The 56636-nt window shown below is 69.1% G+C and carries 57 protein-coding genes (1 of these 57 running past the window's edge); 22 read left to right on the plus strand and 35 right to left on the minus strand.

Annotated features, from left to right (window positions below):
* The 3 genes from VHC63_08355 to VHC63_08365 form a co-directional block, all read left to right on the plus strand.
* Positions 1-679: RHS repeat-associated core domain-containing protein (locus tag VHC63_08355; GenBank protein ID HVV36600.1), on the plus strand; the 679-nt coding region annotated here is incomplete at its 5' end.
* Positions 673-1122: a hypothetical protein gene (locus tag VHC63_08360; GenBank protein ID HVV36601.1), complete on the plus strand. Its 450-nt coding sequence runs from the start codon at positions 673-675 to the stop codon at positions 1120-1122. The genes VHC63_08355 and VHC63_08360, both read left to right, overlap by 7 nt.
* A 535-nt stretch (positions 1123-1657) precedes the next feature.
* The gene (locus tag VHC63_08365; GenBank protein ID HVV36602.1) at positions 1658-1915 is read left to right on the plus strand and encodes a hypothetical protein; all 258 of its coding nucleotides are present in this window, start codon (positions 1658-1660) and stop codon (positions 1913-1915) included.
* Positions 1916-2692: 777 nt separating this feature from the next.
* Here VHC63_08365 and VHC63_08370 read toward each other — a convergent pair.
* Positions 2693-3961, minus strand: a complete 1269-nt coding sequence (locus VHC63_08370; GenBank protein ID HVV36603.1) for an acyl-CoA dehydrogenase family protein — start codon at positions 3959-3961, stop codon at positions 2693-2695.
* Between the two features lie 74 nt (positions 3962-4035).
* On the opposite strand from VHC63_08370, the gene VHC63_08375 reads away from it, so the two are divergent.
* Complete coding sequence (locus VHC63_08375) at positions 4036-5349, plus strand: hypothetical protein (protein HVV36604.1); 1314 nt, start codon at positions 4036-4038, stop codon at positions 5347-5349.
* On the opposite strand, the gene VHC63_08380 is transcribed toward VHC63_08375, so the two are convergent.
* Positions 5346-6101, minus strand: a complete 756-nt coding sequence (locus VHC63_08380; protein HVV36605.1) for a sulfite exporter TauE/SafE family protein — start codon at positions 6099-6101, stop codon at positions 5346-5348. The two genes, VHC63_08375 and VHC63_08380, sit on opposite strands and share 4 nt — an antisense overlap.
* A gap of 17 nt (positions 6102-6118) precedes the next feature.
* Here VHC63_08380 and VHC63_08385 point away from each other — a divergent pair, with 17 nt between their 5' ends.
* Together VHC63_08385 and VHC63_08390 are read left to right on the plus strand one after the other, a co-directional pair.
* Positions 6119-7525: an aldehyde dehydrogenase family protein gene (locus VHC63_08385; GenBank protein ID HVV36606.1), complete on the plus strand. Its 1407-nt coding sequence runs from the start codon at positions 6119-6121 to the stop codon at positions 7523-7525.
* A gap of 6 nt (positions 7526-7531) precedes the next feature.
* Complete coding sequence (locus VHC63_08390; GenBank protein HVV36607.1) at positions 7532-8410, plus strand: oxidoreductase; 879 nt, start codon at positions 7532-7534, stop codon at positions 8408-8410.
* Here VHC63_08390 and VHC63_08395 read toward each other — a convergent pair.
* Positions 8407-8775 (minus strand): FKBP-type peptidyl-prolyl cis-trans isomerase, encoded by a 369-nt coding sequence (locus tag VHC63_08395; protein HVV36608.1) that lies wholly within the window; start codon positions 8773-8775, stop codon positions 8407-8409. The genes VHC63_08390 and VHC63_08395 overlap by 4 nt on opposite strands.
* Before the next feature lie 20 nt (positions 8776-8795).
* Between VHC63_08395 and VHC63_08400 the strand changes: the two genes are divergently transcribed.
* The 5 genes from VHC63_08400 (at position 8796) to VHC63_08420 (ending at position 12564) form a co-directional block, all read left to right on the plus strand.
* The gene (locus VHC63_08400; GenBank protein ID HVV36609.1) at positions 8796-9509 is read left to right on the plus strand and encodes a hypothetical protein; all 714 of its coding nucleotides are present in this window, start codon (positions 8796-8798) and stop codon (positions 9507-9509) included.
* The gene (locus tag VHC63_08405; GenBank protein ID HVV36610.1) at positions 9496-10173 is read left to right on the plus strand and encodes a hypothetical protein; all 678 of its coding nucleotides are present in this window, start codon (positions 9496-9498) and stop codon (positions 10171-10173) included. Before VHC63_08400 ends, VHC63_08405 begins: the two co-directional genes overlap by 14 nt.
* A complete protein-coding gene (locus VHC63_08410) occupies positions 10088-10945 on the plus strand; it encodes an alpha/beta hydrolase (GenBank protein ID HVV36611.1) in 858 nt (285 codons plus the stop codon). The genes VHC63_08405 and VHC63_08410 overlap by 86 nt, the downstream gene beginning before the upstream one ends.
* Entirely contained in the window at positions 10942-11679 is a 738-nt protein-coding gene (locus VHC63_08415; protein HVV36612.1) for an enoyl-CoA hydratase/isomerase family protein, read from the plus strand. The genes VHC63_08410 and VHC63_08415 overlap by 4 nt, the downstream gene beginning before the upstream one ends.
* 273 nt (positions 11680-11952) lie before the next feature.
* Complete coding sequence (locus VHC63_08420) at positions 11953-12564, plus strand: hypothetical protein (protein HVV36613.1); 612 nt, start codon at positions 11953-11955, stop codon at positions 12562-12564.
* On the opposite strand, the gene VHC63_08425 is transcribed toward VHC63_08420, so the two are convergent.
* From VHC63_08425 to VHC63_08460, 8 genes are read right to left on the minus strand one after another with little or no spacing between them, the layout of a single operon-like run.
* Positions 12496-13938, minus strand: coding sequence for a ubiquinol-cytochrome c reductase cytochrome b subunit (locus VHC63_08425; protein HVV36614.1), 1443 nt, complete (start codon positions 13936-13938; stop codon positions 12496-12498). The two genes, VHC63_08420 and VHC63_08425, sit on opposite strands and share 69 nt — an antisense overlap.
* Positions 13935-14504, minus strand: coding sequence for a cytochrome c oxidase assembly protein (locus VHC63_08430; GenBank protein ID HVV36615.1), 570 nt, complete (start codon positions 14502-14504; stop codon positions 13935-13937). The genes VHC63_08425 and VHC63_08430 overlap by 4 nt, the downstream gene beginning before the upstream one ends.
* Positions 14497-14823, minus strand: a complete 327-nt coding sequence (locus tag VHC63_08435; GenBank protein HVV36616.1) for a hypothetical protein — start codon at positions 14821-14823, stop codon at positions 14497-14499. The genes VHC63_08430 and VHC63_08435 overlap by 8 nt, the downstream gene beginning before the upstream one ends.
* Positions 14820-15410: a heme-copper oxidase subunit III gene (locus tag VHC63_08440; protein HVV36617.1), complete on the minus strand. Its 591-nt coding sequence runs from the start codon at positions 15408-15410 to the stop codon at positions 14820-14822. The genes VHC63_08435 and VHC63_08440 overlap by 4 nt, the downstream gene beginning before the upstream one ends.
* Positions 15407-17269: a cytochrome c oxidase subunit I gene (ctaD, locus tag VHC63_08445; protein HVV36618.1), complete on the minus strand. Its 1863-nt coding sequence runs from the start codon at positions 17267-17269 to the stop codon at positions 15407-15409. The genes VHC63_08440 and ctaD overlap by 4 nt, the downstream gene beginning before the upstream one ends.
* On the minus strand, positions 17269-18195 hold the full coding sequence (gene coxB, locus VHC63_08450; protein ID HVV36619.1) for a cytochrome c oxidase subunit II: 927 nt from the start codon (positions 18193-18195) through the stop codon (positions 17269-17271). The genes ctaD and coxB overlap by 1 nt, the downstream gene beginning before the upstream one ends.
* Positions 18192-18998: a Rieske 2Fe-2S domain-containing protein gene (locus VHC63_08455; protein ID HVV36620.1), complete on the minus strand. Its 807-nt coding sequence runs from the start codon at positions 18996-18998 to the stop codon at positions 18192-18194. The genes coxB and VHC63_08455 overlap by 4 nt, the downstream gene beginning before the upstream one ends.
* Positions 18995-19771: a c-type cytochrome gene (locus tag VHC63_08460; GenBank protein HVV36621.1), complete on the minus strand. Its 777-nt coding sequence runs from the start codon at positions 19769-19771 to the stop codon at positions 18995-18997. Before VHC63_08460 ends, VHC63_08455 begins: the two co-directional genes overlap by 4 nt.
* 50 nt (positions 19772-19821) lie before the next feature.
* On the opposite strand from VHC63_08460, the gene VHC63_08465 reads away from it, so the two are divergent.
* Complete coding sequence (locus VHC63_08465; protein HVV36622.1) at positions 19822-19989, plus strand: hypothetical protein; 168 nt, start codon at positions 19822-19824, stop codon at positions 19987-19989.
* Here VHC63_08465 and hypF read toward each other — a convergent pair.
* The 7 genes from hypF to VHC63_08500 are packed head-to-tail and all read right to left on the minus strand — an operon-like array spanning position 19970 to position 28058.
* Positions 19970-22213: a carbamoyltransferase HypF gene (hypF, locus tag VHC63_08470; GenBank protein ID HVV36623.1), complete on the minus strand. Its 2244-nt coding sequence runs from the start codon at positions 22211-22213 to the stop codon at positions 19970-19972. The two genes, VHC63_08465 and hypF, sit on opposite strands and share 20 nt — an antisense overlap.
* Before the next feature lie 2 nt (positions 22214-22215).
* Complete coding sequence (gene hypE, locus VHC63_08475) at positions 22216-23271, minus strand: hydrogenase expression/formation protein HypE (GenBank protein HVV36624.1); 1056 nt, start codon at positions 23269-23271, stop codon at positions 22216-22218.
* Positions 23268-23867, minus strand: coding sequence for an SIS domain-containing protein (locus tag VHC63_08480; protein ID HVV36625.1), 600 nt, complete (start codon positions 23865-23867; stop codon positions 23268-23270). Before VHC63_08480 ends, hypE begins: the two co-directional genes overlap by 4 nt.
* Entirely contained in the window at positions 23864-24253 is a 390-nt protein-coding gene (locus VHC63_08485; protein HVV36626.1) for a hypothetical protein, read from the minus strand. Before VHC63_08485 ends, VHC63_08480 begins: the two co-directional genes overlap by 4 nt.
* A 7-nt stretch (positions 24254-24260) precedes the next feature.
* On the minus strand, positions 24261-24746 hold the full coding sequence (locus VHC63_08490) for a MaoC family dehydratase (protein ID HVV36627.1): 486 nt from the start codon (positions 24744-24746) through the stop codon (positions 24261-24263).
* Positions 24747-24757: 11 nt separating this feature from the next.
* Positions 24758-26518 (minus strand): NAD(P)/FAD-dependent oxidoreductase, encoded by a 1761-nt coding sequence (locus VHC63_08495; GenBank protein HVV36628.1) that lies wholly within the window; start codon positions 26516-26518, stop codon positions 24758-24760.
* Positions 26499-28058: a 4-coumarate--CoA ligase family protein gene (locus VHC63_08500; protein ID HVV36629.1), complete on the minus strand. Its 1560-nt coding sequence runs from the start codon at positions 28056-28058 to the stop codon at positions 26499-26501. Before VHC63_08500 ends, VHC63_08495 begins: the two co-directional genes overlap by 20 nt.
* 22 nt (positions 28059-28080) lie before the next feature.
* Between VHC63_08500 and VHC63_08505 the strand changes: the two genes are divergently transcribed.
* A complete protein-coding gene (locus tag VHC63_08505; protein ID HVV36630.1) occupies positions 28081-29550 on the plus strand; it encodes a N,N-dimethylformamidase beta subunit family domain-containing protein in 1470 nt (489 codons plus the stop codon).
* Positions 29551-29627: 77 nt separating this feature from the next.
* On the opposite strand, the gene VHC63_08510 is transcribed toward VHC63_08505, so the two are convergent.
* Complete coding sequence (locus VHC63_08510; protein HVV36631.1) at positions 29628-30377, minus strand: ChbG/HpnK family deacetylase; 750 nt, start codon at positions 30375-30377, stop codon at positions 29628-29630.
* 18 nt (positions 30378-30395) lie between these two features.
* Here VHC63_08510 and VHC63_08515 point away from each other — a divergent pair, with 18 nt between their 5' ends.
* The 3 genes from VHC63_08515 to VHC63_08525 are packed head-to-tail and all read left to right on the plus strand — an operon-like array spanning position 30396 to position 32471.
* On the plus strand, positions 30396-31136 hold the full coding sequence (locus tag VHC63_08515; protein ID HVV36632.1) for an SDR family oxidoreductase: 741 nt from the start codon (positions 30396-30398) through the stop codon (positions 31134-31136).
* Between the two features lie 43 nt (positions 31137-31179).
* Entirely contained in the window at positions 31180-31827 is a 648-nt protein-coding gene (locus VHC63_08520; protein ID HVV36633.1) for a helix-turn-helix domain-containing protein, read from the plus strand.
* Between the two features lie 23 nt (positions 31828-31850).
* Positions 31851-32471, plus strand: a complete 621-nt coding sequence (locus VHC63_08525; GenBank protein HVV36634.1) for a maleylpyruvate isomerase family mycothiol-dependent enzyme — start codon at positions 31851-31853, stop codon at positions 32469-32471.
* A gap of 146 nt (positions 32472-32617) precedes the next feature.
* On the opposite strand, the gene VHC63_08530 is transcribed toward VHC63_08525, so the two are convergent.
* The 10 genes from VHC63_08530 to VHC63_08575 form a co-directional block, all read right to left on the minus strand.
* A complete protein-coding gene (locus tag VHC63_08530; GenBank protein HVV36635.1) occupies positions 32618-33346 on the minus strand; it encodes an ABC transporter ATP-binding protein in 729 nt (242 codons plus the stop codon).
* Entirely contained in the window at positions 33343-34125 is a 783-nt protein-coding gene (locus VHC63_08535; protein HVV36636.1) for an ABC transporter ATP-binding protein, read from the minus strand. Before VHC63_08535 ends, VHC63_08530 begins: the two co-directional genes overlap by 4 nt.
* Positions 34122-36188, minus strand: coding sequence for an ABC transporter permease (locus tag VHC63_08540; protein HVV36637.1), 2067 nt, complete (start codon positions 36186-36188; stop codon positions 34122-34124). Before VHC63_08540 ends, VHC63_08535 begins: the two co-directional genes overlap by 4 nt.
* Positions 36185-37537 carry a choice-of-anchor P family protein gene (locus VHC63_08545; protein HVV36638.1) on the minus strand — a complete coding sequence of 451 codons (1353 nt, stop codon included), beginning with the start codon at positions 37535-37537 and terminating at the stop codon, positions 36185-36187. Before VHC63_08545 ends, VHC63_08540 begins: the two co-directional genes overlap by 4 nt.
* Positions 37538-37541: 4 nt before the next feature.
* The gene (locus tag VHC63_08550) at positions 37542-38555 is read right to left on the minus strand and encodes a hypothetical protein (GenBank protein HVV36639.1); all 1014 of its coding nucleotides are present in this window, start codon (positions 38553-38555) and stop codon (positions 37542-37544) included.
* A gap of 4 nt (positions 38556-38559) precedes the next feature.
* Positions 38560-40002, minus strand: coding sequence for an ABC transporter substrate-binding protein (locus VHC63_08555; protein ID HVV36640.1), 1443 nt, complete (start codon positions 40000-40002; stop codon positions 38560-38562).
* 67 nt (positions 40003-40069) lie between these two features.
* Positions 40070-41023 (minus strand): alpha/beta hydrolase, encoded by a 954-nt coding sequence (locus VHC63_08560; protein HVV36641.1) that lies wholly within the window; start codon positions 41021-41023, stop codon positions 40070-40072.
* 24 nt (positions 41024-41047) lie between these two features.
* Positions 41048-41848 (minus strand): SDR family NAD(P)-dependent oxidoreductase, encoded by an 801-nt coding sequence (locus VHC63_08565; protein ID HVV36642.1) that lies wholly within the window; start codon positions 41846-41848, stop codon positions 41048-41050.
* Positions 41845-43290, minus strand: a complete 1446-nt coding sequence (locus VHC63_08570; GenBank protein HVV36643.1) for an NAD(P)/FAD-dependent oxidoreductase — start codon at positions 43288-43290, stop codon at positions 41845-41847. Before VHC63_08570 ends, VHC63_08565 begins: the two co-directional genes overlap by 4 nt.
* The gene (locus VHC63_08575; GenBank protein HVV36644.1) at positions 43291-44145 is read right to left on the minus strand and encodes a metal-dependent hydrolase; all 855 of its coding nucleotides are present in this window, start codon (positions 44143-44145) and stop codon (positions 43291-43293) included.
* Between the two features lie 62 nt (positions 44146-44207).
* Here VHC63_08575 and VHC63_08580 point away from each other — a divergent pair, with 62 nt between their 5' ends.
* On the plus strand, positions 44208-44846 hold the full coding sequence (locus tag VHC63_08580; GenBank protein HVV36645.1) for a TetR/AcrR family transcriptional regulator: 639 nt from the start codon (positions 44208-44210) through the stop codon (positions 44844-44846).
* 25 nt (positions 44847-44871) lie between these two features.
* Positions 44872-45561, plus strand: coding sequence for a crotonase/enoyl-CoA hydratase family protein (locus tag VHC63_08585; protein HVV36646.1), 690 nt, complete (start codon positions 44872-44874; stop codon positions 45559-45561).
* Here the strand turns inward: VHC63_08585 and VHC63_08590 are convergent.
* From VHC63_08590 to VHC63_08600, 3 genes are all read right to left on the minus strand, one after another.
* Positions 45558-46172 (minus strand): HNH endonuclease signature motif containing protein, encoded by a 615-nt coding sequence (locus VHC63_08590; protein HVV36647.1) that lies wholly within the window; start codon positions 46170-46172, stop codon positions 45558-45560. The genes VHC63_08585 and VHC63_08590 overlap by 4 nt on opposite strands.
* A 287-nt stretch (positions 46173-46459) precedes the next feature.
* Positions 46460-47173, minus strand: coding sequence for a sulfite exporter TauE/SafE family protein (locus tag VHC63_08595; GenBank protein HVV36648.1), 714 nt, complete (start codon positions 47171-47173; stop codon positions 46460-46462).
* Positions 47174-48019 (minus strand): alpha/beta hydrolase, encoded by an 846-nt coding sequence (locus VHC63_08600; GenBank protein ID HVV36649.1) that lies wholly within the window; start codon positions 48017-48019, stop codon positions 47174-47176.
* Positions 48020-48046: 27 nt separating this feature from the next.
* Between VHC63_08600 and VHC63_08605 the strand changes: the two genes are divergently transcribed.
* Positions 48047-48670, plus strand: coding sequence for a pentapeptide repeat-containing protein (locus VHC63_08605; protein ID HVV36650.1), 624 nt, complete (start codon positions 48047-48049; stop codon positions 48668-48670).
* A gap of 27 nt (positions 48671-48697) precedes the next feature.
* Complete coding sequence (locus tag VHC63_08610) at positions 48698-49951, plus strand: alkaline phosphatase family protein (protein ID HVV36651.1); 1254 nt, start codon at positions 48698-48700, stop codon at positions 49949-49951.
* Here VHC63_08610 and VHC63_08615 read toward each other — a convergent pair.
* The 3 genes from VHC63_08615 to VHC63_08625 are packed head-to-tail and all read right to left on the minus strand — an operon-like array spanning position 49901 to position 53732.
* Positions 49901-50176 (minus strand): DUF2277 domain-containing protein, encoded by a 276-nt coding sequence (locus tag VHC63_08615; GenBank protein HVV36652.1) that lies wholly within the window; start codon positions 50174-50176, stop codon positions 49901-49903. The two genes, VHC63_08610 and VHC63_08615, sit on opposite strands and share 51 nt — an antisense overlap.
* Complete coding sequence (locus tag VHC63_08620; GenBank protein HVV36653.1) at positions 50142-51773, minus strand: family 20 glycosylhydrolase; 1632 nt, start codon at positions 51771-51773, stop codon at positions 50142-50144. Before VHC63_08620 ends, VHC63_08615 begins: the two co-directional genes overlap by 35 nt.
* A 9-nt stretch (positions 51774-51782) precedes the next feature.
* On the minus strand, positions 51783-53732 hold the full coding sequence (locus VHC63_08625; protein HVV36654.1) for an ATP-binding protein: 1950 nt from the start codon (positions 53730-53732) through the stop codon (positions 51783-51785).
* Positions 53733-53880: 148 nt separating this feature from the next.
* Here VHC63_08625 and VHC63_08630 point away from each other — a divergent pair, with 148 nt between their 5' ends.
* Both VHC63_08630 and VHC63_08635 read left to right on the plus strand, forming a co-directional pair.
* Positions 53881-56187 carry a hybrid sensor histidine kinase/response regulator gene (locus VHC63_08630; GenBank protein HVV36655.1) on the plus strand — a complete coding sequence of 769 codons (2307 nt, stop codon included), beginning with the start codon at positions 53881-53883 and terminating at the stop codon, positions 56185-56187.
* 41 nt (positions 56188-56228) lie between these two features.
* Positions 56229-56636 carry the 5' portion of an ABC transporter ATP-binding protein gene (locus tag VHC63_08635; GenBank protein ID HVV36656.1) on the plus strand. The gene runs 336 nt beyond the window's last position, so the window shows 408 of its 744 coding nt (coding positions 1-408); it begins with the start codon at positions 56229-56231; its stop codon lies off the right edge, out of view.

Consider the following 56636-nt stretch of genomic DNA (forward strand, 5'->3'; position numbering starts at 1 on the left):
CCACGGCGACACCACCGCCACAGCCGACGCCACCGGTGCCAAGAACGGGTCGACGTTGACGTACGACCCGTTCGGGCAACAACTCGCCGGCACACCGGACAACTCGGACGGCAACTACGACTACGGCTGGCTCGGCTCCAAACAACGCGGCCTCGAACACGAAGCCGACATCAACACCATCGAAATGGGCGCCCGCCAATACGTCCCCGGACTCGGCCGCTTCCTCGAAACCGACCCCATAGAAGGCGGCAGTGCAACTGCGTACGACTACACGAATCAGGACCCTGTTAACGGCAGCGATCTAGACGGCAACTCGGCAAAGAACCAGTTTGGGTGCGGCGTGAACTGGCCTGACGGCGATCGGCCCTATCTCCGGTCGAGTTCGGGCCGTACCCGTGTTGGCCAGAAGGCCCGTTTCCACTGCCCGCACAACCCGGGGACGATGCGGCTAACCATCACCGTCTACCGAAAGAAGGGATGGTTCTGGGCCGAGAACATGGGGTCGCAGAGCTACACCTTGACGGGCGGCGGCGACACGCTTCGGCCGAAGGACTTCTCCGCGAGGTGCGCTGGCGGAACCCACACCTACTGGGCGATCGTCGTAGCGGAGGCCTGGTCGCCTGATGGAAAATACTCTCGCTACAGCTACATGACACCGTCAGTGCGACTGACATGTTGAGCGACAAGCAAGGAATCCGCCTCGAACTCGGTGGCTCGATGATCGTAGGTGGCTCACGCCTTGCGTGGTCCGTGCTGGTTGGCTCGAAGCGCGGGGTCCCGGCTGATGAGCCACCCGACGCCGATGAGATCGTCTGGGGCGCCGAAGCCTGGGACCAAGAACGTCGCTTGCAATACGTGATGCGGCTCACGGCGAAGCCGCACCTGACGGAGAGCGAGACTCCGGAGGCCCCGGCGGATACTCGCGAAGGCGTACTCCTGGACGTTTCCGGCCAATCAGGAGACGTTCGGGTCCGCGTCCTCGGTATCAGCGGAACTACGACGGCCGGGGGTGAGTATGACGACAGCTCTACCCCGACGATTCCAGGCCACGATCTGATCTTCTCGCTTGAGACCGGCAACCAGTGGCTCGGCCTCTTCGCTCCTTTTCCCACCGAGCGATAAGCCGAACGGCGATGACTTGTTTGCTTGTTGTCGATCCCGTAGAAGGCGGCTCAGCCAACAACTACGACTACGTCAACGCCGACCCGATTAACGCGTTCGACGTCGCTGGCACGTGCGGAACATTTGGCAGTCCATTCAAGGGGTGCGGCAAAGGGCATCCGCGCCACAGAGGTTTCCTCGGAGGCATCTTCGGGAAAGCGTTCGGCGGGCTTGGGTTCCAGGGCAACTTCTGCGCTGGATACGGAGTGGCGTGGTGCGGCGCCGCCGGAGGGAGTGTCCACGACCAGTATTACGCCGCACAAGGATCCGGACATGGGTTCGGCTGGAGCGGGCCCAGTGCAGGAATAACGTGGCAAAGCGGAAAGTCGTCGAGCTCCGGGAACTGTCACTCCGCAGGCGTAGCGCTGATCAGTTTTTCGTCCTGTTACGGCGGACATCGCGTGTACGGCGTCTTCATTGGATTCGGGACAGGCGGCTACTTCCACACCCGGTATAGATCCAAGTCGACAACCCCGACTCGGACGGGGCCTAGCGGATGGTGATCGCCCAAACGGCGGCCCATGCGTCATTCGCCTTCGGCGCAACGATGGTGGGAATCGCCGTCGTTCTGGTTGGTCTTGGAAACATGGCAGGACGGCGCGTCGCGAAGGCAGTGTGGGGCCCGCTCGGGTCGGAGAGAGCAATTTGGTTTCGGGCGGGTTTGTTCTTCTTGCCGTATTGGTTAGCGCTCGCCATCACGGCGCTCGGAGTGACCATCATTGTGATCGGCGCAGCCTCAGCTTCACTGGCCTGAGCGATGTCCTGCTTTTGGGTGTGGACGGCCCGTGTTCGGCGGTCTGGCTCGCGCTCGCTGTGTATGGCGGGCGCGTCGTATCGCGGACCGCGATCGGAAGCCGCTGGAGCAACCGCACACGCTTCGTACTCATCAACACGCGTGCGGTGAGTGCGGTTGGGCTTCGCGTTGGCCTGAAGACCGCATACCTGAACCGGGGCGGTTGGCGAGACCACCTACTGGACGGATTCGCATGATGCTTCGTCGCAGGTCACAGCACCTGATCCGCCGTACCCTCACCCGACGGAGCGCACGCCGCTCTCGTTGAGATGGGGCACACCGGACCGGTTCGCCTGTACGTGCTCGAGCTTGCGAGCCATCGCCTGTCACTGGTCGCGGAGTGTGAAAACTCGCCGCATGTGCTCTGGTCACGCGACGGCAAAACTCTAATCGTCACGGCCGAAAACGAAGCTGGCGAGTACGTGCTCCAGATAGGGAACGCGGACGACGCCTGGCGACTGCGTGAGGTCATCCGCGGCGACCTTCCGCTACCGCTGCTCGAGATCTAGCGAGCGAACCGGGATCTGCCGCACCGTGAGTCATCCGGCCTCAACGGCAGAACCACACGTCCTCGCTGTTGGCAGCCAGTCGGATCGTCCAGGAGAACTTCGTTCCAAGACTCGCCGGTGCGCCCTGAAGAGCGTCCCGCGGACGCTCGTCGGGCCGCCCCAGCTGACTTTCTGACATCTACGCGCGCCCGGGCGTACGCAGATGTCAGAAAGTCGGGGGTGGGGGGCGTTACTCGCTGACGCCTTTGGGGGCGCGCTGTTTCATGAAGCCGAACATGTAGCCGGCGACGCGGCGCATCTGGATTTCTTCGGCGCCTTCGGTGATGCGGTAGCGGCGGTGGTGGCGGTAGATGTGCTCGAAGGGCATGTGGCGTGAGTAGCCGAGGCCGCCGTAGGTCTGCATGGCGCGGTCGGCCGCGTCGCAGCACAGGCGGTTGGCGAAGTAGTTGCACATCGACACCTGCTCGGACTGGGAGAACGCGCCGTACTTGTCCATCTTCCACGCCGTCTCGCGGATGAGCGAGCGCAGCATGGTCGCCTGGGTGTTCAGCTCGACGAGGGGGAACTGCACGCCCTGGTTGTGCGAGAGCGGCTTGCCGAAGGGCTTGCGCTCGTTCGCGTAGTTGACGGCCATGTCGATGCAGTACTGCGCAGCACCGAGCGACGACGCCGCCTGGCGGATGCGGTTCTCGTTGAAGAACAGCTGGGTGACGCCGAGGCCGCGGCCCTCGCCGCCGAAGATCGCCGAGTGCGGCACCCGCACGTCGGTGAGCCGGATGTGGCCGTGATCGGTGGGCATGTTGAAGGTCCACAGGTACTCGAGGACTTCGAAGCCGGGGGCGTTGGTCGGCACGAGGAAGGCGGTGATGCCCTCGCCGTCGCCGGGCTGGCCCGACGTGCGCGCCATGATCATGTCGTACTGGGCGCGGTGGATCCCGGTGTTCCACGTCTTCTCGCCGTTGATGATCCACTCGTCGCCGTCGCGCACGGCGGTGGTCTCCATCCACGTGGCGTCGGAGCCGTGGTTGGGCTCGGTGATGCCGAAGGCGAAGCCGCCGGTCCCCTCGAGCAGCTTGGGCACCCACTCGGCCTTCTGCTCGTCGGTGCCGTGCTCGAGCATCAACAGCAGCCCGACGTTGTTGCCCACGATCGAGTTCTCGTTCTGGAGGTCGTTGTGCAGGCCGAGGCCTTTGTGGGCCAGGTGCTCGCGGATCACGGCCATGCCGAGGTTGGTACCGTCCTTGCCGCCGTATTCCTTGGGGAAGGCGTAGCGGTAGTGGCCGGCTTCATCCGCGAGGTTGCGCATCTGGTGCAGCAGGGCCTCCCATTCCTCGTTGGGCAGGCCGCCGCGATCCCAGTCGGTGCGGGCGTCCTCGCGCCGGTGATCGAAGAAGCGGATGTTGTCGTCCTTGTTCTCGAGCGGCTTGATGACCGTCTCGATAAAGTCGTCGAGTTCGGCGAGGTAGTCGACGAGATCCTGCGGCAGATCGAAGTCCATGCCTGCGGACTGTAGGGAACCCAAAGTGGGTAGTGCGCCCACGCTGGGTGCGGGGCGGATCCTTAGGAGGAGCGATGCTCAAGAAACCACTGGTCTTCGGTGGCGTGGTCCTCGGCAGTCTCGCGGTGATGCCCGGTTTGGCGTTCGGACTCCCCCTCGTCGGCTTCGGCGGGACTCCGGGGTCCAACGGCGGCGTCGGGGGTTCGGGCGGCGACGCCATCGTGCTTCCGTCGGCGGTCAACGTCGGCGGCAACGGCGGGCCCGGCGGTGCGGGCGGCAGCGGTGGGCCGGGCCAGTGGGCCTGGATCGCGGCGGGCGACGGCGGACTCGGCGGTCAGGCTGGCAACGGCGGCCCCGGCGGCGAGGCTCGTGCCTTCATCGGCAACCACACCGTCGGCAGTCCGGCCGCGGTCGGCGGCAACGGCGGTGACGGTCGCACCGGCGGTAACGGCGGCCTCGGCGGCAGCGCCCTGCTCTTCGCCGGCGACGGCGGGGCCGGCGGGCGCGGCGGACGCGGCGGGGCCGGCGGTGACGCCACGGCGCGCGTCGGCAACTTCAGCACAGGCTCGGCGAGCGCGGTCGGCGGCAACGGCGGCAACGGCGCGCTCGGCGGCCTCGGCGCCCTCGGCGGCAACGCCCTGTTGCGTGGCGGCGACGGCGGCGGCGGTGGAAACGGTGGCGCCGGTGGCGCCGGCGGCGCGGCGCTCGCCACGGTCGGCGACACCAGCACCGGCTCGCCGGACGCGGTGGGTGGCAACGCCGGCAACGGCGGCGCGGGCAACGACGGCGCCGCCGGCGGCTTCGGCCTCTTCGGTGGCAACGGCGGCAACGGCGGACGCGGCGGGGCCGGCGGCGACGGTGGCGACGCCCGCGGCGTCGTCGGCGTCGGCAGCACCGGCGATCCGATCGCGGTCGCCGGCAACGGTGGCAATGGCGGCGCCGGTGGCAACGGTGGCGCCGGCGGTGCCGGCTTCCTCCTCGGCGGCGACGGCGGCAACGGCGGCAATGGCGGCCGGCGCGGCGTCGGCGGCGACGCCACCGCGCACATCGGTGCCGGCAGCACCGGCACGCCCACGCTGGTTGACGGCACCAACGGCACGCGGGGTGACGGCGGCGACGGCGGCAACGGGGCCAACGGCTTCCTCGTCGGCGGCAACGGTGGCAACGGCGGCAACGGCGCGACCGGTGGCGACGGCGGCAACGGCGGCAGCGGCCTGCTCGTCGGCGGCACCGGCGGTCACGGAGGCAACGGCACCAACGGACCGAACGGCACCGACGGCAGCGACGGCTCCGGACTGCTGAACACCGTTGACGCCACGTTCGGCACCAACACCGTGGCGCCCGTCAGCACGGCGTTTCACTCCGTGAGCGACAGCCTCGGTTTTTAGAAGGCCAGTAGGCGGTACGCCGTAAAGGCGATACCGAACACGATCAGGAAGACGCCGAAGATGCGGCGTTGCACGCCGGCGCCGAATCCCGACGAGTAGTGACCACCGATCACGCTCGTCGGGATCACGCCGGCGGCGAACCAGGCGGCGACCGACCAGTCCACGTGGCCGAGGGCGGTGTGGGTGATCAGCGTCGGGATCGACAGCACCGCCACCACGATGAGCGAGGTGCCGACGGCCTGGCGCATGCGCAGCCCGAACACCAACAGATAGAGGGGCATCAGCAGGAAGCCGCCGCCGTTGGCCAGCAGTCCCGTCATGAAGCCGACGCCGGCGGTGGCGGCGACGAGCAGCGGGCGGTTCTGGCGCCGGGCGGTGCCGACCTCGCGGGCGGCGTCGGTGATCGGCATGATCACCCGCACCCCGACCACCACGAGCATGACGCCCGAGAGCACGAGCAGCCCGTCGCCCCCCACGACCTTGGAGGCCAGAGCGCCGAGGACCGTCGCCGGCACCGCGCCGAGCAGCGACCAGGCGGCGGCTTTGGGCCGCGCCTCGCCGGATTTGAGGTAGGGGCGCACGGCCAGCAGGGCGCCGGGGATGGTCGCCGGCAGCGGGCTGGCGACCGCCGCGAGCGCCCGCACACCAGCCAGCGACAGCGCCGGGGTGGCGACGGAGGATCCGCCCACACCGAACAGTCCGATCAAAACGCCGATCGCCGCGCCTACGGCGACGACGACGGCGACGTGCACCAGGTAAAACTAGATGCATGTCAGATCTGTCCATGATCATTGGCGGCGAACGCGCTCCCACCGAAGGCACGTTCGGCGTCATCAACCCCGCGACCGGCGAGGTGTTCGCCCAAGCCCCCGATTGCTCCAAGGAGCAGCTCGACGCCGCCTTCGACGCGGCCAAGAAGGCGCAGCTCGACTGGCGCCGCGACGAAGACGCCCGCCGCCAGGCGCTGCGCGACGCGGCGAACAAGATGTTCGCCAGCGCCGGCGACATCGCGCCGATCCTGATGAGCGAGCAGGGCAAGCCGCTGGCCAAGGCGGGCGAAGAGGTCTTCGGCGCCGGCATCTGGTTCAACTACTACGCCGACCTCGAGGTCGAGCCGCTCAAGATCCAGGAGGACGACTTCGCCGTCGCCCACATCCACCGCCGCCCACACGGCGTCGTGGCCGCCATCACGCCGTGGAACTTCCCGCTGGTGCTGGCGTCGTGGAAGATCGCCCCGGCGCTGCGCGCCGGCAACACGATGGTGCTCAAGCCGTCGCCGTACACGCCGCTGGCCACCCTCAAGATGGTCGAGCTGCTCAACGAGGTGCTGCCGCCGGGCGTGCTCAACGTCGTCACCGGCGGCGACGAGCTGGGCAAGTGGATGACCGCGCACCCGACGCCGCGCAAGGTGTCCTTCACCGGTTCGGTGGCCGCGGGCAAGCACGTGTACGCCGCTTGCGCCCCTGACCTCAAGCGCGTCACGCTCGAGCTCGGCGGCAACGACCCCGCCATCGTGCTCGACGACGTCGACGTCGAAGCGACGGCCGAGAAGGTGTTCCGCGGTGCGTTCGAGAACTGCGGCCAGATCTGCTCGGCGATCAAACGGGTGTACGTGCCCGAGTCGATCCACGGCCAGTTCGTCGAGGCGCTCGCCGCCAAGGCCGCCGCGCTCAAGGTGGGCGAAGGCACCGAAGAGGGCGTCGAGATGGGTCCGATCAACAACGCGCCGCAGTTCGAGCGCGTGAAGGAACTCGTGGCCGACGCCATCGCCGGCGGTGCCACCGCCGTCACCGGTGGCGCACCGATGGACCGTCCCGGCTACTTCTTCCAGCCGACGATTCTCGACAACGTGCACGACGGCTCGCGCATCGTCGACGAGGAGCAGTTCGGCCCCGCCCTGCCCGTCATCCCCTACCGTCACCTCGACGAGGCGATCGACCGCGCCAACGCCACCCACTTCGGCCTGTCGGGCTCGGTGTGGGGCGCCGACATCGACAAGGCCAACGCCGTGGCCGATCAGCTCGAGTGCGGCACGTCGTGGGTCAACGCCCACCTGGTGCTCCAGCCGCATCAACCCTTCGGCGGCTTCAAGTGGAGCGGCGTAGGTGTGGAGAACGGCCCGTGGGGTCTCGACGCCTTCACCGACATCCAGGTGCGGTACACGTCGAAGATCTAACGGTCCGTGTGGACTGAGAAGAACATCCCGGCGCTTGACGGCAAGACCGCCGTCATCACCGGGGCGAACTCCGGCCTCGGCTTGGCCGCGGCCACCGTGCTCGCCGCCCACGGCGCGCGGGTGATCATGGCGTGCCGGAACGCGGCGAAAGCCGCGTCGGCCGCCGAGCACGTCCGTCAGACGGCGACCGGTCCAGTCGAGGTGATCTCGCTGGACCTCGCCAGTCTGGCGTCGGTGGAGTCGTGCGCCGCCGCGTTGTTGCGCGACGAGCAGTCGCTCGACCTGCTGCTGAACAACGCCGGGCTGATGGCCATCGACGAGGCCCGCACCGAGGACGGCTTCGAGATGCAGTTGGGCGTCAACCACCTCGGGCACTTCGCGTTGACGGCCAAGCTGTACCCGCTGCTCGCGGCGACGCCGGGTTCTCGCATCGTGAACCATTCGTCGTTCGGGCACCGACCGGGACGCATGCACTTCGACGACTTGATGTTCGAGCGGCGCCGCTACGCCCGCTGGCCGGCGTACTTCCAGTCGAAGCTGGCCAACCTGCTGTTCACCCTCGAGCTGCACCGCCGCGGCGCCAAGGCGTTGACGGCGCATCCGGGGGCGACGCGCACCGACCTCGGCCACGAGGGCACGGGCGTCACCAACTTCTTCCTGAAGCCGGTGCAGTACCTCGAGCAGCCGGCGTCGCTGGGGTGCCTGCCGCTGGTGCGCGCCGCCGTCGACCCGGCGGCGCGCAGCGGCGAGTTCTACGGCCCGATGTTCATGTACGCCGGGCCGCCGCGGCGCGAGACGCCGTCGCGCCGGGCGCGCAACGCGGCCGACGCGCAGACGCTGTGGGCCAAGTCAGAGGAACTGACCGGCGTGACGTTTCCGCTTTAGCGGCGCACCCACACCAGGTCGACGACGAACACCAGGGTCTCGTTCGGGCCGATGACACCGCCGGCGCCCTGACGGCCGTAAGCGAGGTCGGGCGGGATGGTGAGGCGGCGGCGCCCGCCGACTTTCATGCCGGCGACGCCGCGGTCCCAGCCGGAGATGACCTGGCCGGCGCCGAGGCGGAACTCGAAGGTCTCGTCGCGATCCCAGGACGCGTCGAACTGCTTGCCGTTCGAGTACGAGACGCCGACGTAGTGGACCTCGACGAAATCGCCGGGCTGGGCTTCGTCGCCGTCGCCTTCGGCGAGGTCTTCGATCAGCAGATCGGCGGGCGCGGGCGAGTCGGGGATCGAGACCTCGGGCTTCATACCGGCTTACGTTAGGAGACATGCGCCGGGCGACCGTGGCCGTGTTGGTGGTTCTCATGCTGGCGTTGGGGGCGTGTTCGTCGTCGTCCTCGTCGAGCAACGGGACGTCGTCGAACGGTGGGTCGTCGTCGAACGGGTCATCGAACAACAACGGGTCGTCGAACAACAACGGGTCGTCGAACAACGACGGGTCGTCGAACGGCGGGTCGTCGAACGGCGGGTCGTCGAACGGGGGCTCGTCGGGCGGCAGCGCCACGACGGCGCCGGGCACGCAGTCGCCCGGGACGGTGCCGTCGTCGCCCAACGTGTCGGTGCCGGCGGCGCCGAGCGGGTTCACCCTCCCCCAGCCCGACGCCAATGGCAACGTACGGGTGCCGGCGCAACCGCCCAAGGAGGTGCGCGACGAGTCGCCGCGCACGCGCCTGCGTCACTTGCCGCCGATCCCGCGGTCGTGTCTCGACGACGACCTGACGCTGCTCGACGCGTTCGCGCCGTACGTGTCGGTGCCGCTGCGCTTCACGTACTGCTTGCTCTACATCGGCACGGTGGCGCGGTTGCCGTCGGAGATCAACATACGGGTGACGACGCCGTCATTCGACGGGCCCAGCATCCAAGTCGGCTTGCTGGCGCCGAGCCACACGCAGCGGGCGACGGCCACGATCGGACTGATCGTGTTGTTGATCGCGCTGGCGGTGCTGGCGGGCTACCTGTGGGGTCGGCGTGCTCGCACGTAACCGCGCCGCGGCCACCGCGTTGCTGGTGGCGGTCGTCGCGCTGAGCGCGCTGGCCGTCGTGCGTCACGATGCCGATCGGCTGCGGGCGTATTTCGAAGTGGTCGGTGCGCTGGTGGCGCTGACGATCTGGGCCGACCGCGCCGCGCACTTCAGCCGCGCGCTGGTGGCGGCGCTGACGTCGGTGGCGATCCTGCACCTGGTCGGCGGGTTGATGACGCCCGTGGGCGACGCGCCGACGTTCTACGAGACGTGGATCGTCAACGGTGTGTTGAAGTTCGACCAGGTGGTGCACGCCTACGGCACGGCGGTGCTCACCGTCGCCTGCGCCCGCTTGGTCGTCGGGCTGCTCGGGCCGGTGGTGCGGCGCGGCGCCGGCCTGGCGTTCGTGGCGGCGCTGATGGCGTGCGGGTTGGGGGCGTTGAACGAGCTCGTGGAGTTCTTGTTCGGTCTCAACAATGCGCACCTGCACGCCGGCGGCATGGAGAACACGGGATGGGACTTGGCCTTCAACCTGCTCGGCGCGGCGATCGGGGCGGTTCTGCTAGTGAGTACGACCCATGACGAACACGACGCTGGACATGCCGGACGGGCGGACGCTGGGCTACGCGGACTACGGGCCGGCCGACGGCGTGCCGGTGCTGTGGTTTCACGGCGGGCCGGGTAGCCGGCTCGAACCGAAGGGCGTGGCGGGCGACGCCGCCGCGCTCGGGCTGCGGCTCGTCGGCATCGACCGGCCGGGGTACGGGTTGTCGACGCCGCGGCCGGGGCGCACGATCGCGTCGGTCGTGCCCGACGCGCTGGCCGTCGCCGACGCGTTGGGCGTCGAGCAGTTCTACGCGGTGGGCGTGTCGACGGGCGGGGCGTACGCGCTGGCGACGGCGGCGATCGCGCCCGACCGCGTGCGCGGCGTGGTCGCGTGCTGCGCGTTGACCGACCTGCGCAACGCGTCGGTGAAGTCTGCGATGGTCGCCATGACGGACTGGTCGAAGATCTTCGACGCGTCGTCGCGCGACGAGGCGCTGGCGCTGGCGGCCGAGCAGTTCGGCGAGGACGGGACGAAGCTGGCGGACCCCGCGGCGATGTCGGAACAGTCGATCGCGCTCGCGCCGCAGGACGAGAAGCTGTTCGCCGACCCGACCTATCTCATTGACATGCTCGAAGGTCTGCCGGCGATGTTCGTGTGGGGCGTACAGGGCTACGCCGATGACCGCCTCGCCGACGGGCCGGGTTGGGGCAGCTTCGACGTCGAGGCGGTGCGGTGCCCGGTGGTCGTGCTGCACGGGTCAGCGGACACCATCTGCCCCGTTCTGAACGCGCACGCGACGGCGGCAATCGTGCCGGGCGCGTCGCTGCGGTTGACGCCCGACGACGGGCACTTCAGCATCGTGCGTCACGTGCCGGGCGTACTCGCCGAGATGGTGGCGGGCGCGGCGTGATCACGGTGACGCGTGACGCGTCGCTCGAGGGGCTGGTCACGATCACGCTCGACCGGCCCGAGAAGCTGAACGCACTGAGCGTGGAGTTGCACGACGCGCTGCAACCGGTGCTGGTCGAGTTGGAGACCGACCCGACGGCACGGGTGGTGGTGTTGACCGGCGCCGGGCGGGCCTTCTCGGCGGGGGCGGACTTGTCGTCGCGGCGGTCGTCGAAGCCGGTAAACGACATCGACCGGTTGCAGCGGGCGCATTTGGGCGGGCGCACGACGGAGTTGCTCGACCGGCTGCCGCAGGTGGTGATCGCGTCGATCAACGGGCTGGCGGTGGGTGGCGCGGTGGTGTTCCTGACAGCGTGCGACATCCGGTTGGCGGCGGCGTCGGCGTGGTTCTCGATTCCCGAGGTGGAACTCGGGATGCCCTTGACGTGGCAGGCGATCCCGCGGTTGATGCGCGAGTTGGGACCGGCGCGCACCAAGGAGTTGGTGATGGCGTGCGAGCGGTTCTCGGCGCAGGACGCGGAGAGGTGGGGGTTCGTGAACCGCGTGTATCCCGACGGGGAGTTGGCGGGCGAGACGCGGGCGCTGGCGGAGCGGCTGTTGTCGATGGACACCCTGGCGTTGTCGCTGACGAAGGCGGCGTGCGCGGCGGCGGCCAACACGATGGTGACGGTCGACACGAACTGGGCGGACCCCGAGCTGATGCTGCACACGTACCGGCGCATGCGCGACCGCTAGCGCGCGCACGGGGCGGCGCGGCGGCGCCAGCCGCCGGCGGTCGCCGACGGTCGCCGACGGTCGCCGCCGCAACGAGCACGCACTCCGGCGGTGGGGGTGAGACCACTGGTTGCTTAAGTACCTAGATCGAACAGTGGGACGCGACGCCGCTGCACTGTTACACCCCCTATCTACAGTGGCAGTGCAACACACCCCACGTTGGGACATCGGTTTGGTGAGCGCTCGTGAGTCGCCGCCCTTTTGTGACTGAACACGAAGGGACGCGATCCAGAAATGCACGTCGACCACAGCACGCCGGAGGCCCGGGGCGAACGGACCTGGACCATGGTCACCCTGCGCGACGCCATCGAGCGCTACGAGGAGATGCTCACCGCCTCGGAACTCAAGCGGGCGACCCGCCACCACTACGTCGACCACGCCACCCGCTTCCTCGACTGGGTCGAAGGCAAGTACGCGCCCCGCGTCACCAAACGCGACAAGCCCCAGGGCTGGCGCTATGGCGTCGAGTCGCGCTCGAAGTACGACCCGCTCTACCACTACCTGCGCGGCCAAGCCGACGTCGCCGTGCGCCTCTCGTTTCGCCGCATCGAGGACATCCTCGGCCTCAAGCTGCCGCCCTCGGCGCGCCAGTACCACCACTGGTGGGCCAACGACACGACCGGCAACCACTCCCAAGCGGCGTCGTGGTTGCGCGCCGGGCGCCGCGTCACGCAGCTCGACCTCATCGAGCAACGCGTGATCTTCATCGCAGCCGAGCGCGACCCCCGCAGCGGCGTCATCGCCATGCGCCCCAGCCTGCGCGACACCGAGGACCGGCTAGCTCTCCTTGGAGCGGCGGCCGACGGCGAAGCCAGCGACGAAGGCGAAGACGACAGCAACGAGTGACCCGTCCCCCCGCAACCAGGACCGGCGCACCGGGCCCGGCGACGACGCCGGCGCCACCGGCGGCACCGCCGGCACCCGCCGCTTTACGTGCTGCAACTCCCGGCACAACCGCCACGTCGCGGCGTAGACCACCACGGGCAACGCCAGCACGAGCACCCGCAGCGTGAAGGTCACATCCGGCACGGCGACGTTGAGCTTGGTGGCGATGATGTCCTGCGAACCGGCCACGAACAGCACGCCGTAGAACGTCAGCGTTGCGGCGCCCACGGCGGTGCGCACCGGCCGGTCCCGCGGCGAGTTGAGCAAGTGGTGATCGCGGCGCCCCTCCCCCGTCAGTCGCTGCTCGAGGAACGGCCACGCGTACAGCAGTCCGAACGTCACGCTAGGCAGCACCACCGCGGGCCAGAACACCTCGGACACGCTGAACCCGAAGGCGTGGATGCGCCAGCCCGGGAACAAGCGCAGCGCGCCTTCCAGCCAGCCCATGTACCAGTCGGGTTGCGCGGCCGTCGACGTCGCCGCGGGCCGGTACGGCCCGTAGAGCCACACCGGGTTGATCTGGGCGAAGGCGCCGAGGGCAGCGCACACGGCGAACACGCCGCACACGAGACCGATCGAGCGCGCCGCGTACGTCGGCCACAGCCGCGAGCCCACGACGTTGTCCTCGCTGCGCCCGGGCCCGGCGAACTGCGTGTGCTTCTGGCGCCACATGATCCCGAGGTGGGCGCCGATCAGCCCGAGGATCAGCAGCGGCACGACGAACACGTGCACCACGAACAGCCGCGGGATGATCGCCTCCTGGGGGAACTCGCCGCCGAAGACGAGGAACGCCAGCCACGAACCCACGACCGGGATGCTCAGCAAGACGGCATTGGCGATGCGCAAACCCGTGCCCGACAGGAGGTCGTCGGGCATCGAGTAGCCGGCGAACCCGTTGAGGATGGCGAGCACCAACAGCGTGACGCCCACCATCCAGTTGACCTCGCGCGGCCGGCGGAACGCGCCGGTGAAGAACACGCGGCACAGGTGCACCACGATGGCGCCGACGAACACCAGCGCCGCCCAGTGGTGGATCTGGCGGATGACGAGACCAGCGCGCACGTCGAAGCTGATGTGCAGCGTCGACGCAAAGGCTTCGGACACGTGCACGCCGTTGAGGGGCATGTAGTGGCCGTGGTAGACGACCTCCTTGCCGCTCGGGTGAAAGAAGAACGTGAGGTAGACGCCCGTCACCAGCAGCACGAGGAAGGCGTAGAGCGCCAGTTCTCCGAACATGAAGGTGAAGTTGTCGGGAAAGACCTTGTCGAGCGACTCGTCGGTGAACTTGGCGATCCGCAGCCGCGAATCGAAGAAGCGGTAGAGGCGGTCGATCATGCGGGCTCCAGTGCCAGCCAGCGGCCGAAGCTGACGACGGCGACCGCCAGGTACACCGCGCCGCCGACGGACCACATCACGACGCCCGCCAGTTGCTGGTCGGCCAGCGTCGGCGCCACCGCGTACCAGGGACGCGGCGCCAGCGTCATGGCGACACCCAGCGCCATGCCCGGCATCGACGCCAGGAACAGCACCGGCGCCACCGCCGGGCGCAGCGCGGGCGCGGCGCCGAAGAGCACGGCGAAGAACGCGTAGCCCGCCGCCAGCATCGACAGGTGCTCGACGCCGTGCAGCGCCTCGGAGCGCACCGCGGCGTCGAAGGGCCCGGGCAGGTGCCACACCAGCATCACCGCGGCGTGCACGACGGCGGTTGCGGCGACCGCGCCGAGGCGGAAGGGGCGCCGCGCCCGCAGCGGCCACCCGAGCGCCAGCAGCAGCGGGGCGACGTAGAGCCACACGATGTGCTCGGCCATGTGCACCGCCAGGTTGGTGTCGCCGGTGTGCAACGCCAGCGCGCCCGCCATCGCCCCCGCGGCGCCGAAGCGCCACCCGGCGCGCCTAGCCACAGCGGTGACTCCCGAGGGCGACGACCATCAGCCCTTCGCCGAGGATCAACAGCGCGTTGGTGAGCGAGACGAGCACGCCGAGCTGGCCCAAGAAGCGCTTGTAGTCGACGAGCTCGCCGCGCCGCAGCGGCACCGACGCCAGACCGGCGCCGGCCAACGCGCCCGCCGCGGTCACCGCGGTGATGAGGTGCAGCACCCACACCCGGGTCGAGCCAGTGCAGGTCGTGCGGGTCAGCGCCGCCTCCGACACGAGGTGCAGCATCCACAGCCCCGTGGTGCCCAGCAGCGGATACCACAGCTCGAACAGGTCGGCGATCAACGGACCCACCTCGGCGCCAGGAACATCGCCGGGAACACGAAGAGCCACACCACGTCGACGAAGTGCCAGTACAGCGAGAACACCGACACGCTGACGCGCCGTCCCGTGTCGTAGCGCCCGAACCACGCCTTGGCTTGGATCACGCCGCTCATCACCAGCGCCACGCACACGTGAGCGAGGTGCAGCCCGATGATCGTGTAGTGCAGCGACGCGTAGGTGTTGTCGCGCCAGCCGAAGTGCAGTTCGTGGAAGTCGTAGAAGCTGTAGGCCACAAAGGCCGCGGCCATCACGAAGGCCAGCGCGGTGAGCACCTTGAACTGTGTGACGCGGCCGCGCTCGATGGCGTGCTCGGCGGCGATGACCGGCAGGCTGCTAGTCCACAGCACGACGCTGAACACCAGGGCGAGGCCGAGCTTCGGCTCCTCGATGCCGACCGGCGGCCACTGCTTCGACTGCGCCATCACGAAGAAGTTGGCCGACAGCAGCAAGGCGAAGATCGTCGACTCCGTGGCGATGGTCACGACCATCCCCCACCACGCGATCGGGTAACTCCGCTGCTGCTGCTGCGGCAGTGCGACCGTCGTCATACGAGGTCGGACTCCGTGTGCCAGGTCCACCAGCCGACGGCCACCGCGATGCCCGCGGCGGCGAGCCACGTGCACACGGTGGCGTCGATGAGCAGCCCGACGAAGAACAACGCGATCGCCGCCGCGCACAGGAACGGCACCAGCGTTTCGGGCGGCACGATGAGTTCACCCTCAGGCCGGGTGTCCATGCCGTGGGTGACCGTGGCGGTGCGCGTCGCCGGTATCGGCTGGCTCGCCAGCGCGGCATCGTCCCACAGCGGGTGGCGGCTTTCGACGACGGGCAACTCGGCGAAGTTGTATTCGGGCGGCGGCGACGTGGTCGACCACTCGAGCGAGTCGGCGTCCCACGGGTTCGCCGGCGCCGTGCGCGGCCCGCGCCGCGACGCGATGAACGCCCACAGCGAGATGCCCGTCCCCAGACCGAAGAAGCCCGACGCGATGCTCACCAGCATGTTGAGCCCGTTCCAGCCGAGACCGTCGTGGTACGTGTAGATGCGCCGCGGCATGCCGAGGAAGCCGAGGATGTGCATAGGGAAGAACGTCAGGTTGAACGAGACGAACATCACCCAGAAGCTCCACTTGCCGAGGCGCTCCGACAGCGGCCGGCCCGTCATCTTGGGCAGCCAGTAGTACATCGCCCCGAAAATGGGGAACACGACGGCCCCGTTGAGCACGTAGTGGAAGTGGGCGACGACGAAGTAGCTGTCGGTCACCTGCCAGTCGAAGGGCATCACCGCCACCATCACGCCGGTGATGCCGCCGAGCAGAAAGATCAGCAGGAAGCCGATGCAGAACAGCATCGGCGTCGTCAGCTGCACCTTGCCCTTCCACATGGTGGCGATCCAGGCGAAGAACTGGATGCCGCTGGGCAGCGTCACCAGCAGGCTGACGCCGGAGAAGAACGCCAGCGCGAGGGCGGGCATGCCGGTGGCGAACATGTGGTGCACCCACACGCCGAAGCTGATGAAGCCCACGCCGACGAGGGCGGCGACAACCCAGAAGTAGCCGGCGAGGGGCCGGCGCGAGAACACCGGCAGGATCTGGCTCACCATGCCGGTGGCCGGCACGAACAGGATGTACACCTCGGGGTGGCCCCAGAACCAGAACAGGTGCTGGTACAGCAGGACGCTGCCGCCGAGGGCCGGCACGAAAAACGCAGTGCCGAAGATGCGGTCGAGTTCGAGCAGCCCCGCGGCGAGCGTCACCGCCGGCACGGCGAAGATCACCATCATCGAGAACACGAGCATCGACCACACGAAGATGGGCATGCGGTTGACGCGCATGCCCGGCGCCCGCAGCTTGAAGATCGTGACGATGAAGTTGATGGCGCCGACCGTCGTCGAGATACCGAGGAACACGACGGCGAGGCCCCAGAAGTCGAGGTTGATGCCGGGCGAGTAGTTGGAGTTCGTCATCGGCACGTAGGCGAACCAGCCGCCGTCGGGCACGCGACCCACGAGATAGCTCGAGTACAGGAACACGCCGCCGAGCAGGAAGATCCAGTAGCTGAAGGCGTTGAGCCGCGGGAAGGCCATGTCGCGGCTGCCGATCATCAGCGGCACGAGGTAGTTGCCGAACCCCGCCAGCACCGGCGTGTTGAACAGGAAGATCATGGTGGTGCCGTGCATGGTGAACAGCTCGTTGAACTGCTGCGGACCCACGAGGTGGTTGTTCGGCACCGCCAGCTGGCCGCGCATCGCCAGCGCCGTCAGCCCGGCGATGAAGAAGAACACGAAGGACGTGTAGATGTAGCGCAGCCCGATGCGCTTGTGATCGACGGTGGTGAGGAAGCCGGTGATGCCGGGCGCGTCCTCCCACAGTTCTTCGAACTCGGCGTCGGGTTCGGTCAGCACCGCCATCAGCGCAGCCCTTCCAGGTAGGCGACGAGGGCGTCGACGTCGGCCTTGGACAGGTCGAAGGGCGGCATCACGTTGCCCCGCTTGACGGCTTGGGAGTCACGGATCCACGCCGCCAGGTTCGCCGGCGTGTTGCGCACAGTGAGCGCGCCCAGCCAGCGCCGCTCGCCGAGGTCGGTCAGGTCGGGGCCGACGTTGCCGCGGCTGACGCCCTTGATCGTGTGGCACCCGGCGCACGCTTCGCGCGTGAAGACGCGCTGGCCGGCGTCCTGCTGCTCGTTGGTGGGCGTGGGCATCACCGCCGCCTGGCGCGTCAACCAGCGGTCGAACGCCTGCGGCGCCATGGCGATGACGGCGAAGCGCATATTGGCGTGCTGGATCGAGCAGTACTCGGCGCACTCACCGAGGTACGTGCCGGGCTTGGTGACCGTGAGGTGCAGGTAGTTGGTCTGGCCGGGAATGGTGTCGACCTTGCCGGCGAGGTCGGGCACCCAGAACGAGTGGATGACGTCGCCGCTGTCGAGGCGGAACGTGATCGGCCGGCCGACGGGCACGCGGATCTCATTGGCGGTGCGCACGTCCACGCTCGGGTAGTGCACGTCCCAGAACCAGCGCTTGGCCACAACTTCGATCTGCACACCGGTGCGCGACGACGCGTCGGCCTTCACCGTCGTCTGCACGGTGAGCACGGCGACGACGAAGAGGATGACGAGGGGCATGACGATGCCGCCGCCGACGATGACGGCGTTCTCGCGTCGACCGTCGCCCTCGGGGCCCCCGCGCCGGAAGCGGCCGCGCAGCACGGCGACGACCACGAGCGTGCCCACGACGACGTACACCGCCGCGCCCAAACCGAAGATGGCCCACCACAGGCCGGCGATGTCGTGGCCCTGGCTGCCGGCGCCGTGCAGGATCGACGGGCCGTTCATCCGCGGTGCCAGTACGCCGGGCCGACCGGCTGGGTGAAGTCCGACGTGGCGTAGACGAAGCCGTCGGCGTCGATCTCGATCGGCAGTTGCGGCAGCGGGGCGCCGGCGGGGCCGAACACCGGCTTGGCGTCGTGGAGCACGTCGAAAGCCGACTGGTGGCACGGGCACAGCAACTGGTGATCGGCCGCCTCGTAGAGGGCGACGGGGCAGCCGGCGTGGGTGCACACGCGGGAGAAGGCGATGAAGTCGCCGGGCACGAGGCCGGGTTCGAGGTGAATGAGCACGGCCTGGCCGTCGGCCGATCCGGGATGGCCTTCGGGGAAGATGGTGACGATGCCGCCGACGGGCACGTCGGCGGATTGCACGCGCTTTCCCTGCTCGTTGACCGCGCGGCGGTTGCGGGCCCACGGGGTGACGCCGAGGGCGCCGCCGGGCTTGGGCCCGAGCGAGCGCAGCGGCAGCAGGACCGCCGCGCCCGTGGTCACCGCGGCGAAGCCGAGCGCCCGGCCGAGCAGCCTGCGCCGACCGAGGGCCGTGGCGCCGCGGCGGAAGTCGGCTTCGGTCGCCTCGATCGACGATTCGGCGCTGGGCAGCGGCTCGCGCTCCTGTTCGAATGGGCCGCGGGGCATGAGGCGGTTGGCCCACGTCACCAGGCCGAAGCACAGCCCGGCGAAGGCCAGCGCGAGGAGGCCACCGAGCACGGGCGTGCTGGCGTCCTGCACGTAGGCGACGCACAGGCCGGCGCCGGCCAACCCGGCGATCACGAACCACGCGGCGGCGCGCGCCTCGGCGGCGCGGTTCACCCGCGCTCCCCCATCCAGCGCACGAGGCCGATCAAGGCGCCGAGCCCGGCGAGCAGCGCCACCGCGCCCTCGGCGACTGGCCCGAGGTGCCACAGCGCCGAGCCGCCAGGGTCGACCGGGTGCTGGAGTTGGTGCACATAGGCGACGAGGTCGGCGAGCTGGCCGTCGGTCAGCGCGGCGGTGCCGAACGCCGGCATGTTGCCTGGCCCGACGCGCACGGCTTCGGCGGTCTGGCGCGCCGTGGCGGCGCGCAGCGCGGGTGCTTCGAGGTGGAGCAGGGCGCCGCCCTCGCCGGCCCACGAATGGCAGGCGGCGCAGTTGAGCCGGAAGATCTCGCCGCCCCGGCTGACGTCGCCCCCGGCGAGGAACAACCCGTCGACCGACGGGCCCGATCCGGTGAGCGACGTGGCGTAGTCGATCAGCGCCCGCATCTCGTCGGACGTGTAGGGCGGGGTGTGGCGTGTCACCTTCAGGTCGTCGTCGGGGGCGAACCGGCCGGGAGCCAGCGTGCGGGTGCGACCGGGTTCGTCGCTGCGGGCAGTGTGCACGAGCGGCATGCGACCGGTGGAGACGTAGTAGTCGACCGCAGCGCGGCCCACGCCGTGCAGGCTCGGGCCGTAATGCGTGCCGCGGCCGGTGGCGCCGTGGCAGAAGGCGCAGTCGCGCTGGTAGAGGGCGTGACCGTCGACCGCGGCGTGGGCGTCACCGCTCGTGAGCCCGAAGTAGGCGGCAACGACGGCGAGCGCGCCAAGTACCGCCAGAATTCGGGCCACATTCTGTCTTTCCCGCGCAAACGACTCGTAAACCCGGGTAGGACCATGACGTGACACCAGGCAACGCAGAACACGAACACGCCGAAGACCTCGCCGACCTCGCCGCCGCCGAGAACCCCGATCCGCAGACGCGGCGCGAGACGCTCGAACTGCACCTCCAGGACGAGGACATCTCCGAGGAGGGCGAGCGCGTCGAGGTCAACGAGACAGACGACTAGCGGCGACCGCCGCCTGACCGACGCAGAGGCCGCCGTCGTTCGGCGGGACGTCGCGGTGCGCCAGGACGTGGAGGCCGGCGTCGGTCAGCGCCTCGGCCACGGTGGTGTGCAACAGCACGTTCTGGAACACGCCGCCGGTCAGGACGACCGTGGCGACGTCGTTGGCGAGTGCGAGCGACGCGGCCACGTCAGCAACGGCGTGACCGAGCGAGTGGTGGAACGCCGCCGCGATCACTTCGGTGGGAACGCCGCGGTCGCGGTCGGCGACGATCGCCGCGATCAGTGGTCGCGGGTCGAGCGCACGCACCCCCTCCTCCGAACTGGTCCTGTCCAGCACCGGGTACCGGTGCTGGACAGGACCAGTTCGGTCGGTGGGCGGGCTCGACACGCGGCGCGCCGCCGCCTCGAGTTCGATTGCGGCCTGGCCTTCGTAGGTGGCGACGGTTCGGATACCGAGCAGCGCGGCGACGGCGTCGAACAGTCGGCCGGCGCTCGTGGTGGTCGGGGTGGCGTCGGCGGCGGCCAGGCGGGCTACGTCGTCGCGGCGCGGATCGCGCATGCCGTCGGCGACGCCCGCAGCCTGCGCCCACGCCACCGCCATACGCCACGGTTCGCGGATGGCGTTGCCGCCGCCCGGGAGCGCCACGGGCGCCAGGTGGCCGACGCGGGTGAAGTCGGCCCGATCGGCGAGCAGAAACTCGCCGCCCCACAGGGTGCCGTCGGCGCCGTAACCGAGGCCGTCGAAGGCGATGCCGAGCACCGGACCGTCGCACGCGTTGTCGACGAGGCAGGCGGCCACGTGGGCGTGGTGATGCTGCACGCCGACGAGGGGCAGGTCGAGGTCGTGGGCGAACTTGGTCGACAGGTATTCGGGGTGCAGGTCGTGGGCGACGATGTCGGGCGTCACGTCGTACAGGGCGCACAGGTGCTCGATCGCCTGGCGGAAGGCCGTGTGGTTGGCGAGGTGCTCGAGGTCGCCGATGTGGTGGCTGACCACGACGTGGTCGCCGACCGTCACCGCCACCGTGTTCTTCAACTCGCCGCCCACGGCGAGGATCGTGCCGGGCGCGTGGGCGTGCAACGGGATCGGTTCGGGGGCGTACCCCCGCGAGCGGCGCAACACGGTGGCGCCGCGCACGACGGAGTCGTCGGCGCGTACGTGGATCGGCCGGTCGTGGCCGAGCACGCCGTCGACCAGCGGGCCGAGGCGCGCCGCCGCGTCGGCGTCGTCGTGCGCGATCGGCTCGTCGGACACGTTGCCGCTCGTCATCACCAGCGGGCGACCGACGCCGGCCAGCAGCAGGTGGTGCAGCGGCGTATAGGCCAGCAGTACGCCGAGGTCGGGCAACCCGGGCGCGACCCCGGCGGCGATGGTCGCCTCGGCGCGCCGCGGCGCCAGCACGATCGGCCGGCGCGGCGAGTGCAGGGCGACGCGCGCCGCGTCGGTCCAGTCGCACAACGCGTCGGCCTGGTCGGCGGTCGCCATCACGGCGAAGGGCTTGTCGTCGCGGTGCTTGCGACGGCGCAGCGCGTCGACCGCCGCGTCGCTGGTGGCGTCGCAGGCAAGGTGGAACCCGCCGAGTCCCTTGACGGCGACGATGCCGCCGGAACGCAGCGCGTCGACCGCGGCGCGCAACGCCGGGTCGCCGATGCGGTCGCCGAAGCGCAGTCGCGGGCCGCACGCCGCGCACGCGTTGGGTTGCGCGTGGAAGCGGCGGTCGGCGGGGTCGTCGTACTCGGCCTGGCAGGCGGCGCACATCACGAAGCCGGCCATCGTGGTGTTGCGCCGGTCGTAGGGCACGCGGCGCACGATGGTGTAGCGCGGACCGCAGTTGGTGCAGTTGGTGAACGGGTAGCGGTAGCGGCGGTCGGCTGGGTCGTCGACCTCGGCGAGACACGCCTCGCAGGTCGCGGAGTCGGGCGCGACGGGCACGGCTGGCGCGGAACCCCGCGTGCTGGCGACGATGGCGAAATCGGCCTCGTCGCCCGCCGGGATCGTCTCGGCCCGCACCTCGCGCACGCGGGCGAGCGGTGGAGGGTCGGCGACGAGCACCGAGGTGAGCGCGTCGAGGGCAGCGGCGTCGCCCTGCGCTTCGATGAGCACGCCGCGGTCGTCGTTGCGGACCCACCCCCGCAACCCGAGGCGCGTCGCCTCGCGGTACACAAAGGGACGGAAGCCGACGCCCTGCACGATGCCACTGACGCGGATGCGGCGCCGTTGCATTGTCAGCAGATCCGGGGCAGCGGGTCGCCGACGAGCAGGTCGACGATACGGGTGCCGCCGAAGCCGGTGACGAGCACGACCACGCCGGCAGGGTCGGCCTCGATCGTGCCGATGACCGCGGCGTCACCACCGACCGCTTGCACCGCGGCCTCGCACTCGTCGGGCGCCACGACCGCGACGAACTTGCCTTCGTTGGCGACATACAGCGGGTCGATGCCGAGCAGGTCGCAGGCGGCGGCCACCGCCGGCGTCACCGGCAGCGCCGGCTCGTCGAGCACGACGGCGATGCCCGCGGCGCGCGCCAACTCGTTGCACACCGTACCGAGGCCGCCGCGGGTCGGGTCGCGCAACCAGCGCGTCGAGGGCGCGGCGGCGAACAGCGCCTCGACCGCGGCCGCGACCGGCGCCGTGTCGGAGCGGATGTCGGCTTCGATGGCGAGGTCGCCGCGGGCAAGCATCACCGCCATGCCGTGGTCGCCGATAGTGCCCGACACGATCACCTTGTCACCGGGATGCACGCGCGCCGCGTCGACGCGCCGACCGGGTGGCACCACGCCCACGCCGGCGGTCGTGATGTACAGCCCGTCGGCCGCACCGCGATTGACGACCTTCGTGTCGCCGGCGACGACCGTCACGCCGGCGGCCGCGGCGGCGGTGGCCATGTCGGCGACGATGGCGCGTAACTCGTCGACGGCGAAGCCCTCTTCGATCACGAACGCCGCGCTCAGCCACTGCGGCCGGGCGCCCATCATGGCGAGGTCGTTCACCGTGCCGTGCACCGCCAGGTGCCCGATCGACCCGCCGGGGAACTGGCGGGGCGCCACGACGTAGGAGTCGGTGCTGAACGCGATGGTGCCGGCGGGCACGTCGAGACACGCCGCGTCGGTGAGCGGCGCCAGCGCGTCGTTGGCGAAGGCGTCGAGGAACACGGCGTCGACCAGCGCGGCCGACGACTTGCCGCCGGCGCCGTGGGCCAGCGTGATCACGTCGTCGGTGAAGCGCGGTCGCGCGCGACGGAACGCCTCGATGCGGTCGAGGACGTCGCGCTCCTCGCTCATCGCATCAGCCTGCGCCACAGCTCGTAGGCGACGGCGTTCTGCGTCTCCTGGATGCGGTGCACGCTGTCGGACGCGACCTCGAGGCAGTGGTCGACGGCGCCGGGCAACTCGCCCCCGCCGTAACCGGCGATGCCGACCGTCAGCATGCCCATCGCGCCCGCGGTCTCGAACGCGGCCAGCACGTTGCGCGACCCGCCACTCGTCGAGAAGCCGACCGCGATGTCCTCCGCGCGGCCCACGGCCCGCAGGGTGCGGGCGAACACGACGTCGAAGCCGACGTCGTTGGCCAGGGCGGTGATGACGGCGTCGTCGTCGGTGAGGCACAACGCCGGCAGCGGTCGCAGGAGCGCCACGAAGCCGGCGGCATCAGTGGCGCTGCCGCCGTTGCCGAACACGAGAAGTCGCCCGCCGGCGGCCACGCGGGCGCGCATCGCGGCCGCGGTGCGCGTGAGTTCGTCGTCGAGCCGGCGCAGCGTGTCGTCGCGCAGCGCCACGCTCGCCGCCGTCTTGGCCCGCGCCGAGGCGGCGAGATCGGCGAGCAACGCGGCGGCGTCGTCCTCGGTGCGCTCGAGGAACGGATAGAGAAAGTCGGTCACGCCACGAGCCCCGGATGCTCGAAGCACACGTGGGTGAGCTCCCACAGCACGTGGTAGGCGCGCACGAGCGTGCCGTCGAACAGCTCGTCGCCGCGGGCGTCGAGCTGCATCAGCACGAGCCCGTGGGCGGTGGCGCGGTCGACCATCGCGGCATCGGCCGCGCCCAGCACGAAGAGCACGTCGCCGGTGCGCGCCGCGGTGAGCGGATCGTCAGCGCCGATCGCGACCGCCGGCAGGCTGCGGGCCCCGACGACGACAGGATGCACGAACTCGACGGCGAGGTGACGGGCGTGGTGGTCGGCGCCCGGCGCCACACACCACATCGTCGCCCCCGCGGCGAACCGCTGCGCCAGCGCCAGGGCGCACGCCGCGAGCTCGTCGTGCACGGTGCCCTTAGGCGAACACCATGCGCGTGATCCAGTCGGCGACGAGCGCCGGCTTGTCCTCACCCTCGATCTCGACGGTGAGGGTGTTGGTCATGTTGATGGCGTTGCCCTTGAGTTCGATGTCCTTGGTAACCGAGGTGGCGCGGATCTTCGAGTTGACCTTGACCGGGTTGATGAAGCGGATCTTGTCGAAGCCGTAGTTCACGCCGGCGACCATGCCGGTGAAGTTCGGCGCCGGGCGCTCGTCGCCGCCCTTGAGGGAGCCCTGGAGGTGGACCAGCAGCGAGAGCGTGAGGAAGCCGTGGGCGATCGTGGTGCCGAACGGGCCCTGCTTGGCGCGCTCGGGGTCGACGTGGATGAACTGGTGGTCGAGCGTGACGTCGGCGAACTTGTTGATGAGGTCCTGGGTGACCTCGAACCAGTCGCCGGTGCCGTTGCTCAGGCCGACGTTGCCCTTGATCGATTCGTACGCGGTCTCTGCGTTGGTAGCCATAGCTGCTCTTTCTAATTGATTTCGAGTCCGGCGAGATCACCGGACGCGCGCCATTTCTCGAGTATGCGGTAGAAGGCGATCGGCCCGCCGCCGTAGGGACCGTTCTCGCCGGTGAAGAAGCCGTTTCCGGGCTGGCCTTCGTTGTTGTAGTAGCCCGGCGTGCAGTCCTCGAAGAACGACGAGCGCGCCGGCGCGAACTGGCGGATGACGCCCACCCACTCGTCGACCGCCGCGCGCGACGCCTCGACGCGGGTGGCGCCGCGGGCGCGCAACTCGCCGATCACGTAGGCGAAGTGGCGGCTCATCTCTTCGAGGTTGTGCGGGAAGTTCGGGGTGAAGCCGCCCTGCGCGTTCTGCACGAGGAACAGGTTGGGAAAGCCGTCGACGTGCATCGAGTGCAGCGTGCGCACGCCGTCGGCCCACGCGGCGTCGAGTTCGATCCCGTCGACGCCGTGGATCGTGTAGCCGCTGCGGCGCTGGTACGACGTGCCGACTTCGAAGCCGGTGGCGAAGATGATGCAGTCGACTTCGTACTCGACGCCGTTGGCGACCACGCCGCGCGCGGTGATGCGCTCGACCCCCTGCCCGTTGGTGTCGACGAGGTCGACGTTGGGACGGTTGAACGTCTGGAGGTACTCGTCGTGGAAGCACGGTCGCTTGCAGAACTGGCGGTAGTACGGCTTGAGCGCGTCGGCCGTCCGCGGGTCCTCCACGATTTCGTCGACGCGGGCGCGGATCTGGTTCATCTTCTCGAAGTCGGCGGCCTCGAGGTCGCCCGTCGTCAGCAGCAGGCGGAAGATGTCGGTCCAGCCGTCGGCCACGAGGTCTTCTTCGGCGAAACCACCCGACACGAGTGCGTTGAAGTTCTCCATGCGCTGCTTCTGCCACCCGGGCTGGAGCGAGCGCGCCCACTCGGGATCGGTGTCGCGGTTGTTGCGCACGTCGATCGACGACGGAGTGCGCTGGAACACGTAGAGGTGTTGCGCCCACTCGCCGACGTGGGGCACCACCTGCACCGCGGTGGCGCCGGTGCCGATGACGGCGACGCGCTTGTCGGCGAGGTTGACGAGGCCGCCGTCGGGGTCGCCGCCGGTGTAGGCGTAGTCCCAGCGCGACGTGTGAAACGAGTGACCGGTGAAGTCCTGAATGCCCGGGATCCCGGGCAGCTTGGCGCGGTGCAGCGGTCCACTCGACGAGATGACGAAGCGCGCCCGCATGGCGTCGCCGCGGTTGGTCGACACGATCCAGCGCTCGACGTCTTCGTCCCACGTGAGGTCGGTGACCTCGGTCTGGAAGCAGGCGTTGTCGTAGAGGCCGAAGTGTTTGCCGATGTTGCGCGAGTGGTCGAGGATCTCGGGCGCGTGCGTGTACTTCTCCTTGGGCACGTACCCGAGCTCTTCGAGCAGCGGCAGGTAGATGTAGGACTCGATGTCGCACATGGCGCCGGGGTAGCGGTTCCAGTACCACGTGCCGCCGAAGTCGCCGCCCTTCTCGACGATGCGGATCTCGCCGGCATCGACGCCGGCTTCCCGCAAGCGGGCACCGGCGAGCAGGCCGCCGAAGCCGCCCCCGATGACGAGGACTTCGACTTCGTCGTGCAGCGACTCGCGCGCCAGCGGCGCGTCGACGTAGGGATCGTCGACGTAGTGGGAGAACGCGCCGGTGACCTCGATGTACTGCGCGTTGCCGTCCGCACGGATGCGCTTGTCGCGCTCGGCGCGGTACTTGGCCCGCAACGCGTCGCGATCGAGCTCAGCTGGAGGCTTGGTCACGCAGCACCCGCCGGAGGATCTTGCCCGAGGCGGACTTGGGCACGGCGTCGAGGAACGTCACCTTGCCGAGGCGCTTGTACGTCGCCACCTGGCTGGCGACGAACTCCTTGATCTCGTCCTCGGTCGCCTGCTGCCCCTCCTTCAACACCACGTAGCCGGCGGGGATCTCGCCCGCTTCGTCGTCGGGGATGCCGATGACCGCGGCGTCGGCGACCTTGGGGTTGGTGAGCAGCAGCGCCTCGAGTTCGGCCGGCGGCACCTGGAAGCCCTTGTATTTGATGAGTTCCTTCAGGCGGTCGACCACGTACAGGTGCCCGTCGCTGTCGATGTGGCCGATGTCGCCGGTGTGCAGCCAGCCGTCGGCGTCGATGGTCGACTTCGTCGCCGCCTCGTTGTTGAGGTAGCCCTTCATGACCTGCGGGCCGCTGATCCACACTTCGCCGTCCTGGTCGACGTCGAGGTCCTCGCCGCTCGCCGGGTCGACGATGCGCACCCGCGTGTTGGGCACCGTCATGCCCGCCGATCCCGGCTTGAACTTGCCCGGCGGCGTGGCGTGGGTGACGGGCGACAACTCGGTCATGCCGTAGCCCTGCACGACTTCGCAATCGAGGCGGGCGCCGCACTCGATGGCCAGTTCGGCCGACAGCGGCGCCGCCCCCGAGAAGATCGTCTTGAGCGACGACAGGTCGTAGTTGTCGACCATCGGGTGCTTCGCCAGCGCCACGACCATCGGCGGCGCCACGAAGGCGCGCGTGAGCTTGTGCTCCTGATGCAGCGTCAGAAACTGCTCGAGGTCGAAGCGCGGCATCGTCACGATGGTGGCGCCGGCGTAGAGGCCGAGGTTCATCAGCACCTGCATGCCGTAGATGTGGAAGAACGGCAGCACGGCGACGAACGACTCGTCCTCGCCGATCGGGATGGCGGCGGCCGACTGCACGATGTTGGCCACGAGGTTGTAGTGCGTGAGCATCACGCCCTTGGACAGCCCCGTCGTGCCCGACGAGTACGGCAGCACGACGACGTCGTGGGGGTCGACGGGGACCTGCTCGGCCAGCGGTTCGCCGAAGAGGTCCTCGAGCGACTGGTACCCCTCGGCGCCGCCGAGCACCACGATCTCGGTGACGCCCGACTCCTTGGCGGCGAGCGATGCCGTCTCCAAGAACATCGGCACGGTCACGAGCAGCGTCGCTTGGGCGTCGTTGAGCTGATGGTGGACTTCGCGCTCGGTGTAGGTGGGGTTGATCGTGGTAACGATGCCGCCGGCCATCGCGACGCCGTGGAACACCGTCGCGTAGTCGGGGCAGTTAGGCGCCATGATCGCCACCACCTCGCCCTTGGCGAGGCCGCGCGCGACGAGGCCGCCGGCGAGACGCTTCACGCGGTCGTACAGGTCGCGGTACGACAGCGGCTGGTCGGTGGTGCCGTCGATGAACGCCGGCTTGTCACCGAGGCGGTCGGCCTTGGCGAACACGAAGGGCGTGAGCGCGATCTCGGGAATGTCGACGCGGGGCAGGGGGCTCTCGTGGATCACGCGAACCATTCTTCCTCAGTAACGTCCGGCGATGCCCGCTCGCGAGGTCGTTACCGGATATTGCTGGCCGCAGTCGATCGCCGCCGGGGAATCGGTCGGCCTGCACCTGTCGTCGGCGGGCGGGCGTCCGGTGCGGGTGACGGTCAACGGGTCAACGTTCTCGGTCGCCGCTGACGAGCACGCCACGCCGCCCGATGCCGCGGCCAGCGGCTGCAAGTGGCCCGTCGCCCACACCATCGAGACGACCGCCGAGTGGCCGTCGGGCTACTACGAGGTCGTCCTCGAAATCGAGCTCGACGGCGGCAAGGTGCGGCGCGACTACGCCTTCTTCGTCGTGCGGCCACACGCCGGAGCGAAGATCGTGCTGGCGCTGGCGTCGAACACGTGGGCGGCCTACAACGACTTCGGCGGGCCCAACCTGTACACCGGCGGCACCACGGTGTCCTTCGCCCGGCCGATGGCGGCGGGCTACCTGTACAAGCCGCCGGGCAAGGGCCGGCGGGTGACGGGTACGGGCGCGCCCGATCCGCAGAACGCGGCGCACGTCGGTTACGTGCAGTTGAACCACCTGTCGGGGTACGCCGGGTCCGCCGGTTGGCCCGACTGGGAGGAGCCGTTCCTCCGCTGGGCGGCGCGCGAGGGCTTCGAGATCGGCGTGTGCCTCAACGCCGATCTCGAGCAGCACCCGTCCGTGTTGGACGACGCGTCGTTGTACCTGTCGGTGGGTCACGACGAGTACTGGTCGAAGGGCATGCGCGACACGGTCGAGGCGTTCATCGCGCGGGGCGGCAACGCCGCGTTCTTCAGCGGCAACACGTCGCTGTGGCAGGTCCGGCTCGAGGGCGACGCGATGGTCGGGTACAAGGGCTTCCTCAAGAACGACCCGCTGTACGACACCGACCGCATGAACGAGGTCACGACGTTCTGGTCCGACCACATCGTCGCCCGGCCGGAGAACCACATGACGGGCGTGTCGTTCGTGCGCGGCGGCTACCACCGCATCGGGCGCAACGTCACCAACGGGCTCGGTGGCTACACGGTCTACCGGCCCGAGCACTGGCTCTTCGACGGAACCGACGTGCGCTACGGCGACGTGCTCGGCAACGCGGCCACCGTCGTCGGCTACGAGTGCGACGGCTGCGCGTTCACGTTCCGCGACGGCCTGCCGTATCCGACGTTCGAGGACGAGACGCCGGCGACGTTCGAGATCCTCGGCATCTGCCCGGTGCAGCACTTCACCCGCGAGTCGGCGCCGCGGCCGCCAAAGCCGAACGAGCCGTCGGAGTTGGAGTACATCGCGGCGCGCGTGTTCGACACCCGCGACGAGTGGGCCGTCGAGAAGATCCGCCACGGTCACGCGATGTTGGGTACGTACACGTCGCCCGCCGGCGGGACGGTCGTCACCAGCGGCTCCACCGACTGGGCCCACGGCCTCGCCAACCGCGACCCCAACATCGAACAGATCACCCGCAACGTCCTCACCCGCCTCGGCCGCGGGTAACCGCCCCCTCCCCGCTTTTGGTCCGTCTGATCCAGGGTCTTTCTGCATAGAACGGACCAGAAGCTGGGGTGGCGGGGTTAGAGGTCGGCGGCGGTGATGAGGTCGATGTTGCGGGACTCGACGACTTGGCGGACCTCGGGCGCGCAGAGGGCTTCGAGGTCGGGGACGCGGGTGGACTCGACCCAGAAGTAGTTCTCGGCGTGTTCGGGGGTGACGGCGCGCAACTCGGCGCTGGCGACGGCGGGGTGCGTCTGGACCATGTGCGTACCCGGGGTGAGCTGTTCGAGGAAGTCGGCGAACCAGGCGGCGCGGTCGCGGCGTGACTGCACGCTCAGCACCGTCACCGAGTCGAAGACGTGGTGCGGGTCCACGCCGGGGTACATGAACTTCACCCCGAGGCGGGCGCACGCCGCTTCGTACGCGGGGATGATCGACAGGCCCATGTGCGGGTCGACGTAGGACAACTCGAGCCCGAGCGCCAGCGCCCGGTCGACCTGCGCCAGCGCCTCGGCGACACCATCCTCCGCGGTCCCCTCGGCCGCCGCCCTCACCGTGTTCTTGAACAGGCCTTGGTCGTCGCGCAACGACGCCGCGGCGGTGAGCGGACCCCACCGCAGGTATTCCCAGTCGCAGGTGAGGGTGACGTGGAGTCCCGTGGCGACACCGAGGCGCTTGGCCATCAGCGCGCCCTCGGCGAACCACGGTGTCGGCGCCATGACCGAGGTCTGCGTGAGGATGCCGTCGGTCTTGGCGAGGGCGATGCCTTCGTTGACGGCGCGGCACATGCCGCAGTCGTCGGCCTGCACGATCAGCCTGATGTCGCCCACGAACGTCAGACTAGGGAAATGACTTCTCGCCGAGTCGCCATCGTCAGTGACGCCGCCGCCTATGTCGGGCCCAACCTGGCGCGGGTGCTCGCCGACCGCGGGCACGACCTCGTCGTCGGCGACCCCGAAGACGGCCTCGTCGCCGACCTCGAAGCGCGCGGCGCGTCCGTGGCGGCCGTCGCGGGCGTGCGCGACCTCGCCAAGCCTGAGTCGTCGGAACGACTGCTCGCCGCCGGCCTGGAACGCTTCGGTCGCGTCGACGCCGCCGCCGCGTTCACCGGCCGGATCGTGGTCGGCCGGTTCCTCAAGTCGTCGCTCGACGACCTGCACGCCGTGCTGCGCGGCTGTGTCGACGCGCCGTACAACTTCCTGCGCACCGTCGTGCCCCACATGGTCGAGCAGGGCGACGGGCAGGTGCTCGTGTTCACCAGCGCGGCGGGCGCCCGCCCCACGCCGGGCGCGCCGCTGTACTCCTCGGCGCGCGCCGCGGCCAACATGCTGGTGCGCAACGTGGCCGACGAGGTGGTCGGCAAGGGCGTGCAGGTCAACGCCATCGGCACGAACTTCATGGACTTCCCCGGCTTCCTCCAAGCCAATCGCGCCGAGGACGCCGAAGGCCGCGCCCGCGTCGAGGCGCAGGTGCCGATGGGCCGCCTCGGTACCCTCGACGAGCTGGCGAACTTCAGCGCGGTGTTCGTCGACGGCACCAGCCGGTTCCAGACCGGCCAGTTCGTGTCGTTCTCGGGCGGCTGGGGTTAAGCAAAACCTGAGGGTTACGTCAGGTTTTGGTAAAATGGACGACGTGGAAGCACTGCGGCGGGAAGGCGACCGCGTCGTCCCCGCCGGACCCAAGGCGCGCCGCACGCGGGCGCAGCTGATCGACGCCGCCACGTCACTCTTCGCCGAGCGCGGGTTCCAGAACACCGCCGTGGCCGAGATCGCCGAGGCAGCGGGCGTCAGCCTCGGCACCTTCTACCAGTACTTCCGCAACCGCGACGAGGTACTCGGAGCGATGGTCCACGACCAGCTCGAGTGGATGAGCGCGACGACCGGCACCGGCTGGCGGGTGTGCGACGGCGTCGAGGGTCTCGAGCGCATGCTGTCGATCTACGTGAAGGCCTACACCCGCACCATCGACCTGTCGCGCGTGTGGGAGGCCGTCAGCCTCACCGAGCCGGAGATGGTGGCGATCCGGCGCGAGGCGGGCCGCAGCATCACCGGCCGCCTCGCCGCCGAGCTCGTGCGCGCCGGTAAGGCGGGCGAGATGCGCAAGCTGACGAAGCGTCAGGCGACGCTGACGGCGCGCGCCCTCGCCGGGATGATGGACCGTGTCTGTTTCGACATGTTCGTGTTCGACCCGCCCGAGCCGCGGCCGACCGAGGCCGAGGTGGCCTCGCTCGTGGCCGGGCTGTGGGCCAACGCCCTCGGTCTGCCGCTGGCGCACCCGTAGACCGCCGGGCAGACTGCCGCGCTATGGACAAGTCCCAGATCTGGCCGACGATCCACGCCGAGCGGCGCGCCCTCGCCGCCGACCTCGAGACACTGACGGCAGGCCAGTGGGACACGCCGTCGCTGTGCGCGGGCTGGACGGTGCGCGACGTGCTCGCCCACATGACCGCCACCGCCGAGAAGACGCCGTTCAACTTCCTGCCGGGCATGCTCGCCAACGGCTTCAGCCTGACGAAGCTGCAGAACAAGGACATCGCCCGCATCAACGCCACCGGCGACACGCTCGGCCAATTCAAGAACGTCCTCGACCGTTCGACCTCGCCGCCCGGGCCGGTCGACACGTGGCTCGGCGAAGTGCTCATCCACGCCAGCGACATCCGCCGCCCGCTCGGCATCGCCCACGACTACCCCGTCGACGCCGCGGTCCGCGTCGCTGACTCCTACAAGAAGACGAACCTCGTCATGGACGCCAAGAACCGCATCGCCGGCGTGAAGCTCGTCGCCACCGACGCCGACTGGACCCACGGCGACGGCCCCGAGGTCACGGGCCCGATGATGTCGCTGCTGCTCGCCATGTCCGGCCGCAAAGACGCCCTCGCCGACCTCACCGGCGACGGCGTCGCCACGTTGCAGTCGCGGGACTAGGCGGTTCTCTCAGCACGTTGTTGTGACTCATCCGGCGGTCGGGGACGCGCAAGACTCACGCCCGTTTGTGGGGGTGAAACCGGTGCTCGGAGCCGAATTCGCCCCCAGAAAGTGTCGCCAAAGATTCGTTCGGGGCGAGCCAACACCTAGGAGCCGAGGAAGACGGAGCGGAGCAGGTCGCGGCGGCCGGCGAGTTCTTTGCCGCGGCCTTCGAAGCGGACCTGCCCCTTCTCCATGAACAGCACGCGCTCGGCGGTTTCCATCGCAAGGGTGGCGTGCTGCTCGACGACCAGGATGGTGAGGCCCGTCGCGTTGAGTTCCTTCAGCACGTCCATCAGCTGGGCGACGATGACGGGCGCGAGGCCGAGCGACAGCTCGTCGACCATCAGCATTTTCGGGCGCAGCACCAGGGCGCGGGCGATGGCGAGCATCTGCTGCTCGCCACCCGACAGCGTGCCGGCGAGTTGCTTGCGCCGCTCCCCCATCCAGCCGAACAGGCCGTAGGCGTACTCGAGGCCCGCCTCGAACTCGGCCTTCTTGCCCCGGCCGCGCAGCAAGTGGCCGCCGAGGCGGAGGTTCTCGTCGACGGTGAGGTCGGGCAGCGAGCCGCGCCCGCCGGGCACGTGGGCCAGGCCGACGGCGGCGATCTTGTCGGGCGACCAGCCGGCGATGTCGACCCCGTCGAACACGACGCGCCCGGCCGTCAGGCCTGACAGGTTCGACACCGCCTTGAGGAACGTCGACTTGCCGGCGCCGTTGGTGCCGAGCAGGGCGACGAACTCGCCGCGGTTGATCGTGATCGACACGTCGAACAGCACGCGCACCTTGCCGTACTGCAGGTCGAGGTTGGTGGCTTCGAGCAGGGCCTCGGTCATGCCGACTGCCCCAGGTACGACGTGAGCACTTCGGGGTGGTGACGCACGGCCTCGGGATCGCCGGCGGTGATGACCTTGCCGGCCGCCATGGCGACGATGGTGTCGGACAGCTTCATGATCATCGGCATGTCGTGCTCGATCAGCAGCATGGTGGCGCCGAGGTGTTCGGCGACCTGGCGCAGCAGCGGCGCCAGCGCCTCGGTCTCGGCCTGGGCGATGCCCGACGAGGGCTCGTCGAGCAGCAGCAGCTTCGGCTTGACCGCGATGACCGCCGCCAGCTCGCACAGCCGCAACATGCCCGTCGACAACTCCTGCGCCGGCTTGTCGGCGTGGGGCAGCAGGCCGACGAGGTCGAGTGCCTCTTCGGCGTTGCGGCGCACGTCGGCTTCGTCGCGGCGGGCGCCGCCGACGCCGAGCACCGAGCGGAAGAAGCCCGAGTGCTTCATCGAGTCGTGCTGCACCGTGCGCAGGATGTCCAGCAGCGACAGCGACCGGAACATGCGGGCGTTCTGGAACGTGCGGCCGACCCCGAGCGACGTGCGCCGCCACGGCGGCTGCTGCACCAGGTCAACGGGACCGCTCGGCGTCTGCAACACGATCGAGCCGGAGTCGGGCTTGCGGAAGCCGGAGATGCAGTCGAACAGCGTCGTCTTGCCGGCGCCGTTCGGGCCGATGATGCCGACGATCTGGCCGGCGGGCACGTCGTAGTTGACGCCGTCGAGAGCGTGCACACCGCCGAAGGACAAGCGCACGTCGTTGATCGAGAGCGCAATGCTCATGCCGTCACCTCCGCCACGACCTCCGGTGCGGGCGTGTCCTCGACGTCGTCCCACGCCGTGGCGCGCGAGCGGATGAACCGGTTCATCGAGGCCAGGCCACCCGGGTTCACCATCATGATCACCAGCAGCAACGCGGCGGCGATGATCTCGGGCCAGAAGCTGATCGACGTCGCCTTGACGGCACCCTTGGTCAATTCGGGGTACAGCCCGAACAGCAGCGCGGCGATCACGGGGCCACCGAGCGAACCGATGCCGGCGACCACGGCGTAGGTCAGCCACGTGATCGAGAAGAACACGGATCCGTACTGTCCGCTGACGCCGCCGAGTTGGTACGCGAGCAACCCGCCGGCCAGCGCCGAGATGGCGCCCGACACCACGAAGCCGGTGAGCTTCACCCGCACCGGGCGGATGCCGTAGGCGGCGGCGACGGTCTCGCTGTCGCGGATGGCGTAGAAGCTGCGCCCGACGCGGCTGACCGAGATGCGCCACGCCACGAGGAAGGCCAACGCGGTGAGCCCGAGGATCAGGTAGTAGCGGGCGCCGTCGGAGTCGAGCCAGTGCGGCAGCACGACGCGGTTCGACGCGTCGAAGCGCGGCAGGATCGCCCGCTCCGCCGCGAGGCCGAAGGCGAGCGTCGCCACCGCGAGGTGCAGGCCGCGCAGGCGCAGCGCCGGCAGGCCGATGAGGATCGACACGGGGATGCTGAAGATCACGCCGCCGATCAGTGGCAACGGGAACGGCAGGTTGAGCGCATTGGCGCAGATGGCGACGCCGGCACCACCGACGGCGAGGAACGCGCCCTGCGCCACACTGATCTGGCCGAGCCAGCCGACGAGCACGACGAAGCTCAACACGATGAGCAGGTAGATGAGGGCGAAGTTCGCCGGCAACGTCCAGAACGACGGCAGCGGCAGCGCCGGGAACACGAGGGCGAACACGCCGAGGGCGACGGGGACACCGATGCCGATGACCTTGCCGAAGCGACCGATCACACCGGTCGTCGGCACGGCGGCGCGGAAGGCGCGGTAGGCCTCGACCGGGTCGATGAAACGCGCCAGACGCGAATCGGTTGCGCCGCTGCGCGACAGCAGACCCGAGTCCTCGTCATCGCGCAGGCCGCGGAAGATCCACTTGGGACGCGCGGCGAGCACGATGATGACGGCACCGAGGGTGATGACTTCGGGGGCGCCCTGGAACAGCTTGGCGTTGTGGGCCAGCAGGTAGTGCCGGGCGATCTCCTCGACGATGCCGATGCCGAAGCCGGCGAACGCCGCGATGGGGAAGCTGACGAGACCACCGACGATGGCCGCGGCGAAGCCCTTAATCGACAGCAGCGTCAGCAGGTTGGGGTTGGAGGACACCACGAGCGACGCCAGCGCGATGCCGGCGATGCCCGCGGCGATCGAGCCGCCGATCCACGACACGATCGCCAGGCGCTGTGACGACACGCCGAGCAGGCTGGCCACGTCGGGGTCGGTGGCCGCGGCGCGGATGGCGAGGCCGGTCGAGGTGAACCGGAAGAAGGCGAACGTCAGCAGCGCGAACGCGGCGACGATGCCGATGACGCCGATGCGCTCGTAGCTCACGTTGACGCCGGCGATAGCGAACGCCGGCGCGCGCGAGAAGATCGCGTTGTCGTTGCTGACGATGAGGTCGTTGGCGCCGAAGAGCTGCTGAGTGATCGCGGCGAGCAACAACCCGAGCCCGAGGGTGACGACGGTGAGCGTCACCGTCGACATGCGGGCGAAGGGCCGGATCACGAAGCGCTCGATCACGAAGCCGAGCAACGCCGCCATGGTGAGGCTGACGGGCACGGCCGCCCAGAACCCGAGGTGCACCGTCGGGTGCCAGTTCACGTGCACGAACAGGGCGTTGAAGTGCAGCCCGTAGGTGCGACCGTTGACGAGGTCGTAGTGGAAGAACGCGACGAACGTCGCCATCCCGCCGTAGGCGAAGTTCGGAATACGCGTCGCCTTGTAGATGAGCACGAGGCCCATGGCGAGCAGCGCGTAGACCGCGCCGGTGACGAGGCCGCCGGGCAGCGTGGACAGAAACTGGGTCATGAGGTGCGTCGCAGTCGGCTGAGGCCAAGGTGGGTGATGACGAGCCACGCCACCGCGCACACGACGAGCAGCGTCGTGCGGGTCACGCCGTCGAGCGGGGTGACGGCGACGAAGCGCGCCTGCTTGGCGAGTGTGGATGCCGGCCGGTGCTTGGTCGGCGCCGTCGGCGTTTCGGGTGCGAGGGCGACGGGCGTGTCGGGCGTCGGCGCCACGGCGACGTCGAGGCTCGGCAGGGCGCCCACGGACTGGTCGCCGTTGGTGAGGTCGCCGAGACCAAAGCCGCCCGGATCCGCGGTCGCGCTGGCGGCCGAGTAGGCGAAGCCGACGACGACCTGCACACGCTCAGGCGTGAACTCCTTCGGCGTGACGTTCTGGGGCAGGTCGCACACCACGAGCAGCCCGGCGCGCATCGACGCGGCGAACGTGCCGTCTTCGGCCAGGCCCGTCTTGGGCGTCGGCCGGGCGAAGAGGTAGCCCTGCGGGTAGCGGCCGGGGTTGTCGATGACGTCGATGCGGCACCCCGACGCGACGAGCGCCGTGTTGGCCTGATCGATGACGGCCTGACCGGCGTTGCCGAACAGCGGCACCTGCTGCGAGCCGGCGACGAGTTGGTCATCGGCGATCGAGAACCGCACGCCGGCCACGCGCACGTCGTGCACGCTGACGCGCGTGCTGGTCGCCGCGCCCCCCTTCTGCCCCGTCACGCTCGACGCGCTCGAGATGTCGACGCCGCCGATGGTCACGACGCCGCCGGCGATCGAGATGTTCGACGCGTGCGCCGAGGTGTCGGACTTGTCGGCGCCCTTCTCGGTGCGCATGAACGACGTCGACTCGAGGTTGTCCGCTGACACGCCGACGCCGGCGTAGTGGTCGACGCTGCCGTCGAGCTGGCTCCGCGGCCCGGCGTTGCACTCGGCCGTGGCGTGCGATACCGGCGGCACCGCCTTGGTCTCGTCGCGCGTGTCGGTCGGGAAACCGAAGGCGACGTCGACGAGATCGCCGGGATAGAAGCACTCCGCCTGGGGCAGGCGGTTGTACTTCTTGGGGTCGCTGATCTCGTGGTTCGGGTTGACGTACTCGCCGGCGACCACCGCGTCGAAGTGCGTCGGCGCGCCGGCGACGCCCTTGGCGTTCTCCCCCGCGCTGGTGCGCCGCGTCTCGCCCACGGTGTGCGGGATCGTGCCGGGACCCGCGGGGAGCGGGATGTCGTACTCGACGCGCAGCGCGTAGCTCTCGGCTTCGGCGGTGACGAGACCGTCGAGGCCGTCGGCCGAACTCACCGACGACACCAGTGGCACGATCATCATGCCGAGTAGCAGCGCGACGAGACCGAGGGCGAGGCGTTTCATCCCGCTATTCACCGGCCGCCACCTCCACGAACACTTCGGACGGCTTGAGCCCGTTGCAGGCGCCCCGCACGTAGCCGAAGCCGGCGGCGATGAACACCAGCACGCCGGCGAAGGCGCCGCGGGCAACGATGACGGCGGCGAGCGCCGGATGCGACGGCAAGACGAACACGATCAGCTTCGACAGCAGCACGCCGACGAAGGTGGCGTAGACCATGAACTGCAGACCGATGGGCGAACGTGACGGCACCGTCTGCGCGTCGGGATCGTCGAGATGCACGCGCCCAGTGGCGAAGTCGAAGGCGCCCATCGAGCGCGTGATGCCACCGAAGATCGTCGTCATCAGCACGGCGACCAGCAGGGCATCGGCGAAGCCGGTCGAGGACGTCAGCTTCTCGGCGCTGTAGGCGTGGAACAGCAGCCACGCCACGCCACCGTTGACGAGGGCTTGCGACAGGGCGAACGGAACCGCCACGTGCAGCCACGCCCGGCGGCGCAGGGAGACGGACTCGGTTGCCGTCGCGGCCGCCGACGCGTACCCGCGCCGGCGCGCCGCACCGTTGACGGCCACGACGCTGACTCCGGCCAGCGCGGTCAGCGACACGAACACGATCGGGAACTTCGCCACGCGACCGTTGAGCACGGCGGCGACGAGTCCGGCGCCGGCGCCCGCCCACGCGGCCGCGCCGAGCGCCCACAGCAGGGTCGTGCGCCAGAGCGTCGCGGTGGCAAACGGGTCGCTCGACGACGGCTCGATCGACTCGTCGGGTGTGACCGCCCGCGTGAGGGAATCGAACGCGCCGCCGTAGAGGTTCGCCGTCCACCCGATGACCGTCGCCGTGGCGGCGGCGACGACCACCATGGCGGCGACGACGCCAGCGGACAGCACGTGGCCCGCCGCCCGCGAGGTCGCCAGCGCGGCGAACAACGCGAACGTGACGACCTGCTGCACGCCGGTGGAGACGTAGCCGGAGCGCATCGCCTGGGTGAAGGTGGGCTTGGGAGCAGTTGTGGTCGCCATCAGCTCAGCCCTTCACGAAGATGTCGCAGCCGGCGTACTGGGGCGGCGGCGTCTCGCCGGGCGGCACGGGTACCGTTTGCATCTGCGGCGTGATCTGCGTCCACTTCAGCGCGCCGTTGTGCTTCTGGATCTGGATGACGTAGCCGCCGCGCAACGCGTCGTGACAGTTCGGACGCCACGTCCACGACGGCTGGTTCGGATCCGACGTGAGGCCCGGCTGCCAGTTGGTGAACGTGTTGAGCACGTCCTTGAGCCGCGCCCGCGTGATGTTGTCGCCCAGCTTGGCGATCGAGTCGCGCATCAACAGCGCGGATACGAAGTAGCTCATCGTGACCGAGCTGTAGGTGTCGGTCTTCGGCGAGATGTCGTGGACGGCCTTGATGTAGTCGGGGTTGTCGTACAGCGCGCCGAACGTGTCGAAGGCGTACATGCCCTCGGAGTAGTCGCCGAGCGCCTGGTGGATCACGGGCACGCCGATGAGGTAGCCGCCCCAACCCTTGGGCGGCTTGTAGCTCTGCAGCTGGGCTTCGACGCCGCAGTTGATGACGGTCGACGCGTCCACCTCGAAGTCGATGAAGTCGACGTTGGCGTTCTTGGCGGCGCTGATGGCGTCGGAACAGCTGGTCTGGCCCGCCGAGAACGGCGACAGCACCGGGGTGGCGACGCCGTAGCCCTGCCAGTCCTTGGCCACCGCGTCGGCGTAGGCCTTGGAGTAGTTGGCGGCGCCGGCGTCGAGATACAGGATCGCCACCTTCTTCACGCCGAGCGTCTTGGCGCCGAAGTTGGCGAGCCAGAACGACGCCAGGCGCTGCGGCGCGCCGACGGGGAACCAGAACGGGTTGGTGAACTCGGCTTCCTGCTGGCCGAGGTGGAATACCGGGATGCCCTGCTGCGCCACGTACTGCCCGGCGATGTCGCCGTAGACCATCGAGAGGGCGAACACCTTGTCGATCTCGACCAGCCGCTTGGTGTTCGCCAGCTGCTTGGCGGGGTCGGCACCGTCGTCGTAGATCTTGAGCACGAGCTTGCGGCCGTTGATCCCGCCGTGCTGGTTGACGTAGTTGACGCCCGCCGCGAATCCAACGGCGATCTGCTCGCCGTAGACCGCCGCGGGACCCGACGTGAACGTCGAGCCGCCGATGCGGATCTCGGTGTCGGTGACGCCCTGGTCGTAGATCGCGTGGGGATGCGCCACCGCCGCGCCGGTGCCGCCGGCGGCCTTGGCCGCGCCGCCCGTCGCCGCGCCGGACGACGCCTGCAGGTCGCCGAGGGCGATGCCGCTCGAGCTCGCTCCGTCGGCACCGGCGGTGGTGCGGGTGCCCGATCTCGTCGCCGCGACCGGGATCGTGTTGCTCCCCGTCGAGGTCGCGACCGCGAGCGTCAGCAGCAGCGCGGCGAGCGCGACGACGTAGCCGATGAGGCGCGATTGCGGACGAGGTGCGGCCATGCGGAGAGGTTCCCCCAAACCTGAGGCGGATGTCAGGTTTTACCAGACAGCGCTGCCATTCTTGGTATCAGGAAGCGGTCGTCCTCGCTAGGGCTTCGTTGCGAAAACGGTTGATGCGTCGCGAGGATCCCGCCCCGGGGTGATAGCTCTCCGACGCGTGGAACGCGCCGGGTGTCACCAATAGTTCGGTTGCCACGCCCGCCTGCAACAGCTTCTGCGCGTACTCGATGTCCTCGTCGCGGAAAGCGTCCAGTTCGCCCACATCGATGAAGGTCGGCGGCAACCCCCGCAATTCGTCCACCGTTGCCCGCGCCGGCGCGGCGTAGATCGGCACGTCGTCGGTGCCGTAACGGTCGCCGAGGTACGCCGACCACCCGAACCGGTTGGCGTCGCGATGCCACACCTTCGAATAGGTGATCTCCTGGTTCGAGGGCGTGACGTCGCGGTCGTCGATCATCGGATAGAAGAGCACCTGGCCGGCGACGGCGACCTCATCGCGGTCGCGGGCGAGCAGGCACGTGCCCGCTGCCAGCCCTCCCCCGGCGCTGGCGCCGACCACGGTGATCGACGCCCGGTCGACCCCGAGGTCCGCGGCGTTGCGCCACAGCCAGAGCAGGCCGGTGTAGCAGTCCTCGACCGGCGTCGGGTAGGGATGCTCGGGCGCGAGGCGGTACTCCACGGACACGACGAGCGCACCGAAGCGCTCGGCCCAGACCTTGCACACGTAGTCCTGCTCGTCGTACGCGCCGAGGACCATGCCGCCTCCGTGAATCCAGTAGATCGCCGGCGACGGGCCGGTGCGGCCGTCGTGCTCGTAGATGCGCACGAGCACGTCGTCGCTGACCTGCGTGTCGCGATGTGAGACGCCCGGGACGTCGGGCAGCGTCGCGGCCACCTGGGCGCGGGTCTCGGCAAACGCCTTGCGGATGACGTCGATACCGACGGAGAAGTCGAGGACGCGATCCGGGAAGCTCTCGAGCATCACTCGCAGTTCCGGGTCGACGCGGTCGATGAAGTCCATGAATCCAGCATGGCCGACGCGCCGTCAGCGACGACGGGCGTTGCCGAAGGAGATGAGGCGGTGCAGGAACGAGCCGGGCAGGCGCGAGAGGAAGTCGATGACGTTGGCGTCGGGACCGATCAGGGCGCGTCGGCGGTTGGCCTTGACCGCGGCGAGGATCTCGCGCGCCGCCTTGTCGGGTGTCGTCAGCGCGATGCGATCGAAGTTCGCGGCGAGGCTGCGGTCGCCGCGCATGTTGCGGGCGATGTTGGTCTTGATGCCGCCGGGGTGCACCGTGGTCGACGACACGCCGCACTTCTCGGCGTCGAGCTCGATGCGCAGTGCGTCGGTGAAGCCGCGCACCGCGAACTTCGCGGCGTTGTACGCCGACTGCGACGGGATCGACACGAGCCCGAACACGCTCGAGATGTTGACGACGTGGCCGTCGCCCGTCGCTTTGAGATGGGGCAGGAACGCCTGGGTGCCGTGGACGACGCCCCAGAAGTTGATGTCCATCAACCAGCGGAAGTCCTCGATCGACATCTCGGCGATATCGGCGGCCAGCGCCACGCCGGCGTTGTTGAAGATCAGGTTGACCTTGCCGTGCTCGGCCACGACCTGATCGGCCCAGGCGAACACGGCGGCGCGGTCGGCGACGTCGACGCGCGCCGACGTGACCTTGACGCCGCGGCCTTCGCACGCCGCGACGGTCTCGGCGAGGCCGACCTCGTTCACGTCGCTCAGCGCCAGCGCGCACCCGTCGGCCGCCAGGTTGACGGCGAGGGCGCGCCCGATGCCGCTGCCGGCGCCCGTGATCGCTGCGACTTTTCCGGCGAAGGTTTTCATGCGAACACCATTTCTTCGTCGACGATCGGCTTCATCTTCATCGCGCGGTAGTCGGCGACGTAGCTGTGCTTCACCTGCCACGGGAACGACGCTCCCTGCCGCGGCAGGCGGTCGGCGGCGCGGTTGATGTAGCCGGAGTTGAGCCCGAAGACGCTCGACGTGCTCTGCCCCGCGTCCGACGCCTCGGGCGTGCAACTCGTGAGACCTTCGTGGTGGAGGTGGTTGAGCAGCCGCGTCACGTAGTCGCACGTGAGGTCGCACTTGAGCGTCCACGACGCGTTCGAATAGCCGATGGCGAAGGCGAGGTTCGGCACGCCCTCGAGCATCATGCCCTTGTAGGTGAGCTTGTCGTGCGGGTGTACTTCGTCGCCGTCGACCGACAGGCGGACACCGCCGAGGAAGAGCAAGTCGAGGCCGGTCGCCGTCACGATGATGTCGGCGTCGAGGTGCTCACCGCTGTCGAGCGTGATGCCCGTCTCGTCGAAGGTGGCGATGGTGTCGGTGACGACGCTCGCCTTACCGGCGCTGATCGCCTTGAACAGATCGCCGTTGGGCACGACGCACAGGCGCTGGTCCCACGGGTTGTAGCGCGGCGTGAAGTGGCGCTCGACGTCGTAGCCCGCCGGCAGCTGACGCTTCACCTGGCGCACGATGATGCCCTTGACCAAGTCCGGCCAGCGCTTGCTGGCGAAATACGACGCCTGGGTCGTGAGCGCCTTGATCCAACGGATGATGGGCGAGCTCAGCGACGACGGCAGCGTGCGGCGCAGCGCGTTGGCCAGCGGGTCCTTCGCCGGCAGCGACACGACGTAGGTAGGCGAGCGCTGCAGCATCGTGACGTGCGCCGCCTTGTCGGTGAGCGACGGGATGAGCGTGACCGCGGTGGCACCGCTGCCGATCACGACGATCTTCTTGCCGGTGTAGTCGAGGTCTTCGGGCCAGTGCTGCGGGTGGATGACGGTGCCGGTGAACCGGTCGCGGCCGGGGAAGTCCGGCGTGTAACCGTCGTCGTAGCGGTAGTAACCCGTGCAGCTGAACACGAAGCTCGCGGTCAACTCGAACGTCTCGTTCGTGTCAGCGCGGTGCGCCTTCACGCGCCAGTGACCGTCGGCGCTCGACCAGTCGGCGGCGACGATCTTGTGGTTGAAGCGGATGTGCTTGTCCACGCCCGTCTCGCGCGCCGTGTCCTCGATGTAGCGCAGGATCGACGGGCCATCGGCGATCGACTTCTCACCGTCCCAGGGGCGGAACGAGTAGCCGAGGGTGAACATGTCGGAGTCCGAGCGGATGCCGGGATAGCGGAAGAGATCCCACGTGCCGCCGATGGCGTCGCGCGCTTCGAAGACCGCGTAGTTCGCCCACGGGCACTTGTCCTGCAAGTAGGCGCCGGCGCCGACGCCGGACAGGCCGGCGCCGATCACCAGGACGTCGAGGTGTTCCACTTACGCGACCGCGCTCGTCGCGAGCTTGTCGTTCAGCGTGCCGTTGGCGCCGAACAGCTCCTCGCGCCAAGGCTCGACCAGACCGGTGTGCTCCGACTGGTTCGGGTGGAAGTCGCGGCGGTTGTAGTCCTTCAGCTGATTCCACAGCTTCTTCGACATCAGCGGCGAATGGCGGACGCGCTTGAGGCTCTGCCACACGCGGCGCGGGTGACGGCGGGCGTCCTTGTCGAGCAGCAGCGAGACCACGACCTGACCGGCGATCGCCACGGGAAAGCCGAAGCGCAGCACGTTCATCGTGATGGTGCGCATGCGCTCGCCGCCGGCGACCTGCTTGTAGACGTCGAAGGCGACCGCCTTGTGCTCGGACTCTTCGAGCGCGTGCCACAGGAAGAGGTTCTTCACCGTCTCGTCGCCGAACAGGCCGCGCGCCTCGGGGTCGCTCAGGATCAACTCGGCGAGCGTCGCCGTGAAGTGCTCGAGCGCGGCGGTGGTAGCCAGGTTGACGCTGGCGGGCGCGAACCGCGTCCGCAGCTCGAGGCCCTTCTTGGTGAGGCGCTCCACCACCTTCGTGGGGTAGCCCAGTTCGGCGAAGCGCTCGTTGAGCACGCGGTGCTCACGGCCGTGGATCGACTCCTGACCGATGAAGCCCGCCACCTGGCGCTTGAGTTCGGGGTCGGTGATCTCGTCGCGGTAATGACGCACCGAGCGCACGAAGAAGTCCTCGCCGTCGGGGAACACCGACGAGAGGGCGACGGCGATGTGGCTCGCCACGATGTCGTCGTCTTTGGCGAAGTGCTTCGGCACGGTCTTGATCGCGTCGTCGAAGTTCATTCTGCGTACGGGGATATCCGTCATGCTTGCAACTGTAGAGCACTTGAGTGATTGAATCAATCCCTCAATTTTGGTAATCTGTTGACATGACGAAGGGCGCCCAGACCAAGGGAGTGCAGACTCGTAACGCGATCCTGCGCGCCGCCATCGCCCGTTTCGCCCGCGACGGCTTCCGCGCCACGTCGGTGGCCGACATCGCCCGCGACGCCGGCGTGTCGGGCACGCTGGCCTACGCCTACTTCCCCAACAAGGAAGCACTCTTCCTCGCCGCCGTCGACGAAGACGCCGCGGACTTGATCCAACTCGCCGTCGACCATCTCAACTCTTTGCACGACGTGACGGAGATGGAGTGGCGTTCGACGCTGCTGCTGACACTGGTCGACGCCCTCGAGATGCACCCGCTGGCCCAGCGCCTCCTCGCCGGGCTCGAACCCGACGTCACCGAACGCGTGCTCGCCATCCCGGCGCTCGAGGAACTGCGCAAGGTCGTGGGCGAACGGCTGCGGGCCGAGCAGCTCACCGATCTCATCCGCAGCGACATCGACCCCTACGCCGTCGGCAGCGGCCTCGTGTCGATCTTCCTGTCGCTGCTGATGTCGGTCACCCAGATCGGCCGCGACGCGATCGCCACCTACGCCCCCGGCGTGTTCGCGGTGACTGAAGCGGCGCTGGCCCCGCCCCGCCCTTCCACCGCGACGGCACAGGGCAAGAAGCGCCAGCGCTGACGCCTCCGCAATAACCTCGCCCGGCATGGCACGGGTTACCTATGAATGCGACGGCGGCGTCGCCACGATCACGATGGACGACGGCAAGGTCAACGCGCTGTCGCCCGACATGCAGGCGGAGATCAACGCTGCGCTCGACAAGGCCGAGGCCGATCAGGCCGTCGTGATCCTGACGGGCAACCAGAAGGCGCTGTCGGCGGGCTTCGACCTGTCGATCATCACGACGCCCGGCCCCGAGTCGGTAGCGATGCTGCGCGGCGGGTTCGACCTCAGCTGCCGGCTGCTGTCGTTCCCGACGCCGGTCGTGATCGCGGCGTCGGGCCACGCCATCGCCATGGGGTTCTTCCTGCTGCTGTCGGGCGACTACCGCATCGGCGTCGACAAGCCGGTGAAGCTCGTGGCCAACGAGGTGCAGATCGGCATGACGCTGCCGTGGGCCGCCATCGAGATCACGCGTCACCGGCTCACGAAGAACGCGTACCAGCGCATGCTCGACCTCGCCGAGCCGATCGCGGTGAACGAAGCGGTCGCGGCGGGCGTGCTCGACGCCGTCGTGCCCGAGGATCAGCTCATGACCACCGCGCGCGAGGTGGCAGCGCGGTTCGCGTCCACCCTCAACATGGACGCGCACCGCGGCACCAAAGAACGCGTGCGCGCCGACATGCTCAAGGCGATCCGCGCCGCCAACGACGCCGAGTTCCCCGCCGCGACTTAGGCCGCTCTGAGGAAGCTGGCGGTTGTTTGGAGGGTTTGGCCTCTTGGTCCTTCGAGGGTGACGGTGCCGGTGGTGGGGTTCCAGGCGATGTTCCATCCGCCTTCGTGCACGAGGTGGTGGTGGTAGGAGCACAGCGGTATGCCGTTGTCGATGCTGGTTTCGCCGTCGTTTTCCCACCAGTCGATGTGATGGATCTGGGTGATGCGCCGGCCGCAGCCGCGCACGCCGCACACGTGGCCGTGCCGGAACCGCAGGGCGCGGCGTAGCAGGCGGTTGAAGAGGCGTTCGCCGCGGCCGTAGTCGAGGATCTCGGATTGGCCTTTGACGACGATGCGGTGGATGTCGGCGTCGCAGGCCAGACGCCTCACGGCTTCGCCGGTTAACGTCGAGCCCTGTGAACTGAGGCCGTTGCCGGTGGCGTTGATGAGGTCTTCGTACAGGATGGTGACGCCGACCGCGGCGACGTAGGGGTCGAGCTTCTTCGGATCGGCGAGCGCGGCTTCCTCGAGCAGATCGAACAGCCAGTCCAGCCCGCTGCGCCCGCTGTGGCCGCGGGTTCTCCTCGGTGGCGGTGTCGGCGAACGGATCGGCGTCGGGCGTTTTCCCAGCATCAGTCCACAATGTGGACTCTTCCCCATTTTCGTTGCGGCGCAGGAACTCACCGTAGGCGTCGCGTTCGTCGTCGAGGCCGTCGAGGCGGACCAGCCACACCACCTTCGTGTACCGCAACCCGGCCTCGAACGCGGCGCGCACCACCGGCCGGCGCATCAACTCCCGCGACAAATGCAGCTTTCGGAACGCGTCAGTCCGGCTGATCTCGCACTTGTCCGCCAACCACGAACCGCACGACCCGTGACCGACGCCTAGAAAAACACCACGTTTTCGCAGGTAGACGCGACTAAATGAGGCCTCGGAGGACGGCGACGGCGCCGCCGATGGCGGCGACGACGAGCAGCGCGTTGCGCACGACGTGGTCGTCAACGCGGCGAGCGACACGGCTGCCGCTCGCCCATCCCAGCGCCGTCACGAGCGCCAGCGCCGGGAACAACGACGCGTGCTTGACGTGCGGCAGCCCGCGGACGGCGAAGCTGAGGATGTTGATCGCAAGGAAGTACGCCTGCACCGTCGGGCGATACATCTGAGCGGGCCATTCGGCATTCACGGCGTACATCGCGATGGGCGGTCCTCCCACGCTCGTGGCCACGTTCATGGCGCCGGACGTGGCGCCGGCGAGCGCGGCGCCACGACGGCCGCGCAGCCGTGGCGCGCGCCAGCCGGTAGCCAGTAGCGCCGTGGCGCCGAGGATGGCGACTCCGTTGATGACCGAGAGGGCGTCGGTGTTCAGCCGCTTGATCAGCACGCCGACGATCGGAATCACGATCGCGGCCGGGACGAAGAGTCGGAGCGCGGCGCGCCAATCGACGTGCTGGCGCTCGTGTAACAGCATCACGATGTTGAGGCCGCCGGCGAGCAGGTTCATCGTCGGTACGGCAGCCGCAGGGCCGACTGCCAACGAAACGAAGGGGACGGCTACGAGCGAAAAGCCGATCGCGGTCACGGCCTGTCCCGCGGCCGCGGCGAAGACGGCGATGACGGCGGCGGCGAAGGCCACCTACGACCCGTTGAAGGCCGCGCGGATCGAGTCGATCGTCCGCTCGGGGTCGGCCAGGCAGCCGAAGTGGCCGTGGTCGGTCCAGATGTCGACCGTCGCGTGGGGCAGCCGCGCCGCCAGCAGCGGCAGCGCGGCCGGACCGATGGCGTCGGTCGTCTCACCGCAAACCAGCGCCACCGGGCAGCCGACGCCGTGCAGGCGCGAATAGGCCCCGTGCCGCCCGCCCATTTCGTAGGTGCGCGCCTCGCTCTCCGGATCGCAGGCGAGACGCACGGACCCGTCGGGCTCGTCCACGAAGCCGCAGGCGACGTAACCGTCGAGGCACCGGGGATCGAGCCACATCAACGGAGGCTTCGACGCGTAGTTGGCGTGGGCTTCGGCGCGCGACGCGAAGACGGCGCGACGCCGCCGGGCGCCGTCGGACAGGCGGTTGCCGTTAGGCGTCGGCTGCACGTCAGCGGGCTCGTCGACCGGGTAGACGATCGGCTCGAACGCCCAGATCGCACGGAACGTGCCCGGGCGGCGCAACTCGGCGAGCACCAGGAGTGCCCCGCCGCACGAATGGCCGGCGCCGAAGGGATGTTTCAGGTCGAGGGCGTCCACGACGGCGAGCGCGTCGGTGGCGAACCCTTCCCAGTCGTATTCGCCGTTGGGCGCCGGCTCGGACGCGCCGTGCCCGCGCTCGTCGAAGGTGACGACGCGAAAGTCCGCCGTCAGCGCATCAGCGATTGGTGCCCACACGCCGCCACAGAAGCCGGTGGCGTGGGCCAGCAGGAGATCAGGACCCGAGCCACCGTGGTCGGTGAACGCGATCGTGTTGCCGTCGGGGGTAACGGTGGTCGCCATAGGAACTGTTCAAGATACGGTGCGCGGGTGCCTGGCTACGACCCCGCGCCCGACGAGCTCGTCGACGACGACGTGTGGTCCATGGTCGAGGCGACGGGCGACTACGTCGGTCAGCGCGCCGAAGGAATCGAGATGGGTGACGTGGTCGTGCGCGGCGGCCGTTGGAGCGGTGCAGTGCTCGAGGGCTTGCGCGCCTTCGACGTCACCTTCGAGGACTGTGACCTGTCGGGGCTGACGCTGCACGAAGATCCCGTACTCCAGACGGTCACCTTCCGGCGCTGCCGCCTGGACGGTGCCACCTTCGCCGGGGCCCGTCTGCGCGACGTGCGCTTCGAGGGCTGCGCCTTCGGCGAGGGGAACCTTCGGATGCTCGACGCCGAACGCGTGACCTTCGACGACACCGTGCTCACCGGCGCCGACTTCCACGCCGCCAAGCTTCACGAGGTGCGCGTCGAGAACTGCGACCTGCGAGGAAGCGACTGGACCAAGGCGCGGCTGCAGTCGGTCGATCTCCGCGGCTCGCGCCTCGAAGACCTGCGGGGCGCCGACGCGCTGCGCGGCGCGACAGTCGACTCGGCGCAGGTCGTGTCGCTGGCCCTCAGCTTCGCCGTGGCGCTCGGACTCAACGTCGTCGACGACGATTCCGGGTAGGCGACCGACGCTCCGTATGCTCGGCGCGTGCGTTGGGTCGTCGCCATTTTGCTCGTGTTTTCTGCGGTTTTCGCCGTATTCTGCGTGCCGGCGAGCGCGGTCACACCGCCGTCGATCAAGCACGTGTGGGTCATCACCCTCGAAAACGAGGCCGCCGACACAACGTTCGGCTCCGGTTCACCGGCGCATTACCTGAACGACACGCTGCGGAAGCAAGGCGTCTTCGTGCCGAACTACTACGGGACGGGTCACGCCAGCCTCGACAACTACGTGGCGATGGTCAGCGGTCAGGGAGCGAACCCAATGACGCAGGCGGACTGTCCGCTGTACATCGACGTCGTGCCCGGGACGATTGGCCTCGCTGGCCAGAGTTACGGCGCGGGCTGCGTGTACCCCGCCGCAGTCAAGACCATCGCCGACCAGCTCGAGGCGAAGGGCCTGACGTGGAAGGGCTACATGCAAGACATGGGCAACGACCTCACGCGTGAAGCCGCAACCTGCGCCCATCCGAAGCTCAATCATCAGGACAACACCGAGGCCGCGACGGCGAAGGACAATTACGCGACGCGGCACAACCCGTTCATGTACTTCCACTCGATCATCGACGAGCCCAGTTGTGCCACCAGCGTCGTGCCGCTGCCACCGCTGGTGAACGACCTCGCGACCGAAGCGACGACGCCCAACTTCTCGTTCATCACCCCGAGCCTGTGCGAGGACGGCCACGACGCGCCGTGTGCGGACGGCCGGCCCGGTGGTCTCGTGAGCGCCGACACGTTCTTGAAGACGTGGGTGCCGCGCATCATGGCGTCGCCGGCCTACAAGTCCGGCATGATCGTCGTCAACTTCGACGAGTCGGACACCGCCGACGCGTCGGCGTGTTGCGGCGAGCAGCCGAACCCCGGCGGTTCACCGCGGCCCGGCATTTCCGGTCAGGGCGGGGGACGCACTGGCGCGGTCGTGCTGTCGCCTTTCACCGCCGGCGGCACCGTCTCGACCGTCGCCTACAACCACTACTCGTTGCTGCGCAGCCTCGAGGACGCGTTCGGTCTCGGGCATCTCGGTTTCGCCGCCGCCGACGGCCTCGTCCCCTTCGGAACCGACATCTACAACGCGCCGGCCGCGCCGGCCCCAACCACCACCACGACCCGGCCGACGAGCGCCGCCGGCGAGGTGCTGGCGGCCACCGGCGGCGACGGTCCCGCGGCCGGTCTGGTGCTGACGGCGCTGGCGCTAGTGGTGGTGCACAGCCGGCGCCGTGTTGCGCGCCGCGATACGCCGTAGCGGCGGCAGCGTCGGCGGCGGGTTCCGCCGTTGCGGGAGGGCGTCGAGGAGTTCGGTGCTCGCCTTGGTGATGGCGCGCACCGCCTTTTCGAACGCGGCTTCGGTTGCCTCCGACGTCTTGGCGACGCCGCTGATCTTGCGCACGTACTGCCGCGCCGCCGCCTCGATCTCTTCGGGTGTGGCCTCGGGCTCAAGCCCCCGCAGCGTCGTGATGTTCCGGCACATAGACCGAGAGTAAACGGTCGTAGTTGGCCAGGCATTCGTCCAGGCCGCCGGGCCGGTTGCGCAGGTTCCAGATCCGGGTGTGCTCGGCGCGCAGGGCGCGGGCGCGTCGGGCGAAGTCGGCGAGCACTTCGGGCGGCGCCGCGCCGAGCCGGCCGTCGCCCTTGACGCGCTCGATGCCGTCGTCGATCAGCAGCGCCAGCAAGTCGGCGGTGGCGAACACTTCGTCGCGTTCGAGCGACGGAGACGTGCGCGCCGCCAGCTCGCGCGCCCGGGCCACTTGCGCGCCGCAGCGCCCGAGGTCTTCGACGGTGATCCCGGTGGTGGCCGGCCCGTGACCGAAGCGGGTCCAGGGCCGGTACATCGGCAGCGTCAGGATCGACATGTTGAACAACTGCGGGGCGACGAGGGTGTGGGCGTCGCCGAGGAGACGCAGTGCTTCGCCGAGCTCGCCGATCACGTCGGTGATGTCGTCGGGCGACGCCGACGGGTTCCACGCGCACGCCGCGGCCCACGCGAACATCGGATGCGACACCACGTGGTGCTGGATATGGCCCATGTCGCCCCAGTCCGTGACCATCACGCCTTCGGCGCCATTCGCCGCCGCGGCGGTGCACGCCGACGCGATGTTCGTCACCGCGTTGGTCCACCGGCCCGCCACCGTCGTCCACGTCGAGGTGCCGGGGCAGAGCCAGAAGGGCAGGCCCATCGCTTTGAGTTCGGTGGCGCGCTCGTCGAAGGGCTGGGCTGCTTCGTAGCCCCAGTCGCAGATCGTCACGTCGGCGGGAATGTCGAGCAGGAGTTCGGGATGGTGCACCAGCACGTCGTCCCACACGAGCAAGTGGTGGCCGGCCAGCTCGGGAGCGGCGCGCAACGACTGGAGATAGCCGACCCACGACCCGCTGCGATCCGAACTCAACTCCCACGGCTCGTCGAGGCCGACGTGGGCGCGCCGGCTGCGCAGGTTCGGCAACAACTGCCCGAACAGGTCGCGGGCGAGGGCGAGCGTCGCGGGATTGTCGGGGTCGGCGGTCGACGGGCCGCGGAACTCACCCCACGGCGTCGTGAAGCCGTCGGGAGAGATGGCGAGCGTGCGGTAGCGGTCGAACTTCAGCCACCGCTCCATGTGCCCGAGGCAGTTCTGTTGGCCGGTGAGTTCGATGCCGACGCTGTCGGCGAAGCGGTCGAGCTCGCGCAGTTCCTCAGGTGTGTACGCCGACGCATCGCGCCACACCTCGTCGTGGCCGGCGTAGGCGAACGTGTGCTCGAGATAGAGCTCGACGTGGTTGATCTTCCACGAGGCCAGACGCGCCAGCAACGCCTTGAGCGTGTCGAGCGCGGGCACTCGACAGCGCGACACGTCGAGCATGACTCCGCGCACCGCGATCGCCGGCCAGTCCTCGATGACGCCGTCGACGACGTCGCGTCCGAGTTGGGCGAGCGTGGAAGCGGCGTAACGGGCGCCGGCGGCGTCGGCCGCCTCCACGGCAGCGTCGCCACCGCGCACGACGATGCGGTAGCCCTGGGGCGGAAGCGGTCCGGTCGAAGGCTGCGCGTCAGCGCGTAGGTCGAGGCGTTGCGGAGGAGGCCAGAGAATCATGCAGGCGCATCATGGCGCCCGGCTGGCCAGCGCGCGCTCCATGGCCTCGTCGAGCGACGCGCGGTTGATCGGCTTGGTGAGGTACTCGTCCATCCCGGCGTCGAGGCAGCGCTGCCGGTCCTCGGGCAGCGCGCTTGCCGTCATTGCGAGGATCGGCAGCCGGCACACCGGTTCGGGCATGTCGCGAATCGCGCGCGCGGCGGAAAAGCCGTCGAGCACCGGCATCTGACAATCGAGGATCACAACGTCGAAGGAGTCCTGTGACAGAGCTTCGAGCGCGTCTCGACCGTTCTCGACGATCCGCACCGACCAGCCGGACTTCTCCAACATCGCCCGCGCCACGAGCTGGTTCACCGGCGTGTCCTCGGCCAGCAGCACGCGGCCGCCTTCGTGCGTCGTCGTCAGCGGGATGACCGGTGCCGCAGAGCACTCCACCGGAGCGTGACCCGCAACGAACGGCAGATCGATGACGAAGGTGGTGCCGACATGGCTCTCACTCGTGCAACGGATCGTGCCGCCCATCAGCTGCGTGAGCTCGCGGCAGATGGCGAGGCCCAAGCCCGTACCGCCGAACCGGCGTGTCGTCGACGCGTCGCCCTGTTCGAAGGGCGACATCAACCGCTCCTGATCTTCGGGCGGGATGCCGATGCCGGTGTCGACCACCGTGAACTCGAGGCGGTCGCCGGCACGGCGCAAGCGCAGCCCGACGGTGCCGCGCTCGGTGAACTTGAGCGCGTTGCCGACGAGGTTTCCGAGAATCTGCTTGAGTCGCGTTGGGTCGATGCGGGCCCAGCGCGGTGTCGTGGGGTCGATGGCGCGCTGTAGCTCGATCCCCTTCGTGTCCGCCGCCACCTTGAACAACGCGATCATCTCGTCGACGAGCGCGTGCAAGTCGCAGTCAACCGTTTCGAGAGTGACTTTGCCCGCCTCGATCTTGGACAGATCCAGGATGTCGTTGAGGAGGTGTACGAGACTGTTGGCGGCGGCCCGGAGCGCATTGACGTGCTCGCGTTGCGTCGCCGTCAGCGCCGAGTCGGCCAGCAGCTCCGTCATCCCGACGACGCCGTTGAGTGGCGTGCGGATCTCGTGGCTCATGTTGGCGAGAAACTGCGACTTCTGACGCGACGCCAGATGGGCTCGTTCCTCCGATTCGCGCAGACGCGCCTCGTTGCGTCGCAGCTCGGTGACGTCTTGGCGCGTGCCGCGGATGCACAGCGGCCGGCCGCGCTCGTCGAACTCGACCTCCGCGGTGCCTGACAGGATCCGCACCTCGCCGCTCGCGGTGCGCACGTGCACATCGCCTGACCACCCTTCGCCCGTCGCCGCCGCCCGCAGGGTGCGATAGCGCACGGCGGCGGCGTCGTCGGGGTCGAGGTGGGCGAGCAGCACGTCGAGTGGTTGTGGGCCGGGGATCGGCTCGAGGTCGTAGAGCCGAAACAACTCGGCTGACCATTCCGACTTGCCGGTCGGGATGTCGTAGCGCCAGGTGCCCGACTTGGCGAGGCGCTGCGCCACGACGAGTTGGCGCTCCGATTCGGCGAGTGCGGCTTCGCGCCGGCGCGCCTCGGTTACGTCCTGTCCCGTGCCGATCATCTGCACGGTCTGTCCGTTGTGCCTGATGACCTCACCGCGGGCGTGCACGATGCGCTCCTCGCCATTGCGGCGCACGATCCGGTGTTCGAACACGAACGGCTGGCCGGTGTCGAAGGACGTCCGCACGATGTCGTCGACGCGGGCGCGGTCGTCAGGGTGGATGCGACTCAGAAAGGACGTATACGACGCTTCGAACTCGGCCGGCTCCACGTCGTAAATCTCGTAAAGCTCGTCGGTCCACACCAGGGTGTCCGCGCCGACGTTCCACTCCCACGAGCCGACGTGGGCGACGCGCAGCGCTCGCTTCAGACGCTCCTCGCTCGCTCGTAGTGCCGACAGCGCGCCCTCACTCGCGCCCGTTGCCATGGGTACTCAATCGGAACTGCTCGGACACTCCTGAGGCCGTGCTGTTGGGATTTCGTTGGGATTTGTTGTGTTCCTATTGAGCGCCCTTCACCTGCCGATAGAGCCGCTGATGGACCAGGGCGAGTCCGTCACGAAAGCGAGCTGCAACATGAACGAATCGGAGATCCCGGTACCGACCGCGCGCCTGCGGCGGTGGGGCTGGTTGATTGCCATGGCCGGGGTCGCAGCCGGCCTAATCGTCCGCGTGGGCGGCCTGTTCCTGGTCGGGCGGGGTGCACACGACGCGGTGCTGCACCAACAGGTGGCCTTCGTCGCCACGAGTGCCCTGGTCGTCGTCGGCTTGGCGTTGTGGGTTCGGGGTGAGGAGAGTCGATTCACACCGGGGCTGACCGAAGCGGCGACGCTGGCCACCGCGGCCATGGCGTTGCTGATGTGGGTCGGCATCGCGCAGCCCTACGTGGTGCGAGCCGCGTTGAGCTCACCCCAGCGTCTGACCGCTGAGGTCTCCTTGGTGGTCGATCTTGCACTCGGCGTCGTGTTGATGTGCCTGTTCGCGCGCCGGACGCGCCATACACGCGCGGCAATGACCCTCGGCCTCGCGATCCTGTGTCGCGTCCTTACCGACTCCGCCTTCGTCGTCATCACGTCGCGCCACGGCGGTACCGCGTCGACGTCACAGCTGCTGTGCGTCATCGTGGCGTACGGCGCCTTCGGCGGCGTGCTCCTTCGGGTGTGGAAGGGCCAGGACGAACGGGACGCGGACGAGCCGGTCGCCGCCGCCAACGACACGTTCGACCCTCTCGTCGGCGTGGTGTTGCTCAACAGCGTCTCGGTCGTGTTGGCCTCGTTCCACGAGTCGCGCCTCGGCGCGCTCGGCGTCGGTGCCGCCGCCTTGTTGCTCACCGCAACTGCCGCCCGCGCCCAGTGGAAGCTGCACGCGTCGAGCGAGGTCTTGCGCGCTGCTGTCGAGTCGGAGCGGGCGGAGCTGCGTAAGGCCCACGAGTCGCTGTCCAACGTGCACACGAACACCACTGTCACGCTGGCGTCGACGTCGCACTTCCTCGACGAGATGACCACGCGTATCGCCGGCCCGCTCAACGGCGTCCTCGAAGCCGCCGATCGCTTGCGCGACAACGACCTCGACGTGTGCGCCGATCGACTCCTCACCGTCATGAACGAGTTGCTGGGCGTCACCCAGGTGGCCGCCGTTGCACCGGACCTGGTCGACGAGGACTTCAGCCTGCGCACCGTTATCGGCACGACGCTGGCCACCTACGAGGAAACGGCGGCCGTCAAAGGCCTCGAGACGCTCGTCACGGTGGCCGACGACGTGCCCGAAATGGTGAAGGGTGACGCCGCGCATCTACGCGAGCTGCTGGCGCTGTTCCTGGACAATGCAATCACCTACACCGCCGAGGGTGGCATCGGCGTGACGGCCAACCTCGTCGAGAAGCGTCGCGGGGAATTCGTCGTGTACGTCGCGGTGACCGACACCGGCGTCGGGTTGTCGCACTACGACTGTTACCGCGCCTTCGAGCCCGACGTGCGGGCCGATCCGACGGCGCGCCGCTATCGGGGCAAGACGCGTGGCCTCATCAAGGCGCGCATGCTCGTCGAGCAATTCGACGGTCTCTATGGCGTCGAGAGCGAACTCGGACGCGGCGCCAGTTTCTGGTTCACGGTGACGCTGCGTGCGGCGACACCCGCGAAGGACCGGGCGGCGGCACCCGCAGCGAGCGCAGTGCCACCGCCCGCTCCGAGGCCTGCGCCCGAGTCGATCGTGTTCGTCGAGCCCGAGCCGGAGCCGGAGCCTGAGCCCGTCGTGTTCGTCGAGCCCGAGCCGGAGCCTGAGCCCGTCGTGTTCGTCGAGCCGGAGCCGGAGCCGGAGCCTGAGCCCGTCGTGTTCGTCGAGCCGGAGCCGGAGCCCGTCGTGTTCGTCGAGCCGGAACCGGAGCCGGAGCCGGAGCCGGAACCCGAACCCGAACCCGAACCCGAACCCGAACCCGAACCCGAACCCGTCATGGTCGCCGAGCTCGAGCCCGAACCCGAGCCCGAACCAGAGCCTGAGATGCGCTTCGGCTTCCTGCTCTTCGCCGAGGACGACCCGTTGTGTCGTCGCATCACGGTCGCAGCGTTGCGACGCGCCGGCTACCACGTCGACACGGTGACCAATGGCGTCGACGCCGTTCGCGCCGTCGAGGAGAACGATTACGACGTCGTGCTCATGGACTGCCAGCTTCCGATCATGACCGGCCTCGAAGCGACGGCAACGATCCGGGAGCACTCGGGCCCGGTCGGGCGCGTGCCGATCATTGCCGTCTCCGCGTTCACGTCGGAGCACGATCAGGCGGCCGCGCTGGCCGCCGGCATGGACACGTTCATCAGCAAGCCGCTCGACATCGACGAACTGATGACGATCCTCGATCGTTGGGTCCAGCAGCACGCCATGGCGTAATCGTGAAGGGTCGGTGCTGACGGCCGGTAGTGTGCGCGGGCGTGCCCGCCACCACGTACGCCTCGCGTGCCGTAGACGCCGTCAAGGTCTACGGCTCCGGTTCGACCGAAGTCACGGCTCTCGACGGCTTGAGCGTCGACTTCGAACACGGCGTGTTCAGCGCGCTGATGGGTCCATCGGGGTCCGGCAAGTCGACGCTGCTGCACTGCCTCGCCGGCCTCGACCGGCTCACCTCCGGACAGGCGCTGCTCGACGAAGTCGACCTCACGACGCTCGAGGAGCGGCGCCTGACTGAGATGCGCCGCGACAAGGTCGGCTTCATCTTCCAGGGCTTCAATCTCATCCCGACGCTGACGGCGCTCGAGAACATCACGCTGCCGTCCAAGCTCGCCCGCCGGGAGTATGACGGCGCGTGGCTCGACAAGATCGTCGACACGGTGGGCCTGCGG

Source organism: Acidimicrobiales bacterium (genome assembly GCA_035546775.1).
Taxonomy (GTDB): domain Bacteria; phylum Actinomycetota; class Acidimicrobiia; order Acidimicrobiales; family JACCXE01; genus JACCXE01.

Bases quoted from the DNA above. Each gene is read 5' to 3' on its own strand.
- VHC63_08360 (HVV36601.1), top strand. From the start codon at position 673: ATGTTGAGCGACAAGCAAGGAATCCGCCTCGAACTCGGTGGCTCGATG.
- VHC63_08365 (HVV36602.1), top strand. From the start codon at position 1,658: ATGGTGATCGCCCAAACGGCGGCCCATGCGTCATTCGCCTTCGGCGCA.
- VHC63_08370 (HVV36603.1), bottom strand. From the start codon at position 3,961: ATGGACTTCGATCTGCCGCAGGATCTCGTCGACTACCTCGCCGAACTC.
- VHC63_08375 (HVV36604.1), top strand. From the start codon at position 4,036: ATGCTCAAGAAACCACTGGTCTTCGGTGGCGTGGTCCTCGGCAGTCTC.
- VHC63_08385 (HVV36606.1), top strand. From the start codon at position 6,119: ATGTCAGATCTGTCCATGATCATTGGCGGCGAACGCGCTCCCACCGAA.
- VHC63_08395 (HVV36608.1), bottom strand. From the start codon at position 8,775: ATGAAGCCCGAGGTCTCGATCCCCGACTCGCCCGCGCCCGCCGATCTG.
- VHC63_08400 (HVV36609.1), top strand. From the start codon at position 8,796: ATGCGCCGGGCGACCGTGGCCGTGTTGGTGGTTCTCATGCTGGCGTTG.
- VHC63_08410 (HVV36611.1), top strand. From the start codon at position 10,088: ATGCCGGACGGGCGGACGCTGGGCTACGCGGACTACGGGCCGGCCGAC.
- VHC63_08420 (HVV36613.1), top strand. From the start codon at position 11,953: ATGCACGTCGACCACAGCACGCCGGAGGCCCGGGGCGAACGGACCTGG.
- VHC63_08425 (HVV36614.1), bottom strand. From the start codon at position 13,938: ATGATCGACCGCCTCTACCGCTTCTTCGATTCGCGGCTGCGGATCGCC.
- VHC63_08440 (HVV36617.1), bottom strand. From the start codon at position 15,410: ATGACGACGGTCGCACTGCCGCAGCAGCAGCAGCGGAGTTACCCGATC.
- ctaD (HVV36618.1), bottom strand. From the start codon at position 17,269: ATGGCGGTGCTGACCGAACCCGACGCCGAGTTCGAAGAACTGTGGGAG.
- coxB (HVV36619.1), bottom strand. From the start codon at position 18,195: ATGAACGGCCCGTCGATCCTGCACGGCGCCGGCAGCCAGGGCCACGAC.
- hypF (HVV36623.1), bottom strand. From the start codon at position 22,213: ATGCAACGGCGCCGCATCCGCGTCAGTGGCATCGTGCAGGGCGTCGGC.
- hypE (HVV36624.1), bottom strand. From the start codon at position 23,271: ATGAGCGAGGAGCGCGACGTCCTCGACCGCATCGAGGCGTTCCGTCGC.
- VHC63_08490 (HVV36627.1), bottom strand. From the start codon at position 24,746: ATGGCTACCAACGCAGAGACCGCGTACGAATCGATCAAGGGCAACGTC.
- VHC63_08500 (HVV36629.1), bottom strand. From the start codon at position 28,058: ATGGTTCGCGTGATCCACGAGAGCCCCCTGCCCCGCGTCGACATTCCC.
- VHC63_08505 (HVV36630.1), top strand. From the start codon at position 28,081: ATGCCCGCTCGCGAGGTCGTTACCGGATATTGCTGGCCGCAGTCGATC.
- VHC63_08515 (HVV36632.1), top strand. From the start codon at position 30,396: ATGACTTCTCGCCGAGTCGCCATCGTCAGTGACGCCGCCGCCTATGTC.
- VHC63_08525 (HVV36634.1), top strand. From the start codon at position 31,851: ATGGACAAGTCCCAGATCTGGCCGACGATCCACGCCGAGCGGCGCGCC.
- VHC63_08530 (HVV36635.1), bottom strand. From the start codon at position 33,346: ATGACCGAGGCCCTGCTCGAAGCCACCAACCTCGACCTGCAGTACGGC.
- VHC63_08535 (HVV36636.1), bottom strand. From the start codon at position 34,125: ATGAGCATTGCGCTCTCGATCAACGACGTGCGCTTGTCCTTCGGCGGT.
- VHC63_08540 (HVV36637.1), bottom strand. From the start codon at position 36,188: ATGACCCAGTTTCTGTCCACGCTGCCCGGCGGCCTCGTCACCGGCGCG.
- VHC63_08545 (HVV36638.1), bottom strand. From the start codon at position 37,537: ATGAAACGCCTCGCCCTCGGTCTCGTCGCGCTGCTACTCGGCATGATG.
- VHC63_08550 (HVV36639.1), bottom strand. From the start codon at position 38,555: ATGGCGACCACAACTGCTCCCAAGCCCACCTTCACCCAGGCGATGCGC.
- VHC63_08555 (HVV36640.1), bottom strand. From the start codon at position 40,002: ATGGCCGCACCTCGTCCGCAATCGCGCCTCATCGGCTACGTCGTCGCG.
- VHC63_08560 (HVV36641.1), bottom strand. From the start codon at position 41,023: ATGGACTTCATCGACCGCGTCGACCCGGAACTGCGAGTGATGCTCGAG.
- VHC63_08565 (HVV36642.1), bottom strand. From the start codon at position 41,848: ATGAAAACCTTCGCCGGAAAAGTCGCAGCGATCACGGGCGCCGGCAGC.
- VHC63_08575 (HVV36644.1), bottom strand. From the start codon at position 44,145: ATGACGGATATCCCCGTACGCAGAATGAACTTCGACGACGCGATCAAG.
- VHC63_08580 (HVV36645.1), top strand. From the start codon at position 44,208: ATGACGAAGGGCGCCCAGACCAAGGGAGTGCAGACTCGTAACGCGATC.
- VHC63_08585 (HVV36646.1), top strand. From the start codon at position 44,872: ATGGCACGGGTTACCTATGAATGCGACGGCGGCGTCGCCACGATCACG.
- VHC63_08590 (HVV36647.1), bottom strand. From the start codon at position 46,172: ATGCTGGGAAAACGCCCGACGCCGATCCGTTCGCCGACACCGCCACCG.
- VHC63_08600 (HVV36649.1), bottom strand. From the start codon at position 48,019: ATGGCGACCACCGTTACCCCCGACGGCAACACGATCGCGTTCACCGAC.
- VHC63_08615 (HVV36652.1), bottom strand. From the start codon at position 50,176: ATGTGCCGGAACATCACGACGCTGCGGGGGCTTGAGCCCGAGGCCACA.
- VHC63_08620 (HVV36653.1), bottom strand. From the start codon at position 51,773: ATGATTCTCTGGCCTCCTCCGCAACGCCTCGACCTACGCGCTGACGCG.
- VHC63_08625 (HVV36654.1), bottom strand. From the start codon at position 53,732: ATGGCAACGGGCGCGAGTGAGGGCGCGCTGTCGGCACTACGAGCGAGC.
- VHC63_08630 (HVV36655.1), top strand. From the start codon at position 53,881: ATGAACGAATCGGAGATCCCGGTACCGACCGCGCGCCTGCGGCGGTGG.